Consider the following 57,671-nt stretch of genomic DNA (forward strand, 5'->3'; position numbering starts at 1 on the left):
GTACATGACCTCCAGGCCGATGATTCCCTGATTGTCACTCCCTGTAAATCCCAGTACTTTAGAGGCCAGGCTGTCAAATGGATAGTAGCGCTTGAAATCCTCGTCCACCTTCACCCCTGCCAGGTCATATTCCCGTATCCTATCCCCCACTTCCTTCTCCACATTTGTCTTGACCCGCTCAATAGCGCTGACCTTCTCCACCCTCTTTCGCACAGTCTCCTCATCCAGCTCCAATTCCTTAGCCAGCACCTGAACCACCTTATCTTTATCCTTGAGCTGGCTATGTATGACGGAGATGGTACACACCGTCTTGTTTGTGGCCAGGACCGTCCCGGTGGCGTCTATGATTTTCCCCCTGGCAGCCTTGATATCCCGCTCCCTCTCATGGAGCTGCTCTGCCTTTTGACTGTAGTATTCAGACTCAAAAAGCATGAGATACCCCAGCCTTCCAATGAGAAACACCAATACCAGAAAGCAGAGACAAAAAACCACCAGTATCTTCTTTTTATGGTAAGTCTTCATTTTTCGCATAAAAAACCTCATAAAAGCTTTTCTATAAATATAGTAGCAAACGCCAGCTTTTATGAGGTTCTATTTATGGAATATTTAAATCTTCATTGGTAACTCCCGCTTCACTCTCCTCAGTCTCCACATTTTCCCCGTTGTTTTCAGGGGGAGATACAATATTGGGATTCTCCACCACAGGATTTTCTTCGTCTCCCAGATTCCAGGAATCATCCTGCACCGGGTTACCGTTCTCATCGGTCTCCTGCGTCTCGATCACATTTCCGTACTCGTCGGTCTCCGGTGTCTGATCCGTCTCAAGCTTTCTGCCTGCCTCCGCTTCCTCCATGGTCATCTCCAGAGTGTCCAGCTGTTCCTGTGTAATCTCCTCTGTCTGGTAGATATTCAGGTATGGCAGAATCTCCATCATGATTTTTCTGGAAATGATCTGTGCGTATCCTCCGGAGGCCTGATCCTGCACATTCGGCTCATCAATGACCACGTAGACTACCACCTGGGGGTCATCCACGGGTACACACCCGATGAAAGACACCAGGTATTTGCCCGGAGCGCGCTTACCGGTTTCCGGATCAATCTTCTCCGCAGTACCCGTCTTTCCTCCAACCCGGTACCCCGGGACCTGGGCCTTTGTACCAGTTCCCTCCCGGACACCCATCTCCAGCGCCTCCTTCAAAACGGAGGAACTCTTGGTGGAAATAGGCTGAAGCAGCAGAAGCGGGTCAATGGTCTTGGCTACCCCGCCGTTTTCATCCAGCACCTGTCTGACCATGTGAGGCCGGTAATAGTAGCCTCCATTCACCACTGCCGAGAAGGCGGCCCACTCCTGAATCATGGTACAGGTAAAACCCTGTCCAAAGGTATTGGTTGCCAGCTCCACCTCATGCATGGCGCTCTGAGAATAGAGAATTCCCGGATTCTCGTTGGGCAGATCAATGCCTGTGCTGCTTCCGAAATTGAAGAGCCTCTGATATTTGCAGAAGTCCGCGATTCCCAGCCTGAATCCAATCTGCATCAGCGCATCATTGCAGGAATTTTTGATTGCATCCTTGGTGGTCTCAGTCCCGTGTCCGTATATATTGTCACACTTGATCTGCGTGTCAGTGACAAACTCACCGCCATCGCACACAAAGGTGTCATTTTCCCCCACCGCCCCTGTTTCCAGGGCTGCGGAGACGGTCACGGGCTTAAAGGTGGAACCAGGCTCAAATGCCTCAGACACACAGTAATTGCTCCACATGCCGTTGAGTGCTTCCACTGTGGACTTCTCATCCATAGCATCCAGCTCTGTCTCTGTGTACCACTCACTGAGGTCCTGGGGGTTATTCAGATCAAAGTCATGGTTTGTGGCCATGGCATAGATCTCCCCTGTGTTGGGATTTCCCACAATAACAGCCGTATACTTGCTTCCATGCCCCTTTGCACTCTCACTGGGGCCGTCCGCGTACTCAGCATCGAACTCTGTGATATATTTTTCCACAATCTGCTGGATATTCACATCCAGTGTGCTGACAATGCTGTTTCCATTCTCCGGCTGAATCAGGGTGCGCTTCAGCTCCGAATCCTCATTCAGATATCCGAACTCTCTGCCATTGACCCCGTTGAGCACTTCCGTATAGTAGGACTCCAGGCCGCAGATTCCGTCACTGTTATCATTGGAAAATCCTACCACATTGCTGGCCAGATTGTTCATGGGGTACTGGCGCTCGTACTGCTCCTCAAACCAAACCCCCTGAATCTTTTCCTTCTCCCGCCTCTCCTCATCCGACATTTTTTTATCCTTATCCGTTGAGGCGTACTCTTCGAAGGCATCTTTCTCATCCTTTGTAATCTTTTTTTTCAGGATCTGGTACTGGCTGTCCTTTGTCTCCTCAGAGGTCAGGCGGCTGCGAATGTCTGTCTCATCTAATCCCAGGGTATTCACCAGGGCCTTCACGGTTGGCTCCACGTACTCCTTATCCCCGTTGACCGCATAGCAGTCCAGGATCACATTGTACACCTTTTCACTCTTTGCCAGTACATTGCCGTTTCTGTCCAGAATCTCCCCTCTCTTAAAGGGCAGCGTCCTGCTGTCATACTGCTGTTGGGAGAGTACCTGCTTCGCGTACTTATCCCCGCTCTTTGCCATAATGTAGGCAATACGGATATTCAGCCCCACCAGCATGCATAAAATGAATGCAAATATAGCCATAAGCTTTATTTGCATTTTTTTACTGAACCTTCGTTCTCTCTTTTTTCTTTTTTTTCTCGCCATTGTTCACCTACTCTGAAGGTACCTCCTCATACTGTCTGACATAATCGCCGCTTTGACTGTCGTATGTGATCACCTGACCTTCGTCTGCATAAACCATTCCCAGTTCATTGATAGCGATGTCCTTGATCTCATCCAGGTCTACGGAGGATATGGTCCTCTCATAGTCCGCATCATTGTCCATCTTCAGTGTGGCAAGCTGGCTTTCCAGAGAGGTCACTGTCTTTAAATAGGCAGTGCTCTCAGCCTGAAGCTTCAGAAACCTTACACACACAAACAGTGTTGCCACTGCCGCTGCTGTCAGAAAGGCCACATAGCCTAAATTGATCTGCAGCGCTTTTTCTCTATTTCTGCGGGTCTTCCGGCTTACGGCAGGTTTCATCCGCTCTTCCCGCACAGGCCTTTCCGGGCGCTGTACCCTGTCAGGCTTACGTACGGTATTCCCCTCTATGTAGGGGTCCATTCTGTAATTGTAATTCTTTCTGCTGTAACCTGCTGTTCTCCCCATAGCAATCTCCCCTTTACTGCTTACTCGAATCTCCGCTCAAATACGCGGAGTTTTGAACTCTTAGCTCTTTTGTTTTCCTGAAGCTCCTCCTCCCCCGGTACAATGGGCTTTCTGGTAATTACTCTGCCCTTGGGCTTCTTGCCGCAAATGCAGACCGGAAAGTCTCTGGGACAGGTACACGGATCTTCATTTTTCCGGAAGATATTCTTTACAATCCTATCTTCCAGTGAATGAAAGGTGATGACGCAGATTCTTCCTTCGTCATTCAGCAAGTCTATCATATCATCAAGAGAGTTTCTAAGTACCTCCAACTCCCTGTTCAACTCAATTCGGATGGCCTGGAATGTCTTTTTGGCCGGGTGACCTCCTACTGCCCGGACTTTCATCGGTATCGCCGCTTTTATAATTTGAATTAACTCCCCAGTTGTTTCAATTGTTTTTTCCTGTCTTGCACTCACAATATGTTTGGCAATATTTTTCGCGAACTTGTCCTCCCCGTAGTCGCGGATGATGCGGTACAGCTCCATTTCGCCGTATCCGTTCACAATGTCTTTTGCCGTCATACTCTGGCGCTGGTCCATTCTCATGTCCAGCGGAGCATCTTCCCTGTAAGTGAAGCCGCGGTCTGCCGTATCCAGTTGGTAGGAGGATACTCCCAGGTCCAAAATGATTCCGTCTACTGCTGCTACGTCTATAGTTGCCAGTTCCTTTCTCATATCGCAATAATTACTGCGTATGATCGTTATTTTATCTTTAAACTCCCCTAAGCGCGCTTTTGCCGCTTCGATCGCCGCTGCATCCTGATCAATTCCGATTAGGCGTCCTTTGTCAGACAGCCGGCGACAAATCTCATAAGAATGGCCGCCACCGCCCAGAGTTCCATCTACATAGATACCGTCCGGCTTTATGTTCAGAGCTTCTATTGTCTCATCCAACAGTACAGATTTGTGTTTGAATTCCATATCGTCCTCCCCAGGCTATATGCTTAAACCTAAATCTGTCATCTGCTCTGCGATATCATCCATATCGTCATAGGAATTATTCTCAGTCCATTTGGCTTTGCTCCAAATTTCAATCCTATTCAGCATACCGGTCAGCACTACATCTTTTTCCAGACCAGCAAATTCTCTCAGTGTCTGTGGTAAGAGAATTCTCCCCTGCTTGTCCAGCTCACACGGTGTTGCGCCTGCTACAAAGAAACGTGCGAATTGTCTTGCGCTTTTGTTTGTAAGTGGTAAAGTCTTCAGTTTTTCTTCGAAGGCCTGCCATTCATTATTGGGAAACACAAATAAGCATCCATCCAGCCCCTTTGTAACCACAAATTCGTCGCCAAGCTCGTCTCTGAATCGGGAAGGGATGATCAGTCTGCCTTTGGTATCAACACTATGATTGTATTCTCCCATAAACATACGACTACACCTGCCTTCGGGAAAGTGCCCCACCGGCTCTGCCATTTGGCACCACCTTCCACCACTTTTCACCACTTATGTGACTATAATATCCCATTTCGAAGAAAAAAACAAGGAAAAGTTTTTTTAATTTTTTGACCCTTTATTCCTTAAAAAGCCCATATTTGCGGGATTTTCCGCATTCTTTACCATATATTGTGTGCCTGTTTTTTTCTTGATACAAGATAGGCAGTTTCTTCCCGATTCCAAACTCCCTTTAAAGTTATTGGTAATTATTTCCACCCCCAGTGGAGCAAAGTGGAGGATTTTTGCATGAAAACAGCCGGGACAGATGACGTAATGCCATCTGCCCCGGCTTTATAATGAGATGCATGTTGCTATTGGAAGGTCTGTACATGACTGCACAGACTGTTAAAAAAGAATCCTGCGCGCAGGATTCTCCGCCTGCGGCGGGGCTGCCCCGGCAGCCATCTTCCACTCTGCCGCAGTGCGATCCCGCCCGGAGGGCTTTTTATATCATAGGGAATTCCGAAGGACTTTCCTATGATATAAGAAACAGACTCAAGTCATGTTGTCAAACAAATATACTCCTCGATCAGCCCATCCAGCAGCACACTCTGACGGTAGCTTTCCTCCAGCTTCATCTCTTCCACTAATTTATCTAACTTACCGCGTTCCTCTTCGATTTTTATCTTCAAGTCTTCTAATCTATTCATGTGTCTCTCCCGTACCTTAATCTACCTTGTTGGTTTTCCTCTTGACAATGACTACCACTGCAGAAACAATCACCAGTACAATGGACAACGCCTGTGAGACAGGCCAGCCCAGTCCTGGTATCAACAGCTGGTCAGTACGCAGACCCTCGATCCACGCGCGGCCTAGGCCATACCCCAGCAAATACAGCATGAACACTTCTCCTTGAAACTTTTTGCGCTTTGTCCACACCAGCAGCAGTATGAGCACCCCCACATTCCACAGGGATTCATAGAGAAAGGTGGGATGGACCTGAATGTACTGCACACCGTTTACGGTCTGCAAATGGTCCATCATCGGCCCTGTGACGTCCCAGGAATACACCGCATTCAAAGGAAGCTGCATAGCCAGCAGGCTGTCTGTGTACCCGCCGAACGCCTCCCGATTGAAAAAGTTTCCCCACCGTCCTATTATCTGTCCCAGCACAAGACCTATGCAGGCAGTATCTACCAGCTGCCAAAACTTCAGCTTCTTTACCCTGGCAAATACATAGACCGCAATCAGAGCAGCTATCACTCCTCCGTAAATCGCCAGTCCCCCCTGCCTGAAGTTAAAGATACTCAGCAAATCGTTTCTGTACGTATCCCATGCAAATATTACATAAAAAGCTCGGGCACCAATCAGCGCGCATACAATGGCAATCATCCCCATATCAAAATAAGTATCCGGGTTCTGATTTGTCTTCTTCGCTACACGCATTGCCAGCCACATTCCAGCCAGCATTGCAACCGCTATGGTAATACCATAGTAAGCAATCTCAAATCCAAAAACAGATAAATTCTTGCCTACATTGTCCAAGTAGATTCCCAGATGTGGGAAATTAATATTTTTGTCCATAATACGCCTCTCTGTCTCAATTCCTGAACTTATACGTTAAATCTGAACAGAATAACATCTCCGTCTTTAACCACATACTCTTTGCCTTCCAGGCCTACCAGACCTTTTTCTTTGGCTGCGGAATAGGCACCGCAGTCCAAAAGATCCCGGTAGTTGACCACCTCAGCCCTGATAAAGCCCCTCTCAAAATCGGAGTGGATCTTACCTGCGGCCTGGGGAGCCTTTGTGCCACACTTTATGGTCCATGCCCTGGTCTCTGTCTCTCCTGCTGTCAGATAGCTGATGAGTCCCAGGAGGCTGTAGCTGGCTTTAATCAGCTTTTCCAGGCCGGATTCCTCCAGCCCCAAGTCCTCCAGAAACATCTTTTTCTCATCTTCCTCCAGCTCTGCAATCTCCTGTTCAATCTGCGCACAGATCACAAACACTTCGCATTTGTTCTGTGACGCATATTCTCTCACCTGCTTTACATAAGGATTGGACGCGCCGTCGTCTGCCAGATCATCCTCCGCCACATTGGCGGCAAAGATCACCGGCTTCGCTGTCAAGAGATTGTAAGACGGCAGCCACTCTTCCTCCTCATCATCCTGGGGTTCAAACCCAATGGCCATATTTCCTTCCTCCAGCCACGTCTTCAGCCGCTCCAGGAAAGACTGTTCCTTTGCCAGAGCCTTGTCGTTTCTGGCCCCTCTGGCCACCTTAGCGATCCTTCTCTCCAGGATTTCGATGTCGGAAAAAATCAGCTCTAAATTGATGGTCTCGATATCCCTCATAGGATTCACGGTTCCATCCACATGAACTACATTGGCATCCTCAAAGCAGCGCACCACATGTACAATGGCGTCCACTTCCCGGATATTTGCCAGAAACTGGTTTCCCAGGCCTTCTCCTTTTGATGCTCCCTTAACTAAGCCTGCGATGTCCACAAATTCGATAACTGCCGGCGTCACTTTTGCAGAATCATATAAGTCGGCAAGAAGCTTCAGTCTCTCATCCGGTACAGCAACCACTCCCACATTTGGGTCAATGGTACAGAATGGATAATTTGCCGACTCTGCTCCAGCTTTTGTCAAAGAATTAAATAATGTACTCTTTCCTACATTGGGTAAACCTACGATACCTAGCTTCATTGGTAATTTCCTTTCTCTCTTAGCAATCTCTTAACAATATCAGTTTAGCACAGGAACCGACAAAAAAGCAACCCTTTCGCCAAGGAACTCATCGACACGGTTCGCCAAAAAACCCTATATTTAGTGGTTTTCATCCCTGCTTTCCACCATAAGTAGCATTCCGTTGTCGAATGACACCTCCCCAGCCTCCCCTGTCAGCTCATTGCTGACGCCGATTGGGTCTGTTCCTGTCATATTATAGTCATTTAGGGGATACCGGAACCCCTTCAGGGTAACACCCCTCACAGTCTCCCCCAGGGCAAAGAAGGAGACATAGTCTCCAAACAGTTCCTCCCTGCGCAGACGAATCCCCCGGTTCAGCAGGCGGATGCGGTTGTGGGCGTCCACCAGAAAGCACTCGATCCCGGATCGCGCAGGCAGCGCCAGGGTTCTTATATTCGCCAGCATATGGTCAACTCTGGCCCCGTTCCCTCCCAGAATGCAGATGTTGTCGCATCTCAGCTTCATAGCCAGCTCAACAGCGATCTGTGTATCAGTCAGGTCCTTTTCCGGGCAAAAGGTGTATATCTCACTCTGTCCCTTTTCCCGAAAATATTCCAGGGCTTCCTCGCCGGAGGAGTCAAAGTCCCCCACTATGTGGGTAGGCGTGAATCCTACACGGCGCAGGAATTCAATTCCCCTGTCTGCCCCAATGAGACAGTCCCAGGTGTTATCCTCTATGAACTGCAGGGCAAAATCCGGCTCAATCCGTCCACCGCTCACAATAAGCGCCCTGCATCCCTTTTTCTTATCTTCTCTCATGATCTTCCAGAATCTTTAGGAAATACCTGACATTTTCTTCCGTATCCCCGCCAAACACCGCGGAACCAGCCACAATCACATTTGCCCCGGCATTCAGTACTTCCGAAACCGTATCCCTGTTGATCCCTCCGTCCACCTCAATGTCCACCGAAAGGCCACGCTCCTCAATCATACCCCGCAGTCTGGCAATCTTTCCAGTACAGTAGGGGATGTATTTCTGTCCTCCGAACCCCGGGTTTACTGTCATCAGCAGCACCATGTCCACCTGATCCAAAACGTACTCCAGAACGCTTAAATCTGTAGCCGGGTTTAAGGATACCCCTGCCTTTTTCCCAAGGCTGTGAATAAGCTGGATGGTACGGTCCAGATGTCTGCAAGCCTCCGCATGGACAGTGATGATGTCAGCCCCGCAGGCGGCAAAATCCGGTATATACCGGTCCGGGTCTGCAATCATCAGATGCACGTCAAACACCGCATCCGTGACGCCCCGCACGGACTGGATAACCGGCATTCCCAGTGAAATACTGGGCACGTAATTTCCGTCCATCACATCTATGTGGATATACTGAGCCCCGGCCCTGTCCGCAGCGGTGATCTCCTCTCCCAGTCTGGAAAAATCCGCTGCCAATATGGATGGTGACAAAATGTTCATTCTAGTACTTCCTCCTATCCTTCAGTTCCTGGTAAAGCGCCACATAGTTATCATAGCGCACCTGACTTATCTTTCCTTCTTTCAACGCCTGCTTTACCCCGCAGTCCGGTTCATGGATATGCATGCAGCCCTGAAAACGGCAGTAAGGCTCATACTCTCCAAACTCTGCAAAGCACTCCTTTAGCTCCTCCTTCTCAAGTCCTTCCATGTACATAGAGCTAAACCCTGGCGTATCCATAATATACGTATTCTCATCAATGGTGATCAGCTCAGAGTGCCGGGTGGTATGCTTCCCACGGTCAATTTTACGGCTGATCTCCCCGGTCTCCATCTCCGCCTTTGGCTGCAGAATATTGATGATAGAAGACTTGCCCACTCCGGAAGGACCGGCCACAGCAGTAGTCTTCCCCTTTAACAATTCCAGAATACAGCCAATCCCTTCATTTTCTAAGGCGCTGGTGAACAACACCCTGCATCCACACTTTTCGTAGATGTCACGCAGCTCATCCGCTTCCTGGCCGGACGCAATATCCTTTTTATTAAAACAAATGATGGTATCCACCTGCTGGTGCTCCATCATGATTAGAAACCGATCCAATAAATTAAAATTCGGCTTTGGCTGCAGAACCGCAAAGATGACCAGCGCCTGATCAATATTAGCCACGGCAGGGCGAATAAGCTGATTTTTCCGGGGCAGTATCCGGGTCATATTCCCGATTCTGTTCTCCTCATCCAGCACATCCAGCTCCACATTGTCGCCCACCAGGGGTTTTGTTTTATCCTTGCGGAAAATTCCCTTTGCCTTACACTCATAAATTCCGGATTCCGCCACGTGAACGTAGTAGAATCCGGCAATTCCTTTTATTATCTTTCCCTGCATGAAATCAATTCACCTGTGTAAACGGAATATCATCATAGCGAACCGTGGTGGTACTTCCGTCATTATTTGTCACATAGATATAAGCAGTTCCAAGACTGTCTGAGGTTCCTGTCCAGGTCAAACGGTATGGGAAGGTCACTGCCTGCCCATCCAATATTGTTGTGGACTTCCCGTCCTGCTCAATCACAATCTTAACGGGCTCCCCGCTGTAATTACTGGGCGCCTTCAGATCCACATTGCAGACGTAGGTTGCATTGGCATTCTGGTTGCCTCCCACATCCTCTGTCTCCAGGGGACCGATGCTCACCGTCAGTTCTATGGTGGTGCCCTTTGTCACTTCTGTTCCTGAAGAAATACTCTGTTTCATGATCAGGCCCTCATCATAGTCTGAGCTGTATTCCTCCGTAATCTCCACATACAGGCCCAAATCCTCCAGCTCGCTTCTGGCCTGGGAGGAGCCTTTTCCCAGAACACTGGGTATATTCACTGTGTCCCCCTCATCCACTGCCTGGGGACCCTTGCTGATTATCACGGTAATGGTATCCCCCTCCGTCACATCAGAGCCGAAGCCAGGTGTGGTGGAAATCACCAGTCCCTCCTCCACCTCACCGCTGTAGGCATACTCTGTGCTGATCTTGAGCTCATACTTTTTCAGCTCCTGCTGTGCCTCCGACAGGGTCATGCCGGAGATATCCGGCAGCGGCACACTCCCGGCCCCTGAGCTGATATAGTAGACAACCGGTGTATTCACAGACACGGAAGTGCCGTACGCGGGGTCCTGCTCTACAATAAGTCCTGCAGGATATTCGCTGGACTCCTTTTCACCGCCATACTTGCCGCCCAGGCCCTGTTTATTCAAAGCCTCGGTAGCCTGATCTCTGGTCATTCCCAGCAGATCCGGAACTGCTACTGTCTCTTCCGTTCCGGCTGAGGTAGCGTCTGTTTCCGTTCCCTCTGTAACTGCTTCCGTATCATTTTTATTTCCGCCTGTGAGGAATTTCAGATCAATCAGCCCCACCGCGCTGCCCACCAGTGTGAGAAAAATCAACAGAATGATCACACCGATCACAATGCTGCCCACTGTCATGAACTTCTCCAGCTTCTTATTGACCCCTGACTTTTCTTCTTCCTCTTCCTCAGGGTAATTCTCATTTCCATAATTTCCCTGGTATCCGTTTCCGTAAGGGCCGTAGTTCTCGTTGCCGTATGCATCCTGCCCGTAAGCGCCGTAACTGCTATCCCCCTGGACCGTTTCGGATGTCTCCTCCCCTTTTCCCTGCTTGATCTGGTCTAACTCCTCCTTGGAGATCACAACCGTCTGCGCATGGTTTGTCAGAGGCATTATCTGGACAAAATCACCCTCCGGGTTTACCAGTGATTCTTTCAGATCCCGGATCAGCTCTTCCATATCATTGTAGCGCCTGTCAGGACTTTTCTGGGTACATTTATATATGATCTGGACTGTGCTCTTTGGCAGATCCGGAACGTATTTCCTTGGGGACTGCATCTCTTCCTGGAGGTGCTTGATGGCAATGGCCACTGTAGTATCCCCGTCAAAAGGCACATGTCCTGTGAGCATCTCGTACATGGTGATACCTAAAGAGTAGATATCGCTCTTGAAATCACTGTAACCGCCCCTTGCCTGTTCCGGGGAACTGTAATGTACGGAACCCATCACATTGGAGCTGATGGTATTGGAGGACGCTGCCCTGGCAATCCCAAAATCCGTCACCTTCACTTTTCCATCCGTGGATATTATGATATTCTGGGGCTTTACATCCCTGTGTACGATGTTGTTGTGATGGGCGGCCTGCAGCCCCATAGATACCTGTATTGCAATGCTGGTGGCTTCCCTGACAGCCAGGCGTCCCTTCTTTTCGATATACTCTTTCAAGGTGATTCCTTCCACCAGTTCCATAACGATGAAATATATCCCGTTGTCATCGCCTACATCATAGACATTTACAATATTCGGATGTGCCAACCCTGCCGCTGACTGGGCTTCTACCCGGAACTTGGAAATAAAAGCTTTGTCATCCCGAAACTCCGGCTTCAGTACTTTTACCGCCACGTAGCGGTTCAGCTTGTGGTCCTTTGCCTTGTACACATCTGCCATTCCGCCGGAACCTATTTTACTTATTATCTCATATCGCTCCTGGATAAACATTCCTTCTTTTAACATCTCTCCACCTCACCTGTCAGCGGCTCTATCAAAACTACCGCAATATTATCCTTGCCTCCGTTCTGATTGGCCTTGCCAATCAATGCCAGAGCTGTCTCCGGCAGATCCCTGCCATCCTTTATGATATCCTCAATTTCTTTATCCTCCAGCATATTGCTCAGGCCGTCGGAGCACATCAAGATCACATCCCCAGGCTCCAGCCTCATATCAAAAAAGTCGATGGAAATCCTGTTTCTGGCCCCAATTGCTCTTGTGATAATATTTTTATCCGGGTGGTTTCTGGCCTGTTCCCGGTTGATTTCTCCGATGCGGACCATCTCTTCCACAAGAGAATGGTCTTTTGTAATCTGTTCAATTTTGTCCCGAATCAGATAGAGGCGGCTGTCCCCAACGTTCGCCACATAGATATAATGACCGATCACAGTGGCTACCACCACTGTAGTACCCATTCCCGCCAGATTTGCATCTTGACTGGCTTTTTCCAACACCTTGGTGTTTGCCTTTTCAATGGCTTTCCGGATGACCTTGATGGGGTTCTGTTCCTTGTCCATGCGGACGCTCTCCAGGATCACCTCCACGGTATAGCGGGACGCCATGTCCCCTGCCTTGTGTCCTCCCATGCCGTCGGCAACAACAAAAAGATTCGGAAGATTTCCCACAGGCTCCTCAGACGCATACACGAAGTCCTGATTCGTTGTCCTTCTTTGCCCTACATCCGTAACGCAGCACGATTTCATCGTTCTTCCTCTCCTTCTTTCTCCAGTATATGTACAGCGTCCCCCTGCTGACGCTGCATATAGCCCTTTCTGAGCTGTCCGCAGGCACCGCTTATGTCCCTGCCCATTTCTCTTCTTATAGTAACATTAATTCCGCATTTTTCAAGTTTATTTTTAAAATTCAAAATAACTTTTTTCTGAGACTGAACGAAATCCCGTTCTTTTATGGGGTTCACAGGGATCAGATTCACATGGCAGTTGATACCCCCAATCAGATCTGCCAGCGCCTTTGCATCCGATTCCCGGTCATTCACACCGCCCACCAGGCTGTACTCAAAGGTGATTCTCCTGCCCGTCCTGTCAAAATAGTACCTGCAGGCGTCAATCACTTCTTCCAGGCCGTACCGGTTAGCCACAGGCATCAGTTCCTTCCTTCTCTCCTGAAAAGCCGCGTGTAAAGACAGAGCCAGGGTTATCTGCAAATCTTCCTCCGCCAGCTGCCGCATCCTTGGAACAATCCCGCAGGTGGAAAGGGTGATGTTTCTCTGGCTGATGTTCAGCCCGTGTTCATCGCTCAGCATGTGCAGGAATTTCACCACATTTTCATAGTTGTCCAGGGGTTCGCCCGTGCCCATAATCACCAAATTAGATACCCTCTCCCCTGTAATCTTCTGAATACGGTAGACCTGGTCCAGCATCTCCGAGACCCGCAGATGTCTGGTCAGGCCCCCGATGGTGGAGGCGCAGAACCTGCATCCCATCCTGCATCCCACCTGGGAAGAGATACACACGGAATTCCCGTGCTTATAGCGCATCAAAACGCTCTCAATCACGTTGCCGTCCTCAAGGGCAAACAGATATTTCTGTGTGCCGTCTATCCTGGAGGTCAGCACCTCCACGGGCTGAAGACAGGTGTAGGTGAAAGCTGCCGCCAGCTTTTCCCGCAGAGCCCTGGAGAGGTTGGTCATCTCCTCAAAGCTTTCGGCCAGCTTTACATGTATCCACTCATAGACCTGTGTTGCCCGAAAGGTCTTCTCCCCCATATCTGCAAGTGCCTGCTGCACCTGGGCATAGTCCAGGGATTTGATATCTGTTCTCTCCATCAATCCACCCTCTTAAATCTCGCAATAAAGAATCCGTCGGTCCTGTGAACCCCCGGGAGCAGCTGCAGGTATCCCGCCTGCGTAGTCTTGCTCCTCAGCTCAGGGCAGAGATAGGGATCAATGCTCTCCAGTTTAAACGGATAATTTTCCAAAAACCACTTGACATTCAGCTGATTTTCCTGAGCGCCGATGGTGCAGGTACTGTAAATCAAAGTGCCGCCCTTTTTCACATAGGAGTGAACCGTATCCAGTATCTTTCGTTGGAGCTTTACCAGCTCCGCCTGCTTTGCAGGTGTCATCTTATACTTAATGTCCGTCTTTCTGCCCATCACTCCCAGCCCGGAGCAAGGCAGATCCGCCAACAGGATATCCGCCTTCTCCACAGAGTTCTGGTCGAAGACAGTGGCATCTGCCAGAACCGCCTCCATATTGATATTTCCGATGCGTTCAATATTTTCTTTCATGAGGCTGACCTTATAGTCGGACACATCCCTGGCCTCCACATGCCCGCTGCCTTTCAGCTGGTCTGATAGGTGAAGGCTTTTTCCGCCAGGGGCGGCGCAGACATCAATGCAGTAATCCCCCCATTTGGGAGCCGCGATCTCCGCCACCAGCATGGAGCTGACATCCTGAACCTGGAACCACCCTTTTTTAAACGCCTCCACAGCCTTCATATAGTTGTAATCCCCTATCTCCAGTGCGTAATCCAGATAAGGCACCTCCTCCACGGTGATGCCCTGGTCTTTTAAGCTCTCTACAATCTCTTCTTTGGTCGCTTTATCCAGATTGCAGCGGATGGAGGTCATACGCTCCCGGTGGGCGTCTTCGCAGATCTTTTCCACCGTTTCAAAATCATAGACCAAGAGCCATTCCTTCAAGATCCACTCAGGCACCGAGTAGGTGACAGATAGATAGGTCACAGGCTGTTTGCGTGCGTCCGGATACTCCACTTTGTCCAGGTTTCTGGCCACACTGCGCAGGACTCCGTTCACAAATCCTTTCAGGCTGTAAAACCCCTTCCTCTGAGCAAGCTTTACCCCCTCATTGCACACAGCGGAATCCGGAACACTGTCCATGTATTTCAGCTGATATACAGACATTCTGAGGATCGTGCGGATCACAGGCTTCATGCTGATGACACGCACTGTGGAAAAGCGTTCAATGATATAGTCCAGCTGAATCATGTTTTCCAAAGTCCCCTCCACCACCCGGGTGATAAAGGACCGGTCCCGCTTCTCCAGATATTGGTACTTCTCCAGCACATCCCGCAGTACAATATGGCTGTATTCTTCCTCCTCCACGATCTCCATCAATGCTAAGAGTATGATCTCCCGCAAATTTATCACATTAGTCACGGTTTCTTCCTCCTGCCAGAATCACAAGGCGCAAAAGCTGCAAAATAGAGGCGGCCAGGCTGGCCACATACGTGAGCGCGGCTGCGGTGAGCACCTTTCTCACCCCGCTGCTCTCTGAACTTCCCAGCACTCCGGTACTCTCCACCAGCTGAACAGCCCGCCTGGACGCATTGATCTCCACCGGCAGGGTGATCAGCTGAAACAGCACTGCCAAACTAAACAGCACAATCCCCGCTGTGGTCAAAAACGGAAGGGAGGCGATGAGGCCCACCAGGAAAATAGGCCAGGCCAGAGTAGATCCCAGATTTGCGGCCGGCACCAGGGCGCTTCTCAGTCCCAGAGGCGCATAGTGTTGCTGGTGCTGGATCGCATGGCCGCACTCATGGGCTGCCACCCCCACAGCCGCCACTGAGGAAGAACCGTAGGTGCTGTCGGACAGGCGCAGGGTCTTGCTTCTGGGATCATAGTGGTCTGTCAGGCTGCCCTGCACCCTGGCAATGCTCACGTCATAGATTCCCGCGCTGTGCAGGATCCGCTCAGCAGCCTGCGCTCCGGTCATCCCCGACACGCTGCGCACCCGCTCGTACTTTGCGAAGGTGCTCTTTACCTTTGCCTGGGCCAAGAGCGACAAAATCAGTCCCACCCAAACCAGTATCATGGTGGGATCAAACAGAAAACCAAAGCCGCCCATTCCGTATCCGTAAAAATGATTTACTCCATAGCTCATCAACATAATTTCGTACCCTCCTTTACTTCACAGCCCCTCAAAAATGCACCTGCATCCATACGTTTTTTCCCTTCCAACTGAAGCTTGCGTATCTCCAGAAGACCTTCCCCGGTCTGTACCAGGATACCCTCTTTCGTTGTCTCTGTCACAGCTCCGGGCTCCCTGTTGGATTCTCCCTGATGCACCTTGGCCTCCCAAATCTTCATAGTCTTTCCATTCAGATGTGTATATGCGCTGGGCCAGGGATTGAGCCCCCGGATCAGGCGTTCGATCTGCACAGCCGGCTTTTCCCAGTCAATACAGCCCATCTCTTTCTTCAGCATTCTGGCATAAGCAGTGGGGGATTCCCCCTGCTTTTGCGGAACAATGGTTTCTTTTTCCAGCCCCTCCAGGGTTTCCAAAAGCAGATTTGCACCAGTGGCGCTCAGTTTCTCAAACAGGCTGCCCCCGGTTTCCTTTTCATCCAGGGGAACTACTGCCTTCATCAGCATGTCTCCTGTGTCCAGCCCTTCATCCATCTGCATGGTCGTCACCCCAGACTCTGTCTCCCCGTCAATGACCGCCCACTGTATGGGCGCCGCGCCCCGGTATTTCGGAAGCAGGGAACCGTGGACATTGATACATCCGTAGGGCTTCAAACTCAGGATTTCCTTTGGTATGATCTGCCCAAAGGCCACCACCACAATCACGTCTGCCTCTATCTGCCCTAACTGACGGATGGTTTCGGGATCTCGTACTTTTTTAGGCTGGAGAACCGGGATACCTGCATGAACCGCAACCTCCTTGACAGGCGGAAACTGCATGGCCTTTCCCCTGCCTTTGGGCTTATCCGGCTGTGTAACCACAGCAGCCACCTGGTGTTTGGACTCAAGCAGAGCCTTTAACGTGCCCACCGCAAAGTCCGGTGTTCCCATAAATATCACTCTCATATGCCTACTCCTCCTCTTCTTCCTCCATAGCGGCCATATCCATCAGCTCGCCCTCCACATGTTCCACAAAAAGGATTCCATCCAAATGTTCACACTCATGGCAGATGGCTCTCGCCAGAAGTCCCTCTCCCTCCAGGACATAGGGTTCCATATTTTCATCCAGGGCCTTAGCTTTTACAAACATGGGTCTGGTCACCTGCCCCGCCTTTCCCGGAAGGCTCAGGCACCCCTCTGTGCCGCACTGCTCCCCGGAGGTCTCCACAATTTGAGGATTGATTAGAATGTGGGGGCCATCTCCCACATCGATCACCACGATTCTTTTCAGGATGCCTACCTGCGGAGCTGCCAACCCCACGCCCATCTCCTCATACATCGTATCCAGCATATCCTGGATGAGATCCCGGGTGCGGCCGTTCATCTCTGTCACCTCTCTGCTCTTTTTTGTGAGTACTTTATCCCCCATGATTCTGATTTTTCTGATTGCCATTTGTACATCCTCCCATCTCTCTATGTTTTCTGCAGTGTCAGTTCATGTCAAACTGTATGCCTATCTTCCGGTAGCCCTCATTCATCTCAATATATTGTTCCACTTTGTTCTTGATCATAGTCAGTATTTTTTCGTCCTCATACTTAAGGTAAATGACTCTGCGATAAATGTCATTGACCTTGGCCACGGTCTCAGGAGCCGGTCCTATTGTCTGGACTCTTCCTTTTTTGATCAAAGCGGTGATAAACTGCTTTAAATACTCCATGGCTTTTTCCAGATATTCTTCTTCCGCCCCCACGCCGTGTATGATCAGCAGGTGGGCAGCGGGAGGATATCCTGCCAGCTTCCGAAACAGAATCTCCTGCTCGTAAAACCCCCGGTAATCCTGTTTCGCAGCAGCAGCCACGCTGTAATTCTCCGGGTCATAAGTCTGTATGACCACTTCCCCGGCCTTTTCTCCGCGTCCCGCCCTGCCTGCCGCCTGGGTCAGCAGCTGAAACGTCCGCTCCCCGGCCCGGTAATCACTCACATGCAGAGACATATCCGCCGCCAGAGCACCCACCAGGGTTACATTGGGGAAATCATGGCCTTTCACAATCATCTGGGTTCCCACCAGAATGTCCGCTTCCTGATTTGCAAAGGCAGACAGGATTTTCTCATGCCCGTCCTTCTCCCTTGTGGTGTCCATGTCCATCCTGAGTATCCTGGCTTTTGGAAATTCATTGCGCACCAGCTCCTCCACCTGCTGAGTTCCAACACGGAATCCCCGCAGAAAGGCAGATCCGCACTGAGGACAGGTCGCTGGCTTCTCTGTCTCATATCCGCAGTAATGGCAGATCATCCTGCCGCTGCTATGAACTGACAGAGACACATCGCAGTGGGGGCAGCGAATTGGTTTTCCGCAAGCCCTGCAGGAGAGGAAACCACTGTAGCCTCTCCTGTTTAAGAAAAGCATGGTCTGCTGCTTCTTGTCAAGCCTCTGCTGTATCATATCTCTCAGCTGTCTGCTTAAAATGGAACGGTTGCCCTCCTTTAACTCCTTTCGCATATCCACAGTGTGAACTCTGGGCAGTACACTCTCTTTTGCCCGTTTTTCCAAAGTAAAGAGAGTATACTCCCCCTTTTTCGCTCTGTAATATGCTTCCACAGAGGGGGTGGCAGATCCCAGAATGACCTTGGCCCCCTCGATCTGCGCCCGCTTTACCGCTGTCTCCCTGGCATGGTAGCGGGGGACAGCTTCACTCTTGTAGCTCTCCTCATGTTCCTCATCAATGATAATAGCGCCTAGGTTTTGGAAAGGGGTGAACAGGGCCGATCTGGGACCGATCATCACATCCAGCTCCCCCTCCCTGGCCCTCACAAACTGGTCATAGCGCTCCCCGGGAGTAAGTCTGGAATTCATTATGGAGACACGCTCACCAAAGCGCCTGTAAAACCGCATCACCGTCTGGTAGGTCAGCGCAATCTCTGGAATCAGCACTATGGCCTGCTGTCCCTTTGAGATAGCCTGGGCAATGATCTCCATATAGACCTCCGTCTTGCCGCTTCCTGTGACCCCGTGGACCAGATACACCGGATGCTTCCTCTCCTCCCACTCCTCCAGGACCGCGTCCACGATCCGCTGCTGTTCCTCATTCAGTCTGAGATGGTAGTCCACAGGCCCTCCGGCGTGCAGGGGATTCCGGTATATAGTACGGACTCTGCTCTTGATCACCCCCTGCTGCTCTAAGGTACGTACAGTGGCTGCCTGAATATTCAGCTTTCCGGTCACAAGCTCCATGGGCAGCTCCCCTTCCTGGGTCAGTGCCTCCAAAAGCCGGTACCTGGCCTTTTGGTTCTTCTTTTTGTAAAATTCCAGCTTCTCCCTGGCCGCCTCCTCATCCAGGAGCAGACAAACGCTTTTCTTCTCCTTGGGCTTTATCCTCTGCTTTACCGGAATCACTGTCTTCAGGGCCTGGATCATGGTAGAACCGTAGTACTCCTTCATCCAAGCGGCCAGCGCTATCAGCCGGGACTCCACCGGGCTTGTATCCGTGAGTACCTCCAGGATCTCTTTCATCTTTTCCAGACTGCAGGCAGGTTCATCCGTAAGGCTCACCACATATCCTTTGATGCGTCTCTCCCCCTTGCCAAAGGGGATCTGAACCACCATTCCCACGCACAGGCTCTGACGCAGATGCTCTGGCACTCGGTATTGAAAGCTCTTATCCAATTTTTCGTGAGTGATATCCACAATCACATCCGCATACAGCTTCTCCATGCATCCTCCTGTTTATCCGAACTACTTGTTTTTCTTATCCTCCTCCAGGATTTCCCGGATCATTACCCGCTCATCCATGGGATATTTTTTCCCTTCAATCTCCTGGTAATCCTCATGTCCCTTTCCCGCCAGGACAATCACATCTCCCGGCTGTCCGTGATGAATGGCATAGGCGATAGCCTCCTTGCGGTCCGGTATTTTTATATACTCTCCGTCCGTCCTGGATATTCCGGTCACTATATCCTCTATGATATCCTCCGGCTTCTCATATCTGGGATTGTCAGAGGTGATGATGGTCAGGTCCGCCAGCCGCCCCGACACCTCCCCCATCTCATACCTTCTGGCTTTCGCCCGGTTGCCCCCGCATCCAAACAGGCACACCAGCCGTTTGGGCTTATACTCCCTCAGCGTTCCCAGCAGACTCTCCAGGCTCATGGCATTGTGAGCATAGTCAATCATCATAGTAAAGTCATCCGACACCTTGACCATCTCGATCCGTCCCTTTACCTTTGCCCCGGACAGCGCTTTGACGATATCCTCCTTTTTGACCCCAAAATGGCGGCAGATAGCTATGGCAGTGAGAGAGTTGTACACGCTGAACTTGCCCGGAATATCGATTTCCACCTCCAGCGTCATGAGTCCGGTCACCCGATAGCGTATCCCCAGGTAGCCCGGCCTGGACACCAGCTGGGTGTCTGTGGCCCGTAAATCCGCCTTTTCGGAAAAACCAAAAGTCTCCACCCTGCAGGTGTGTCCCTGAAGCACCTGCTCCAGATGGGTGTCATCCGCATTTACGATTCCCAGCCTGCACTGTTTAAAGAGCAGCCCCTTACAATACATGTAGTCCTCAAAGCTCTCATGCTCCGCAGGCCCGATGTGATCCGGCTGGATGTTGGTAAAGATTCCGATCTCAAACAGAATCCCCGCTGTCCGGTGAAGCATCAGCCCCTGAGAAGAAACCTCCATCACCACACAGTCACAACCCGACTTTTCCATGCGGCTGAAATATTCCTGGATGGTGTAGGATTCCGGCGTAGTGTTGCTGGCCGGGATAGCCTCATCCCCGATAATGGCCTCAATGGTTCCGATCAGCCCCACCTTGTGTCCCGCAGACTCCAGGATGGACTTGACCATGTAGGTGGTTGTGGTCTTCCCCTTCGTCCCTGTTATGCCGATCACCTTCAGCTTTTCTGCCGGATAATCAAAATAGGCTGCTGAGATAAGGGCCATGGCATAGCGGCTGTCCTCCACCCGGATAACAGTCACATGCTTTGGCGCCTCCACAGGGTCCTGCACCACCAGCACCCTTGCCCCCTTTTCGACCACATCGGAAACATAGGTGTGACCGTCCGTCACTGCACCCTTAACGCAGATGAAAAGCGAGCCTTCGCTCACTCTCCTGGAATCATTGATCACATCCTTAACCTCCACGTCAACGCTGCCGTTCACGCACTCATATGTCAACCTCTCTAAAAGTTTTGTCAGCTTCATGGTATAATACCTCCAATTTGATTACATTATAGGATATCATACTTGCGGGAAGTTTTCAAATAAAAAGGAAGAGAGTCCGCGCTCTCTTCCTCTTCTTTTGTAATCGTTCAGTCAGGTCTGTTACTTGCGTTGCTACCCGGACGTCACCCGGGCGTTGGCAGCTCTCACGCAAACACGTGCAACGCTCTGGGGAACTAACCGTTAACTGCAACTAAGGACGCTCAGGAAAGCCTTCGCGTCCAAGTTTCCGTAAACGTTCATTTCCCCGCCGCTAAAAGCGCACGTAAATTGTTTGCTTAGAGAGCTGCCAACGCCCGTGTGACTGCCTTCTGGAACCGAGAACTTCCCTAAAGCTTGTTTGGAAATCGCCTAGTACATCGTAAATTAAATGAGTGCCGCATATACGCCGGAGGAAGCGTCCCCCTTCTTTCTCTATTTTCTCTGCCGCCACATACAGGCAGCTGCAATGCACAAGCCCCCCGCGGCTCCAAGATAAATTTTTTCCTCCATGCTGCCCTGCATCATGCTGAACAGATAAAATTTCCCCAGATACCGGTTTCCGGCAAAGTTTGCCATATAGTACACCATAGGAACCATATATCCGATAGCCAGCACATCCGTAAATCCGTAGGCAAGCACTCCCAGGCCCCCCAAAAACACCGCCTCTGCCAAAGTGCCCAGATAGTACTCTCCCGCCGGAAAGCTGCATCCCCCCTTTATCATTACCAGCACAAAGATTCCCGTGAGCGCTGCCAGTATGGCAAACGCCTCCAGCAGCCGGACCAGCTGGTGTGCTGCTGCCGGCACTGCCTTCGAATAAATCAGGTCCCTGATATTGGAGTCCTGGTCCGGCCAGAACAGGGGAACCAGCAGAATAATTCCAATCAAAGCTACATACATTTCCAGCACCTGCGCGCTCTGAGCTGTGTCCAGATTTGCGATTCCCATAAAGAGCGGGGAAACTGCCAGCAACCCCACTGCGATCAGCACGTGGATTCCCAGGTTATGCCTCAGATTTACTCTTCCGATTGCGCCGTATACTTCCATGGAAATGCCAAACCCCCCTTCTTTTCAGTTTATACACCAATATGGTCCCAGCCAGCAGCACAGCCGAAAGACCCAGGTAAAAGGCACGGTTTACCACCAGACCGGAGAGCTGTTCAAAAAATACCTCTGTCTTTCCGCAGGTATTCCATCTGGGACTGAGCTCCAGTCCAAATCCGCCCACCAGGGACATGCTGCCGGTCATAGTGCTGACCCACCACCAGAGTCCCTGTACCAGAACTGCCAACGGCCCACCCGTCATCTCCGTCACCAGAAATCCTACCGATAACGCAGTCAGGAAACTGGGGAATATCCAGCCCAGAATATATTTTACAAAGGCCAGGTTGTCAAGAGGAACCCCCAGGCTGCTGCCGTAGAAGAGACACTGCAGGTGCATAGACAAGCCCAGCAGCGCTATGGGAAGCATCCCCATCACCACGTTCGCCAGATACCGTGAGAGGATAACCCCCGCTGAGGAAGTCCTCCTTGCATAGATTACCTCAGCGGTTTTTGCCTTCCGGTCCTTCATTGACCTGGCAACCGCCAGAAATACGGGAAGAATTCCAGCCATCAGACATATATAGTCACAGAACAGCCGGGCATACGCCCCAATTACCCCATCTTTGCTCAGAACTGCCTCGTACTCCTTCTGCGCTTCCTCGTAAGTCATCTCATCAAAGGCGTTTCCTGGCACGCTGTCCGCACTGTAGCTGGAGCCTCCGCCCAAAATCGTATTCACCCGCTCCATCATAGGCAAAAATTCCTGATATGTTAAGTCCTTTGCAGGGTGGACCTCCGGGGTATCTATGCCCGCCATGATCGGCGCATTTTGAGTGGACATTTCATCATAGAAACGCTCTATCTCCTCTTTGATATCCTTCCACTCGCGACCACTGACCTTCTCTATGATGCGTTCCACCTCCGCCTGATCCTTCTCATTGAGGCGCACTTTCTTATAAAAGCCAACGGGATACGTGGTATAATTGCCATCGTAGGCCTCCATAACCAACTTCCCCAGAGTTGTATCCATGATCTTCTGCGGATCACTGCTGGGCTTTGTTCCGTAGGATTCCTGACCCGGCTGGGGCTTTGACAGTGTGGAGAAATCCCCCAGCTGTGTAATATAAAAAAGCACCAAAACGACAATGTATACATAGAAAACAATACTTTTTAGAATCTGCCTGCACTCCTTGGCAAATAATGAGAAGAACATTATTCACCACCTCTTTTCTGCTGCATCAGGTACATGTATGCATCCTCCACATTCGCCTGCGCCGGTTCCGCCCCGGGAAATGGCGGTTCCTCTGACACAAACCGCACATTGATATGAGCTCCCATAGTCAGCATCCCGGTTACCGTGTAGCGCTGCTTCATGGTCTCCAGTTCCTTTTTTGATATTTCTGCAGTGTAAATCTTTCCCTGTGCATTCTCCAGCATCTGTTCCACCGTCCCCTGGTAGAGGATCTCCCCTTGGTTCAGGACCGCTATGTTCTCACAAGTTGCCTCAATGTCCCCCACAATGTGTGTGGACAGTATCACAATCCGCTCTTGGGCAATCTCACACAATAGGTTTCGGAAGCGCACCCGCTCTTCCGGGTCCAGCCCTGCGGTGGGCTCATCCACAATGAGCACCTGAGGATCGTGCAGAATGGCCTGGGCAATCCCCAGCCTTCTCCTCATTCCCCCGGACATTGCCTTCACCTTTGTCCTGCGGTTATCCCACAGGTTTACCTTGCGCAGCAGTTTCGGAATTCTCTCCCGTCTCTCCTTTTTTGGCACCTTGGAGAGTACCCCCAGATAATCCAACGCCTCCTCTGCCGTCATGTTACCATAAACGGAAAAATCCTGTGGAAGATACCCTGTTATCCTGCGGACTTCCCCTGCCTTATCCACAGGAATGCCGCAGACTGTGACCTCCCCATTGCTTTTTCTAAGCAGAGTGGCCAGTACTTTCATCAGTGTCGTCTTACCCGCACCGTTGGGGCCCAGAAGTCCGAACATCCCACTTTCCATTTTCAAAGTCACCTTTTTTAAGGCCTGCTTTTTTCCATAATACTTATCCAGATCTCTTATCACAATTTCTGAAGCCATACCGATTTCCTTTCTACTACGTTGTGTTTATTTGTTACTGTTCACAGTAACGTTTATTTTGTATAAAAGCAGGATAACGGATAAATCTCTATACTTTTCCAACACTTTATATTTATTTAAAACTCCTTACTATTTAACATAAAATTCTGTCGTCAGGATGGCTCCCCCGTCAATGCTGTTGGACAGTGACAGGTTTCCCCCGTGCTTCTCGCACAGCATTTTGCAGATATACAGTCCAATGCCGTAGTGATTGCCCTGTGCCTTCTCTTTATCCCTGTAGTACGGACGGACAGCCTGGCGCAGTCCCTCCCTGGTAAAGCCCGGCCCATCGTCCTGCACATAAAAGATCATTTTACGCCCATCCTCGCTCTCATCCAATGTAATCTCAACTTTTGTCAAGGCATACCGCAGAGCATTGGATACAAGGTTTTCCAACACCTCCATCACCACCATCTCATCCATGATCCAGCCCCTTCCCGAGAGCAGACAGCTGGAAAAGGATACGGAAATATCTCTTGTGCCATTCAAAGCCTCCGCCATATCCTGCACCTTTTTGCTGATTTCCTCAAGCCTCGTCTCCCTTCTGTGGACTTCCAGCTCCTCCATACTGGTCACCTGCTTCATGGTATTGCAGAAGTCGATGAGACGGATTACCTGCTGATTCATGAGTTCCAGATTTTCCTGCAGTTGTTGGGCGGTTACTTTCCCCTCCGGACAATACCGGCTCAAAAAATCAGTGTATCCCCGCAGTACAGTCAAAGGCGTACGGAGATCATGGGCAAATGCTGCGTTGAGCCTTCTCTGACCCTCCATCAAATCCTCTATCTTTTCCTGATTTTCCGCAAGCTGATGACGCATCTGTTCAAATGTGTCACACAATTCTCCCATCTCATCCTCGCTTCGGTAGATACAGGAAAAGTCCAGCTCCCCTCTCCCAATATGCGCAGCCTCTGTCTTCAGAAGCTCCATTGGAACTTCCAGTTTTTCCTTATAAAAAAACCTGGTTACCCAGAACACAGCCCCCACAGAGTAAATGAGAGTACACCAAGTCCGTATAAAATCGATAACACGCAGTAGAGACTGATCCTTATCTGTCATATCTCCCCTGAAAGCTGGCCACTCTATTCTGAAAGACTCCATATTCATATGAGTATTTTGTACATCGGAATAGTGGCTGTACACAATCGTCTCCCAACCCTTGCAGATGGTGACCGTGACTCCAGTAAAGAATATCACCGCCATGACTGCTATCAGAATGTATACTGCCATTGACCTTTTCAGGGATACATTCTGCAGTTTTTTTCTGAGGACTTCCCTTGCCTCATCTAACCAATCCATTTATACCCCACTCCCCAGACCGTCTCCACATAAACTTTGTCCGTGTATCTTCCGATCTTCATCCTTATTCTGCGTATATGCTCCGCAATGGTGCTGCTGTCGCCCTCTCCGTCATATCCTCTAAGCTCCTCATACAGCTTTTCTTTGCTAAAAATTTGTCCTCGGTTCGTGGATAATATCTCCACCAGGTCAAACTCGGTCCGTGTAAGGCTCAAGGACTGTTCCTGCCAGCACACGGTTCTGTCCGAATAGTTGATCACCAGTTCCCCGGAAAATTTTACTGTCTCCCGCACATTCCCGCGCTCCTCTCTGCGCAGATGGGCTGCCACTCTCGCCCCCAGCTCATCGATGCTAAACGGCTTCAGGATATAGTCATCTCCCCCGGACACCAGCCCATTGATGCGGTCTCTCTCCTCCACTTTCGCAGTGAGAAATACAATGGGGCAGCTCACATGTCTCCGAATCCGCCTGCAGACCTCCATTCCATCCATATCAGGCATATTCACATCCAACAGAATCAGATCCGGGGCCACTTCCAGCTTCTCCATGGCCTCCACACCGTTTTTTGCCGTGTATACCAGATACCCCTGCATGGTAAAGTAATCCTTCAGAAGCTTTAAAATATACTCTTCATCATCCACTGCCAATAGTTTATACTGCATAAATGCACCTCTTTCTTCCATATTCATCTCACATTATTTTAACACGAAATTTTCTATAAAAATTCTACGGAATCATTTTCTTACGGTCAGCGCAGTAAATATGCAGACCTGTTTTATAGTTACAAAATACTACAATGAAAAAGAATCCCGCCCGGAGGGCTTTTTATATCATAGGGAATTCCGAAGGACTTTCCAATGATATAAAAAAGCCGCTGCATGATTCTATACGGCGGCTCTGCAATCCTATGAAATTTTCTGTGCGGTCTGTCGCAAATTGCTTCAGCCTACCTGAGGCATTAAGAGCTGTGCCTGCACGCCCTCTTCCTCTGTGAGGTATCCGTATTTGACCATACTTTTTATGACCTGCGTCTGCCTCTTCCTGGCCAACTCCATATTGTCCGGGTTATACACAGAGGGCGCGTTGGGTATGCCTGCCAGCATCGTGCACTCATCCTCTGTCAATTCACCGGGCGTCCTCTGAAAATAGCCCATCGCCGCATCATAGATGCTGTAATATCCATTTCCAAAATATATGCTGTTGACATACAGCTCCATAATCTCCTCTTTAGAGTATTTATCCTCTATGGCAAAGGCCATAAACACCTCCGCCACCTTGCGCTCCAGCTTTTTCTCCTGGTTAAAGTAAAGGTTCTTGGCCAGCTGCTGTGTGATGGTACTGCCACCCTCCACAAAAGCTCCTGCCTTTAGATCATTAACCACAGCCCTGCCCATAGCCAGCAGATCAATACCCGGATGTTTATAAAAGCGGTGATCCTCCACAGCCACCACAGCATTTACATACTGTCCCGGCAGATCCTGAAACTTCGTATAATTTGTCTTACTCCGGACACTGCCCACCATCTGCTCCAAACCTGTCTGATCCAATGCCTCCCGGTAAAGACGATAACCTTTATATCCCACATATCCTGACAGGCAGAGCAGTACAAGCAGCGCCAGAATCAAAAGTTTTTTGAATACTTTCATCTGTGCACCCTCTCTCCTTGTTTGTAGTTCTCTTGATAACTACAGCATAGCATATCTGCCCTGCAGGAACCTTAAAATAACCTTGCATTATTCTTGCAAAACCCTGATAATCTTCAGAAGTTTTGCTTCACTATTCTACCCTTTAATCTTTGACAGCACAAAATTGTAGATTAGCCTGGAAACCTCATAATTATAGTGGATGCCGTCGCCTGTGCTCTTTCCATTGATATCGATATAGCCGCCATCCACCAGATAGGAATAACTGTCCAGGTAGGCAGTGGGAAATGCTGCTTTGATGGCAGCATTGAACCGCTTAATATTATTATTATTTACTATGGTGATATCATACTTTTTCTTCTTAGCCAGATTCCGCTCAATGGGGTTTACGGACAAAAAGTAAAATCTTGTATCCGGATATCGCACTGTGAGGCTGGCATACAGCGTGATATAATTGTTGGCATTTTCCAGTCCATTGCTGCCCAAATCATTGATTCCAAAGTTGAATATCACCTTTGATTTGGGATAGAGCGCAAGCTCCTCCTCCAGTGCCTTCAGTGCAGAACCTGTCAGCCAGGGATATCCCTCTCCAACCTTTGCAATGTAGACGTCGCTGCTCAGTGTGGCCTCCTGCATCCCCACAAACCGGGAATCCCCCACAAAGATCACTTTGCTCTCCTCAGATGGGACGGTGGGATTCTCTATTCTCTTTCCGTCCGGGCCCACATAGTACTCCCCCACTTTTGTATTTCTCAGCATATACCCATCCGGACCCACATAATAGACACCGACCCACTGGTTTCTCAGCATGACTCCCGATTTATTGAAATAGTAAGTCTGTTTATCAATGGTATGCCATCCCTTCATGGCCGCTCCGGTCTTTGCGGAAAAATAGTACCTTTTGCCCTTAGTGTTTACCCATCCTGTGGTAAGGACCCCTCTCTTATTGAGGAAATACAGATTGCCCTTGAACTTTTTTGGGCCTGTAACACGGTATCCTTTCTTATTAAAATAGTAGATCTTCCCATTAATCTTTCTCCAGACCCCTTTTACATACTTCCGGTTGTGTACATAGCGGTACCGGTATCCCTTTTTGTTTTTCACCCATTTTCCGTAGGGTGTGTACTTTTTGGAGACATTCTTGATCAGATTGAACTTTGCAGCAGCTTTGCTCTCCATAGAAGGCTTCATCCCCAAAACTCCCACACACAGTATGCAGAGCAGCGCCAAGATGAAAAGTCTTTTCTTTTTCATTTTTATTACCTTTCTTTTACAATTTTATTTCATTTTTGTTGCCATTATATCACACTTTTATACACTGCTGCAACAGCAGAGGCAAAAAAAGTATCGCATCTTTCGATGCGATACCACAAATTCTGACTTTTTTATGCCTCTTTTTTCTTTTTAGAAATCAAATAGTATGGAAGTGCCACAAAGACAACACCACCGATGATGTTACCGATGGTAACGACTACCAGGTTCAGGACATATCCGCCAACGCTTACTGCAGCAGAGCCCGGATTCAGCAGTCCCACGCCCATAATGCTCATGTTTGCAATGCTATGCTCACAGGAGCAAACCATAAACACCATAATACACCAGAACACCATGATCAGCTTTGCCACTTCATTTTTCAGCTTAATGCTGCACCATACAGCCAGACATACGAGAACATTACAGAGAATGCCTCTTGTAAGCATCTGCATGGGTGTGAGGGCCATCTTCCCTTCCGCTGCAGAGGCAAAGCACTCCGCAACCGCTCCTGACGGTACGCCTGAAAGCTGGAAAATGCCTACCGCGATCCAGGAACCCACCAGGTTTCCAAGATAGCAGAAAAGCCACAGTTTCACCGTATTGCCCCAGGATACCACCTTTGCCAGAGAGGCGGAAGCCATCACAAAATTGTTGCCTGTAAACAGCTCTGCGCCTGCCATCACCACAAGGCTGAGCGCTGCCGCAAAACAAAAAGCCATCACAAATTTCGCCATGGGATCATCCGCTGCTTTCAGCGGCGTGCCCATTACAAAGGTAATAAAGGAACCAAAGGAGATAAACGCACCCGCCATCATGGAGGATACAAAGTATCCCAGAGGATTTTTCTTCATCAGGCCTAACTTTCCATTGCCCGCATTGCACACTGCCTGAAACTCTTCCTGAAACATCTCAAACGCCCCCTTCTCCAGTTGGGAGCAAATATGTCAAGCATATTTGCTCCCAAAATTAATCTTTTTTAGAACAGTCCGGTAATCTTTCCATTCTCATCTACGTCGATCTTCTCTGCTGCAGGAACCTTCGGAAGTCCTGGCATTGTCATGATTTCTCCTGTCAGAGCTACGATAAAGCCTGCGCCTGCAGAAATCTTCAGGTTACGCACAGTAACCTCAAAGTCGGTGGGTGCTCCCAGTTTTGTCTGATCATCTGTCAGACTGTACTGTGTCTTTGCAACACAGATCGGACAGTTGCCAAATCCCAGATCCTCCAGCTGCTTCGCCTGCTTCTGAGCATTTGCAGTCAACACGGCTTTCTTTCCTCCGTAGATCTTCTGGACAATCGCGTTTAACTTATCTTCAATGCTTCCCTCCAGCTCATAGGAGAAGGTAAAGTCATTCGGCTGTTCAACCAGCTCGATTACTTTCTCTGCCAGTGCTTTTCCGCCTTCGCCGCCTTTTGCCCAAACCTCAGACAGCGCTACGTTTACGCCCAGCTCTTTACATTTTGTCTCAACCAGATCCAGCTCTGCCTTTGTATCTGTCGGGAATGCATTGATAGCTACTACGCAGGGCAGTTTGTATACATTTTTAATATTGCTCACATGTTTCAGCAGGTTCGGAAGGCCTTTCTCCAGAGCCTCCAAATTCTCGTTGTTGAGATCTGCTTTCGCAACTCCGCCGTTGTATTTCAGGGCACGCACGGTTGCAACGATTACAACTGCATCCGGCTTCAGGCCTGCCATACGGCACTTGATATCCAGGAACTTCTCTGCACCTAAGTCAGCGCCGAAGCCTGCCTCAGTGATTGTGTAGTCAGCCAGCTTCAGAGCCATCTTTGTAGCTGTCACAGAGTTACATCCATGGGCAATGTTTGCGAATGGTCCGCCGTGTACGATAGCCGGTACATGCTCCAGTGTCTGTACCAGGTTCGGCTTCAGAGCATCCTTTAAGAGTGCTGTCATAGCGCCCTGTGCGTTCAGATCCCCAGCGGTAACCGGCTTCTGCTCTGAGGGCTTGCCATATGTATAACCAACGATGATTCTGGAAAGTCTGGCTTTCAGGTCAATGATATCGCTTGCCAGACACAGAACTGCCATGATCTCAGATGCCACTGTGATATCGTAGCCATCTTCTCTCGGTGTGCCGTTGGTTCTTCCGCCCAGACCATCCACTACGTTTCTCAGCTGACGATCATTCATATCCACACATCTTCTCCAGGTAATCTTTCTGGGGTCGATATTTAATGCATTCCCCTGGAAAATATGGTTGTCAATCATAGCTGCCAACAGGTTGTTTGCCGCACCGATTGCGTGGAAGTCACCTGTAAAATGAAGGTTGATATCTTCCATCGGAACTACCTGCGCATATCCGCCGCCGGCTGCTCCACCCTTTACTCCAAAAACAGGTCCAAGGGACGGCTCACGAAGGGCAACCATAACGTTTTTGCCCAGCTTCTGCATACCATCTGCCAGACCAACGGTGGTAGTGGTCTTTCCCTCTCCTGCTGGTGTGGGATTGATTGCTGTCACAAGAATCAGCTTGCCGTCTTTCTTGTCCGTCTCTTTGAGCATGTTGTAATCCAGTTTTGCTTTATACTTACCATACTGCTCCAGATATTTCTCCTCAATACCTGCTTTTTTGGCAATCTCAGTGATTGGCAGCATCTCTGTTTCCTGTGCGATTTCAATGTCTGATTTGTAACCCATGATAAAATATCTCCTTTCATTTTGCCGCTTTTCGCGGTAATTAACTGTTTTTGGGCAAAAAAATGCCGCGTAAAGCCAGTGGACATATACAGATACATACTGTCCCTCTTTCTTATACGCAGTAGCGGAAGCGATATTATAACGCGGAAAATCCTTCGTTCACAGAAAACCTCCCCCTTCTGTGACACTTTACGCATAACATCTACTCTACCGGGTCTTGAATTACACTGACAAAGGAATCCCCCGCCTGTATAAAAAAAGAGCAACACTCAAAAATCAAAATGCTGCCCAGACGGTCGACCCACTTATAATTTTGATTTCCCTGTGGTACTCCACAACTATCCGTCAGTAATCAAAACCCTTTGTTTATGTTATAAATATACAACACGCAAAGGGTTTTGTCAATAATTTATCAATAATTTCATGAATTAATCTTTCTATTCCAAAAACTGCTTTTCAAACCGCTCCATCGTCATGGGCTTGGCAAAATAATACCCCTGAGCGATATCGCATCCGATCTCTTTTACAAACTCCACTTGCTCCTCTGTCTCCACCCCCTCCACAACAGTGGCAATGTGCAGCTCTTTTGCCAGACGGACTACGTTCTTCATAACAGACTCCTTCCTGATTCTGTTTTTCCTGGCCTCCAAAAATACCTTGTCCAGCTTCAGCTCATCAATAGGAAATTCACTGAGTATATTCAGGGAGGAATATCCGCTTCCAAAGTCATCCATGGATATCGTAAAGCCCATGTCATGCAGCTTTTGCAGCAGTTGGGTGATCTCCCCCGTATTCTCTGCCACCACACTCTCCGTCACCTCCAGAATAATCATGGAAGGATCGATACGGTAGTTCTCCAGTGTTTTCCTCAGATCCGGAAGGTAGCTGGACTGGTAAAAGAGCTTTCTGGACTGGTTAACTGCTATGGGCACTGCCTGCAGTCCGGCATCCATCCATTCCCGAAGCTTCGCACAAACCTGCTCCAACATATGCATGTCCAGCTTTGTGATAAATCCATTTTGCTCAAATATGGGGATAAACGTATCCGGGTATACCATGGTGCCATCCTTTCTCTTCCACCGCACCAGAGCTTCTGCACTTTTGGCCCTTCCGGTCCTCAGATCTATTTTGGGCTGCAGGTTTACTAAAAATTCTCCGTTCTCCAGCGCCTCTCTCATCTGATTTTCAATGGTGCTCCTCTCCAATGCCTCTCTGTGCAGCTTCTCATCATAAAAAGCCAGGGAACTCATATGATTTCCCTTCACAGATTTCAGCGCCATGGCTGCCATATCCATAAACAGGTCCAGATCCATCTTTTTGTTGAATGCTTCGATCACCTTTACCCCGCAGCTGCACACAATGCTGTAGTTTCGGTTTTCCCTCAGTGGATATTGGCTAATTCGATCCATGATATCCCTTAGCCGCTTCTCCAGCCGCCTCTTGTCATCCAGTCTCATCAACATGCCGAAATTGTCCGCTGTTTCCCTGTAAAAGAGCTCCTCCGGCTGAAGAGACTCACGCAATACCCCGGCCACATGAATCAAAAGACTGTCTCCCTCCTCAAATCCAAACAGCTCATTGAAAAACCGGAAGTTCCCCACATTCAGTACCACAAATGCATACCTGCCGTCCCTGCAAAGGCGCTTTGTGGCATCATCCCAGAACTTCTCCTTGTTAAATGCTCCTGTCAACTGATCAAAATATGCCAATTGGAGAATGGCCTGCCTGTTACGCTTCATGATTCTGTATATGTATAAAAAAAGTACAGCAAACATGAGAATCACGATTCCCAGTACGATCCCGGCTATATTGATTACTTTTACAAAATTTTGACTGAGGCTGTCCTGGGGTACTATACAGTAGATATACCAGTCATTGAAGTTGACAGCCTTAAAATTCATCCAGTATTTCGCTCCCTGATACTGGAGATCTGTAAAATAGTCCTTCCCGCCTCCTATATTTTGTAAAACCTCTTTTTCCTTTTCTGCACCCATGTGCCCTTTTTCGAAAATATTCCTCAGCTCATCCTGGACAATAAATTTCTCTCCACGGACAACAAAATCCCCATTGCTCTTGATCAGATGTAAATACCCTTTTCCATTGAAAATCGGACGGTCTATGATAGTATTGAACGTATCCGCACTGCTGATGGCGGACAAGGCCCCTATGATCTGACCACCCATATAAATAGGAACGCCATAGCAGTTTACATATTCATCCGTAAAACGGTCCTTTATGGTATCCGACACGTTGGCCTTTCCGCTCAGAGCCTCCTTTACAAACTGCTCGCTGCTCACGTCCTCATTATAGTATTCTTCTGCGTTTAACCCTACAAAATAACCGATACCGTCCAGATCTATATATCCCATCTTGGTAAAATGGTTTCTGCTGTTCTCCAGCTTCAGGTATTCCAAGATCTTTTCCTTCTGAAACTCCCCGCCTTCCCCAATAAAAGTAGAGAGCGCCTTCAGCATCTGCATATCCCCGTCGATCTGCTTCTCCACCGTATTTTTATACTGCTCCGTCACTTCATACAAATATTGCTTTGCTTCATTTGTCTGGGCTTTCTTAAAAGTCATGAAACCGATAAAGCTTATCACCAACAGCGCTGCGCTGATGAAAACCACCACAGCCACTGATGCAGCAATCTGCTTTTTCTCATCTCTTTCAATCATGGTCTTTCTCCGTCACGCTGTACTTATTCTATTTCTTTACTATTTGATGTCTGCACCGTTACATGCAAAATCCACTATTCCATTGTACCTGGATATATTCTGTTTTACAAGCTTCAATCTCCCTTTTCTGCTTAAAGCAGTTTAGATGATGCTGACCGGGCGGGGCTGAATTGTAATTATTTGACCATTTTATTGTACAATCATTCCCCTTTTACAAAGTATGTGATTTATCCCTTGTGTTCCTTTATTAGAATAGCTATAATCCTTTTCATACCAGTCAATAATTATGGGGGATTTCACATGCAGTATGAGGATATGGATAAAGTAATTGAGAACACACTGAGGGCGCTTAAAACATTCAAGCCTTTGGAACTTTTTTTTAGGAAGTATTACCGTTTGGTGAACAATATTGATCACTACACACCTGAAGAAAAAAAGCGAATTTTAAAAGAGTATGAAAACAATAAGTTTCTGTCCAAAGAGCAGGAGCCAGATGTTTTGAGTGAGGATCACTTTTTCGGCAGTGCGGATATTGCGGTGAATAAGCACTGCCGTTACCTGCCAGGCAAGTACCACACGCACAATTTTATCGAAATTTTCTACATCTTCTCCGGCACCTGCATCCATGTCTGCCACCAGCAAAAATACAACCTCTGTGCCGGAGATTTCTGCTTTTGGGAATACGATGCCCCTCACAAGATCATTTCTAATTCCGACAATTTTTTGGCCATCAATATCCTGATCCGCAGGAACTGTTTTGAGAAAATGTTTTTCCCGCTTCTGAAAACGCAGAATATACTGTCCAGCTACTTCCAGAACATTTTGTATGGCAACACTTCCCACCCTATGATTTTATTCCGCACAGGTTCTGATAAAAAACTGCGTTATTTCGTGAGCTGTCTGTATCAGGAAGAGACCCACAAAGATACCTACTATGGGGAAATGATGACAAACTTTTTGAGCGAAATCCTGATCTACCTGCTGCGCACCCACCTCTCCCATGTGATCTCTAAGACCACGGAACATTCCACCGGTGTGACAGCCATTCTGCAGTATATTCAGGAGCACTATAATACAGTCACCCTGAATGAGGTATGCAGCCAGTTCAGTTATTCCCCGGCCTATTTAAGCCGGTTAATTAAAAAGAGCTTCGGCATGACTTTTTCCGAGATCATCAAAAACCAGAGACTAGACCGGGCGAAATGGCTGTTGGAAAACACTGAGATGTCCATTCCCGACATAGCCCTCGAAGTGGGCTGCACGGATACCAGCCATCTATACCGGCTCTTTAAACAGGACCTGTGCACCACACCCCTGAAATACCGTCATGCTTATCAGCGGGCTGAAGCTCTCTGATATACAAAACAGCCTCCCTTTTGGGAGGCTGTTTTGCCGTATACTTTTTACTTTGATCCTGCGGATAACAGGACTTGAACCTGCACGCCTGTTGGCAATAGAACCTAAATCTATCGCGTCTGCCAATTCCGCCATATCCGCCAATGATTACTGCCCATTTATTATAGCGGATCACTTGCTACCTGTCAATGTTTTTTAGCGGACATGCCCAGACTATTTTCCCTCCCTATACTGGGAAATCTCCTCATAGTTGTGGGCAAAGCTCTCATTCTCAGGAATCGGGATTGCGGGTGCGTTTTTAAAGGTTAATTTCAGCAAGATCGGAGTGATGATGGTTGTGATGATTACCACAATTACCACTGGTCCTAAAAAGTTGGACCCCAAAAGTCCCACCTGTGTTCCCTTGCTGGCAACAATCAGCGCCACCTCACCACGGGAAATCATTCCCACACCGATTCTGATTGACTGGTAATTCTTATAGTGACACATCTTGGCACCGAGTCCACAGCCGACTACCTTTGTGAGCACTGCCACCACCACCAATACCACAGCAAACAAAATGATATTCGGTGTCATAGAAGGCAGTTCCACCTTTAACCCAATACTGGTAAAAAAGACCGGAGACAGGTACATATATGAGACGATATCAAACCTGGATGCCAAATACTGGCTTCTCTGTGTGCTGGATATGATCAGCCCGGCAATAAATGCCCCTGTAATATCCGCAACTCCAAATACTACCTCCGCTATGTAGGACATCACAAGGCAGAACACAAAGGCCACTATCACATGGCGCTGCAGCCCCTTTTTCCCCTTCTCACTCCACTTTTTATAAAACTTATAGAACAGAAACCCGGCAACTGCCGCGAAAAGGAAAAATCCCACAATCTTCAACAGAACCACAACCACATTGACTGAGCTGTCCGCCAGGCTGGTGATCACTGTCAAACCGATAATACCCAGAATGTCATCGATAACCGCAGCCCCTAATATGGCATTTCCAGATCTGGTTTTTAGCTTACCCAGCTCCTTTAATGTCTCAACCGTAATGCTAACGGAAGTTGCCGTCAGTATGATTCCTATGAAAATATTTTGAAGAAACGTGCTGCAGGAAGCGTCTGACGCTATGACTTGTGGCTGATTGAAAAAGTATGCCACAGCAAAACCGCCTACGAGCGGAACCACCACACCGATCAGGGCAATCAGGAAGGAGGCTTTTCCGCTGCGCTTCAGCTCTTTTATATCTGTCTCCATGCCTGCACAGAACATCAGAACCACAACGCCTATCTCAGCCGTCTGGTGGATAAAGCTGGTCTCTTTTAATATATTAAAAACAGCCGGTCCCAGCAGCAGACCCGCCAGAAGTGCACCGACCACCTGAGGCATTCGGACTTTCCGCGTAATCAGCCCCAAAAGTTTGGTACTGAGCAAGATAATTGCCAAGTCAAATAAGTAATTGTAAGTTTCCATAGTCTCGCCTCTCATTTTCAAATTTTCCATCCACTAATTTATCACTTATGGTTTGACAAGACAATCTTTTTTTCTTGTTTTGCAAATTCTTAGCAATTTCTTAACACATTTTAAGGTATACTCGTTGTATACTGATTTCAAATGGATATGAGGTAAATAACTATGCATAAGACTACTAAAAAATTACTGCACAATATCTGCGTTGTTATGTTCAGCATGACTGCTGCTACAGCCATCTCCTTTTATTTTCACCATATAAACGGAAGTTCTGTCAATATTGCGCTCTTTTACATTTTAGCCATTGTACTGACAGCCCGCTACACTTCGAATTACATGTGCGGGGTAATCGCATCCCTGGCAGGTGTCATCAGTATCAACTATCTGTTTACCTACCCATATTTTGAGCTGAACTTTCAGCTCAGCGGGTATCCCCTTACGTTTCTGGTCATGCTGATCATCTCTCTTATCACCAGCACTGCCACCACCCATATGAAGGAAAATGCACGCATCCTGTCCGAACGTGAAAAACAGCTCACAGCTGCAGAAAAGGAAAAGATGAGGGCGAATCTGCTGCGCGCTGTATCCCATGATCTGCGAACGCCCCTAACCAGTATCATTGGTGCGAGCAATACTTACCTGGACAACGGAGATACCCTTTCAGAGGCCCAAAAACGGGAACTGGTAGCGCATATTGCCCAGGATTCCAACTGGCTCCTGAACATGGTGGAGAATCTGCTGTCCGTAACCCGGATACATGATGATGTAGCCAGGGTAACCAAGTCCTTAGAACCCATCGAGGAGGTGGTTTCCGAGGCGGTCTATCGTCTGAAAAAACGCCTGCCCCAGGCCTCAATCAAGGTGAAGGTACCTGATGACCTGGTTATGATTCCCATGGATGCCATTCTGATCGAGCAGGTTATTATCAATCTTCTGGAAAACGCGGTTGTTCACGCTCAAAGCAGAGAGCCCATTCAATGCCTGGTAACCTGTGACAGGGATACCGTTGCGTTTCACATTATTGATTTTGGCATAGGAATTGACCCGGATCAGCTGGACTCCATATTTGAGAGCGGTTCTCTTTGCTGCGGCAAGTCGTCGGACAGTTCAAAGGGCATGGGTATCGGACTCTCCATCTGCAAAACCATTATATTAGCCCACAATGGGACCATAACTGCCCGAAATCACAGTGAGGGCGCTGAATTTATATTTACATTACCACGGGACGGTGAATCACATGAATAACTATAAATCAACTATTTTAGTCATAGAAGATGAGAAAAATATCTGCAATTTTATATCCACAACACTCTCTAACCAGAATTATCGGGTACTCAAGGCGTACAATGGAGTGGACGGGCTTTCCATCATAACCTCTCAATGCCCGGATATGGTTCTACTGGATCTGGGACTGCCTGACATAGACGGACTTACCATTATACGCCGTGTCCGGAGCTGGTCCTCCATTCCTATCTTAGTTATCTCTGCGCGTACCCAGGAGTCCGAAAAAGTGGAGGCCTTAGACCTGGGGGCGGATGACTATATAACAAAACCCTTTGGGACCTCGGAACTGATGGCCCGCATCCGGACTGCGGAACGCCACAGCGCTCTGCCCTCCTCGCAGGGGGTGCCCCATATTTTCCATGCCAAGGATCTCACCATCGATTTTGTAAAGCACCAGATCTCTGTCAGAGGCCAGGAAGTGCATTTGACGCAGGTGGAATTCAAAATCATTTCCCTGCTGGCCCGCAATTCCGGAAGAGTTATGACCTATGACTCCATCATCTCCAGCATCTGGGGACCCTATGCGGACCACAACAATCGTATACTCAGGGTTAATATGGCGAATATCAGAAGAAAGCTGGAACTGAATCCCGCTGAGCCGGAATATGTACAGACAGAGATTGGAATCGGTTACCGAATGATTGAGGAAGAGAGCCTTTAGGGGCTCTCTCAGACAAGTGCAAAGGACTTCCATATAATAAAAAAATCCCCGCAAACTGCGAAGATACTTGTTTTTACGAATTTATTGAATGAGACATCGGGGATTCGAACCCCGGACAACTTGATTAAAAGTCAAGTGCTCTACCAACTGAGCTAATATCCCATAAGTTCTCCGGGCAAATCCTCTGCCCCAGTCGGCTTTCGCCAGCTGGGCTAGCTGGATTCGAACCAGCGAGTGCAGCAGTCAAAGTGCTGTGCCTTACCGCTTGGCGATAGCCCAAGAAAGGGTGGGTAAAGGGATTCGAACCCTCGGCCTCCAGAGCCACAATCTGGCGCGCTAACCAGCTGCGCTATACCCACCATTATTAAATATTGCCCACCTGCAAATACAGGTAAACGAGCCTGAAGGGATTCGAACCCCCGACCCACGGCTTAGAAGGCCGTTGCTCTATCCAACTGAGCTACAGACTCAAGAGCGGGTGATGGGAATCGAACCCACGTATCCAGCTTGGAAGGCTGGTGTTCTACCATTGAACTACACCCGCATGGTGTTACGTATCGGGGTGACAGGATTCGAACCTGCGACCTCCTGGTCCCAAACCAGGCGCTCTAGCCAAGCTGAGCCACACCCCGTTCTAGGCTTATCTTGCGCCCTTTTCGTGACGCAAGACATATTATATTATAGCCATTTCCAATTGTCAACTATTTTTTCGTTTTTTTTACTATTTTTTCAGTCTAAATAACAAATCCTGTATTTTGCTTCCCCAAGCTCATTGATCTCCATCAGAATATAGCTGGGCTTTCTCCCTTCCTGTCTGGGGTAGGACAGACTTCCCGGGTTTAAAACAGTCAGCTGTTCCCCCACATCCAGCACGGGTCTGTGTGTATGACCGTACATGACGATATCCACACCTCTTGCCCGTGCCTGCCGCCTGATTTCCTGTGTATCCAGGGACACATAGTAGTAATGCCCGTGGGTGATCAGCACTTTATACTTCCCCAGCATAAACTCCTGCTCCCTGGGCAGATCACAAAAAAAGTCATTGTTGCCACACACAATATTGACCGGACATTCCGCCAGCTGACGGATAAAGTCCTCGCTTCCCTCCGCATCACCTAGATGAATCAAACGGTCAATGGGTTTTTGTTCTTCCAACACTTTTTCCAGATTTCTGTCTCGGCGATGGGTGTCACTGACAATCAATATTTTCATCTGCAGTTCCCCTCCTACAGTACTGTTTTTAGTTTTTCCTTCATCATCCGGAGCGCTTTGCCGCGGTGGCTCAGCTCATTCTTCTTCTCCGGAGACAGCTCTGCGGTAGTGCACTTGTATTCCGGGAGGTAAAAAATGGGATCATATCCAAATCCATTCTCCCCCCTGCTCTCATATCCTATGATCCCCTCAACCGCTGCCTGACTGTGAAGGACTTCCCCGCTTGGCAGAGCTGCGGAGATTGCACACACAAACCTGGCAGTCCGCTTTTCATCAGGCACACCTTCCAGACGGTCAATCAAGTTCTTGTTTTTAATGTCATAGGAAGTTTCCTCCCCCATATATCTGGCTGAGTAAATGCCGGGTTCCCCGTTGAGGTAATCGATCTCCAGCCCAGAGTCGTCCGCCAGCACGATCTGCCCGGTCAGCTCCATGACTGTCTTTGCCTTAATATCCGCATTTTCCTGAAAACTCGTTCCGTTTTCCACAATATCCGCTTTCGCGCCTGCCTCTTTCATGGAAAGAACAGGAATCTTTAGATCTGCCAGAATCTCCCGAATCTCCCTCATCTTTCCCTCATTTCCAGTTGCAAAAATAATACACTTTTCCATATCTTCACTCTTTTCTACCGTTTACTCCGATTATATCACGGTGTGCTTTCCCGTGCAAAATACTTTTTCCAACTTTGTCAAAAAATGTCAGAAGTATACACTTTTAGGCAGAGGTTGCACCCGTATCCCTCCTCCGCGCGCTTCCAGTTGTATCCATTGGAGCTGATATACCCCTCTCCGTCCTCTATGGTAACCATGCTGGTGTTCTGATCCGCCTGGTACTCTGTTGCAACCGGATACTCTGATCCAGGGGTCTTTATCTTAATACTAAGGGCAAATCTCTGACCCGGTTCCAGCTGGATCGGCTCCTCCAAATCAATGGTGTAGTATCCCGGATTTTTCAAGGTGCCTGACTGCACCTTTTTGCTCGCCGCCAAAGAGAGGGGGCTGTCAAAAAATTCTGTCTTATATATGGTATACCTGGTATCTCTGTCTGTGGCGTAGAATCCCACCGCCTCCGCGCGCTCCTTTCCCTTGCTCTCATATACATTGGCAAAGTAGCATGTATCCGTACCATACCCCAGCTGTCCTACCCAGCCGCAGAGATCGCTCTGATATAGATGATCGTAATTGTCCGGCTCATCCACTCTGGTGTAGGCCAAGCAGTAGCTGGCAATCAGAGCATCCTCATAGGACACGTAAAAAATACCATTATCCCCAAACTTATCTCCCCAGCTGTTTTGACAGATAAATGCACCGTCCCGCTTTACATTCATGGTAAAGCGCTCTTTGGGATATGCATCATCCCATCCGATAATCAGCACATCGTGGTTGGGGTCTTTTTCACCCTGATAGCAGTACGCCTTTTCAAACTGATTGTAAAAGACAGATGTATGGGCCGAGCTTTCCATATCCATGTAAAAGGAAGACTGCACAGCTCCATACTTGTACACCAGACGCTTTACATCCTGAATATCCTTGTCCATAATCATCTGCATTTCCTGCACATGCTTTATCGGGGCAAGTCCCTTGGGTGAGCTGCCGTCTCCATAGGGGTCCTGATCCTCCCTCACAGGTCCCAGCCATGCGGCAAAATAGGCGATGGACATGGTGTAGGCTCCCCCGTCCTCCTGTCCCTTTTGATATGGATTCTGCAGTGAAATGTGATCTGCGGAGAATACGGTGTGTTCTTTGGGTAGCAGAACAGACTCCAGGGACGAGGATGCGGTAATCGCCCAGCAAGTCCCCAGATCCCCCTGATCCTTTACCGAGGGAGCTTTTTGCTGCTCCCTCAAATCATACCTTCCCGGCAGATCCTTCCCCCTGTGGCCGTCCTCTTCCGTTTCAATATCTTCTCTCTCCGTATCCTCACGGCTCTCTGTCTCTTTCTGTGTGTGATCAATCCACTGTCTGATCTGAACATGGTACATGTCATAAACCAGATACCCGGATAGACATATAACAGCCAAAATCAGCAGTGTCTGCACTTTTTTAATCAAAAGCTTCCCCCTATTTTTTTGATCTCGGCGGTTTCGGTCCCAGGAATTGATAAAAATAGGTCCTGATCATCCCATTGTATATCTTCCTGTTTTTATCCGCCTTTCTCCCAATATACTTCTCTGCATCCTCATAGCTGGTTATCAGATACTCAGACCAGGAATCCAGCCTCTGAAAGCTCTCCCCTATCTGCCGGTACAACTGGGGCAGATTTTCTTTCTCCTCAATGCGCTCCCCGTACGGAGGATTCGTGATAATAAAACCATACTTTTTAGGGTGGTTCAACTCGCTGACCGGGCGTTGCTGGAAATGAATCAAATGATCAACTCCGGCCAGCTTCGCATTTTCTCTGGCTGCCTTCACCACATCCGGATCAATATCATACCCCTGAATATCCACCTGAATCTGATCCTCTACCAACTCTCCAGCCTCGTCCGCTGCGTCATACCAGCACTTTTTGGTGATCAGATTGTCCCACTCTTCTGCCAAAAAGGAGCGGTTCATACCTGGCGCGATGTTGGCTGCCATCATCGCAGCCTCGATGGGAAAGGTTCCACTGCCGCAGAAGGGATCTACCAAAATCCTCTCCCTGTTCCACGGTGTGAGCATTATCAGGGCTGCCGCCAGCGTCTCGGTTATGGGCGCCTTGGCAGTAAACTGGCGATATCCTCTCTTGTGCAGGGAAACTCCGGAAGTATCTATACCTATGGTCACTTCGTCTTTCATAAGAAAAACACGCACCGGATACTGTGCTCCGTCCTCCGCAAACCACTCCTGATGGTAAACCTTCTTCAGACGTTCCACCATGGCCTTTTTCATAATAGACTGGATATCTGAGGGGCTGAAGAGCTTGCTCTTTATGGAAGTTGCCTTTGCAACCCAGAACTTACCGCTTTTTGGAATGTAATTCTCCCAGTAAATTTCCTTCGTCCTCTCAAAAAGCTCATCAAAGGTCTCTGCACGGAAGCATCCAACCTTCAGCAAAACCCTCTCTGCTGTACGCAGAAACACATTGGCGTAGGCAATTGCCTGCGCGTCCCCTAAAAAAGTTACCCTTCCATCCTCCACCTTACTGATGTCGTAACCCAGATCCAAAATCTCCCGCTTCAGGACTGCTTCCAGCCCGAAATGGCAGGGGGCAATCAATTCAAATGTTTTCATCACAAACGGATCTCCTTTACTATTTCTCCTTCAAACCCTTTGATCGTAAAAATCCCATTCTCCAGAACTGCATACGAGGGAATGCTGCCTTCTTTGGGAATCGCAGCCGAGCCCGGATTCAGCAGTATGTATCCCTCCCTTTTCTCTGCCATGGGCACATGGGTATGTCCATGGATAAAAATGTCCCCCTCCCCAATTGGCGGCAGATTGCCCTCGTGGTACACATGTCCATGACTGGCATAAATGGTCCGGTGACCTTCTATAATCATGCAATATTCTGCCATTACCGGAAACTCCAAAACCATCTGGTCCACCTCTGCTTCGCAGTTGCCTCTCACGGAGCAGACCTCATCCTTCATGTCATTGAGCATGGCAATCACCTCTTTGGGCGCGTAGTCTCTGGGTAAATCATTGCGGGGACCATGATACAAGATATCTCCAAGCAGTATTAGGCGCCCCGCTTCCTCTTTTCGATAGGCTTTCACCATTTTTCTGCAGTAATATGCAGAACCGTGTATATCAGATGCAAACATTAGCTTCATATTGTACTCTCCTTTGCCAGCCCATATCTCTTAGCTTTACTCCTATATTAATGCCGACAGATTGGGCTGTCAATGTTTTTCCTGCGCTTTTTAATCTATCTCAGTACATTGTGATATGCGTGAATCCCGCCAATCACTGTTTTTACGCGATAGCCTTTGGCCGCCAGTTCCTTGGCTGCAAACATGCTGACTGATCCCCTTTCACAGTAAAGAACCAGGGTCATATTTCTCGGCAGGGACTGGCAGTTCTCCAGACTTTCATAGGGAATATTTACCGCACCCTGAATATGGCGGGCAACATACTCCTGCGGGGTACGCAGATCTATAATAAAAGCATTTTTATCCCGGATATACCGATCCAGCTCATTTGCCGCAATCATTTCAAAATCCATACTGATTTCACTCCTTCCAAAATGCCTACTATTACTATATGCATGTTGCTGTTTTCTGGTGTGGTCAAAAGTCTGTGTTATGGGAAGATACAAGTACATTTCTGATATGCAAAAACGGCACAGCCAAAAGGCCATGCCGTTTTCAAGCAATTTACTGCTGATTTCTTAGTACTCGTAGTCGTTATTGTAGCTGTTTTTAGAAGAGTTGTTCTTAGAGCTGTTGCTGCTGCTGTTGCTGCTCTTGTTGTTGCTCTTGTTGCTCTCTGAGTTCTTTGAAGTTGTATTGGATGTGCTGTTGCTGCTGTTGTTTTTTGAGTTAGAATTGTTAGACTCAGAGTTATTCATGTTGTTCTCAGAGTAGTTCTGAGACTGGTTCTTGGAATATGAATCTTTTGCCATTTTAAGTTACCTCCTAAAAGAAAAATAATTTTTTACTGCAATTCTAGTATTCCAAGATACGTTTAAATTATTCATTACCGACAAAACCGACAAAACCTGAAATATTTGTAAAAATATATATTGCATTTTTTACCAATTTATATTATAATGCATTTGTAAAAAGAATTTACCCTTCAAAAAATTTTTTTTACAACCCCTTATTAATTATTTATACTCCCCTCGAAATAGCAGGTAGCTCCCCTACCTGCTATTTCTCTGTCCGGAAATATGCGGGCTGACGGAATTTACCAGTATGCTGACGGCTCTGGTGAAACTTCCTGTCGCCAGATCTGTACACAGTTTTAGATTGAACTATGACCGAGGAACTGCTGCATGACTTTTGGTGGTATGCCTTTTTCAAAGCCACGACTGGCGAAGAGCTTCCGGCAGGTATGCGGTGTTATATCCGGGATATCTATTCCTTTTTCGCGTATTTGCTGTAAAACCTTTTTAATCTCTACGTTGGCTTTCGACAAACTGAATGGACGACCGGCAGTCGTAGTAAATACCAGATCCTCTAAATCTTTATCCGGCCTCCAGAATCGACCGGCGATTCGTTTTTGTTCATCTTGCTGCTGTTTAACGCTTTGCAGCAGTTCTTCTATTTGCGGAATCATGTAAATATCGCGCAGGCTTGTTTTTGTCTTAGGCAGATCAATCCAATATCCTGCTTTAGTTTTGAATTAAAATGTTCCTTTTATATGGATGATCTTTTTATTAAAATCAATGTTGCTCCACTGTAATGCCCGGATTTCACCGATGCGCATTCCGGTTCCGATCGCGAAACGGATTAGGTTTTCACACTCATTCCCAGCCAAACCTTTTAGAAATATTGCTTGTTCTTCCGCATTGGGAACACGCTTTTTAATTGGTTCTTTTCCTTTTGGCAGTGTAACTAAAGAAACCGGATTTCGCTGTACGACTTGGTTTTTAACCGCCTGTTTATATATGCCGTTTAAAAGAATATGTACCAATTTCAGGGTCTGCTGCGAATACTGTTTTGCCAGTTTGTTATAGTGGCTTTGAATTTGCTCCGGCCGTAGTTCTTTTAATTTCTTTTTACCAAAGGCTTTTTTTATATAATCATCGTATGTTTTTTGATAACAGTCGATCGTCCCGGCTTTACATGATGGCTTCTTATATACTTCAAGCCAATCTTTGAAGTATGTATCGAGGATTATGTTATCCTCTTTTGCATAGAGACCATGTTTGATTTCATAACGCTTTTCTTCTAAGATATTCTGTAGCTTCCCGATTCCGGTTCCTGTCTTAACAAAGACAAGCGCATTTTCAACCACCTCATTATTCTTTGCGATCTCTTTTTCCGATATCTGATATTCTTGACCTAAAAATATCTCCAATTTTTCTTTTATCCTTTTTATAAATTCCATATAATCCATTTACATCACCCCTTTCTAAGCGCTCTGTGCTTCCTCATATTCCTCATCATAAATATCGGCTCCGTAAAGCTCGCTCATATCTTCTGCCAGTTCTGCCTTAATGGTTTCATCTGTTGCTAATGCTCTGTCAAAGTCTGATTTGACCGGTGCGTATTTTAATGCTTGCTTAATAACTGTTTTCTTAGCCATCCCGGCATAGTTACTTTTCCAAGGGCTAAAGGATGCATCAAACGCCTTGGAATACTCCTTGGCATATGCATCCATATCTTCTTTGCTCATCACTTCAAATCCAAACCCGCCGTTTGTCAATCGAAATAATCCATAGAATAAGATAATTTCGCCGCGGTCTTTTAAAACCGGTCGATGAACCAACCTTGATTCCAATCCTAACTCATACTCAAAGTAATCATGTTCATATACTGCCTGCGCCTGTATGGTCTGCACCAGCGGATTCCGGTAACTAAGATCAATCAATCCTTTATAACCGATCTGAAATTGACATTCCAACCATCCCTTATTCTTGTACGGTATCAGGTATGCCTGCCCCAGCGGGGTATTCGGCTCCAAACCTAATTGAGCTGCATTCATCAGTGCCGCTAAAAAGCTCATCTGGCTGCATTCTGCCAGCTTCGGTGTCGTATTAAGCGCTGACAATGCCATCCTGGTAAATCGCTCCGGTGTGATTACCTCCGGCAGCGCTTTTTTAATCTCCGGCTCCATTGCTCTGATCAGATCGGCAATACTCATTGAAGTCGTCAGCTTCTTCTCGCCTTTGGTACTTTCTGCTTTTCGTTCAAGCTCTGCTTTAATCTCGGTCATCTCCTGCCCTCACTTTCTCATTATAATTGGTACATTTTTTCTATGTTCCTCAATTCATTAAGCTTCTCATCCATGCGCCAGCTATGAATCTCTTTCCATACCACACGGTAACGCTCGTTTTCTGCTGCCTCTGCATCACCTAAATACAGTTTTAACTCCTGCTCAATCCGCTTCTTCTCTTTCTCCATCCGCTCAATCACTTCGATTAATTCAAGCCGGCGCTTTAATTTTTCATCAAATCCGGATAGCGGCAAGATAATCTCAGCCTTACTGCTTTGAAAACGTTCTGCAATTACCCGGTCGGCAGCTTTTGAACCGTCTGGCTCCGGCAGCTGCCGAAGCTGCACATGATTTTCCCAAAAATTCTGTTCGATTTGAATCAGATGGGCCAATAACTTTTCATCCCGGTTTATTTTATGGAACTTAAATTCTTTTCCATAGATTAAAACGGCAATATACCAGGCATCCGTCTGGCATACCGACATGTAGTGATGGCACTGGATCTGATACGATAACGGAATCTTTCCATCTGCCCACTGATCCGCAACATACGGACTGGCTGTTTTACATTCTAACCCGGCATTCTCACCAACGATCATTCGGTCAACATCCGCTAACATAAATGGATGCTGCTCATCATAGTACATCGCATTTGCTCTTCTGACCTTTTTCCCGGTTGCTTCTACAAATCATCTGGCAACGTAATCTTCCATATCCCGCCCCAGCCGCATGGCCTCATTATCGAAACATTCAGCCTCATCCGAGATCTTGTCATAATAGACTTCCATCGCTGTCCGGTAAGGATTTAAACCGCAGACTGCGCCTGCATCAGAGCCGCCAATACCCTGCTTTCGATATCGCAACCATTCTTCTTTCTGCAAGTCTAATGTTGACACTAACTTTTTCATTCTGCTCCCATCCTTTCCTGCTCCTGCTGTATTGCTGTCCGTTTATTTATTTCTTCTGTCAGACACGTCTGTAATTCTAACCATCCGGAATCTTCTCGCTCCAACCATACTGAATAAGAATGAGCCAGAATATCAGGCAAAGTCACCACACTGCATAGTGTGGCAACATCCATCTTCTGGCTCAATTCTGCTAACTGCTCGTAGATCGTAAGCATACAGTCAATTTTATAGGCTGCTGCATAAATATCTTCTTTTGATGCGTTTAAGATTTCTTTTTTAAAGGCTTCTTTTTCCAGATAAATCTGCTGACAGAGGAGCTGTTGTAATAATACTCTTTCCATCCTACCTGCTCTTTTCTCCAATCGTATTTATGCTGCTTGCACAAGCGAATAGGCTTTATCAATCATTGGGTTACCATCCATTGTCCGCGCGAAGAGATTCTCTTTGAAATTAGAAGTTACCCGGAGTGGTTTTAGATGTGTCGCAAAATCAGACACCGCGTTGATAAACCGATAAGCGTTACTGTCCACCTGCTGTAAATCCGGGGCATCGTAGTAACAGCGCTTCATGTTGTCCTGCAACCTGATTACATTCTTCTGCTGCTGTGGTGTCATGCCGTCTTCTCTGGGTAATAGCACCTCTATATACTCCTTTACTTTTCGATCGGACAACTTCTTGCGCTGCAGATCTTCGATTCCTTTGCCCAATTCGCCCATATAGTTCTCTGCCATAAAAAGTGTTTCTCTGGCCTCTTCTAGTTTTAGATCAATATTGCCGGTATGCTTCATCGACCATGACCGCTGTGCCTTTGCCAATGCCAGATTCAATGTATTTTGGCATACAACCCGGATCGGTGTCATCGCTACCCGGATGCAGGAACTGCCGTCATGGCTGTTGTAAAATACCAGATAAGGGCTGATTCGTTCACCCGTGATAATGTACTCATTACATAATCTTGCCAGTATCCAAGTCTTTCTACCGCCCTGCAATGAACCGGCAGTCTCATAACGAATACCTTCACCTAACAAAGCATCGGTAAATGCAAAAGACTCCTCATTTTGTACGACTTTGTATCTGTCGGTAACAACGCCCAACACTTTATTATCCAGATCCCTGACATTTGCTTTGTAGCCGGGAATTACCTCTTCACCGGTATAGATCGGCTTTTGCATTACATGCCAATTAAGCCCGGCTAATTCCAATGCCTCCCTTGAATCGGGCGCCTCTGCGACACTCGTACCAAGCCCATGCCAGGGAGCCTCTCGTCCTGTAAAAAACATAGTTTCAACGTTTGCTGCCATATCTGTTTCCTCCTCTTTTTTAATCATTCCTCAATGATGTCTTTAAGTACATGTAAAACACCGATGATAATGCCATAAACTCCTTTACCTAACAAATGTATCACCTCCAGACACAATAAAAGAGCAGAACCCTCAAAAGGATTCTGCCATAAACTCTAGTATCATTATTATAATATGTAATTAAATATCGATTATTTTACTTCCTAGTCAATTTGAAATCGTTAAATATCAATCTCTGATTTAACATATTAACTTGCGCCGCATTCAGCTTACTTGATAGTATGAATTATTAATATATGTATATCCATCAATCGCATCTTCAACAGCTTGATCTCCGCAATGTTCGCCATCGTTGTATACCGTTACCGTCCCTGCATCAGACCATACAAGTCTAATATTAAGACCATACTCTTTAAGAACAGCGGTGTTATTATCTACTATTGTAGCAGTGCCTTCAACCCAATTTACAATAGCATCAATCTTACAACTAATTGTTCCATCAGAATAAACTATAATATTCAGATATGGTAATCTATCATCGCTGCCTAGTGAAGACATATAACCACCCGATACTCCAATAAATGCATCATTAACTGTTTCTTCCTGAAGCGATGCTTCTTCTTTTTGTTCTCCAGCAAGAAGGTTAATATTATCTTTTTCGATCTGATTAAAATATTTATCTGCATCAAAATCATCCGGTTCAATTGTACCACTATACCATGCCTTTGAATTGAAATGCTCTTGGATTGCAGCATCCATAAACTTTCGCCCATGTCTTGCATAAATTTCATTGCTAGCTAACTGTTTTTCAGCTTCCGTCAAATGCAATATGTCATCCACGTTCAGTTTTTTAGTGCTGCTGTTCTCAATAATATAATCAGCACTATTATCCTCACCTTGATGCTGATTACTTACGGCCGCCCTTAATTCTGTCATACCATATTCAGTGTTTAATACCTTATCCTCATACATTTCCTTAAAAAACTCTGTGTACGGATTTTCGTATATCTGTCCATCCGAAGTTTCAAATCTCACAACTATCAACTTCATATATTTTACACCATTAGCATATAAAGTATGAGTAATTTCTCCTTCTGCACCATCGACAAGATTAACATTTGCTCGTGATTTTTCAATAAAATATTCTGTATTAGCCCCTATCATATCATCTGATAATAAAAGCTGCAAACCATTTTCATCCCACGCACATATTCCTAATACCAGACTTTTTATCGATGTACCCGAGTTATTTTTAATGCCAAAGGAATAGTCCTGTCCCCCATATATTTCGTCTTTGGATTTTATTGATGTAATTTGCACTAACTGATCTTCATGAAATTCCTCCAAAGCACTGAATCTATTTTCATACTCCTCTGTGGTTAAGCCATATGTATTTGCATCTATTTCCTCCGCTTTCAATCCACTGGCAGAATAGGAAATCTCATATATTTCTTTACTTTCTATATCACAGAAGAAAGAAACAGTATCACCGGTCTCACTTTTTAAAAATGAAAAATAATCCTCTCTTTGGCTTATATCTTCACCAAATAGATCAGTCTGTCTTTCGAAACCTGCTGGTAATAAATCAGCCAGCGTATTTATATTATCTCCAATGCGAATCCCAAATAGCGAGGGTGCCTTTTCTCGCTCTCCATGAATACTGGCAGAAACCACTTTTTCACTTTCCCCAAGTGATAGCGAAACTGTTTGTTCTGTATTGATGTATCTTAATGGCTGCAATTCTTTTACCGCATCAACCAATGTTAATTCTTATCCTTTTGTTTCAATTTCTTCTATCGTCATTCCCAGATAATCCTGTATATCTTCTGAATACCATACATTATTCCGATCCGATACCTTACTTTTTCTTTCAGCCTCACCCAAGTTAGGCACTATAATAATCAGCAAAATTGCAGCCAAAACACCAAGTATCCAAAACTTACCCTTTTTCTTTATGTTTTATACTCATATTTTCAACTCGTTCTATCTTATTTTCAACTTCCACACTACAATAGGGGCAGCGTTTCCATGAATTTTCTATCTCTTTTCCACAATTTTTACAAAACATCATCTTCTCCTTTGCCGCCTACTTAGCATTCTAATATCTGTTTAATCTTCATTGCTGCTTCTTGACTGACAACAAGCCATTTTGTTGTTTTTCCTAATACATTAAACTCCAGTGTACCAGTAAATATACCAGCCCGCTTACCAACTCTGATGTTCGAAATATCCTTGTTGGATATTATAATGACCTTTGTTAAAAATGGCAGTAAATTAATAGGTGTATCCGCCTTTTCTATATAAATAAATCGTTTATCTGTACACACAACATATTCACGCATTCTGATAAGCTTTAATCTTCTGATTATTGACTTTCTGCTTACATGCTCAACTAGTCGCAGGCGTTCCGCACTGTCTAATAACTTAATTAAATCTTTTGATAACTGCCACGTTCCATTCACAAGAACAGCAGACTGTTTACCCTCTGATAATAAGCTATTCAATTCTTCCTTCAAGTCTTCTCGGGTTCTCTCCACCGGATTTGCCACTCCCTTTTCTGAACAGTTAGGACAGCATTTCCAACCATCCTGCATTTGTACTCCACATTTTTCACAAAACATATTATTTCTCCTTCGCTATTGTTTTTTTTAGTGTACCTACCAAATAAACCATTTAACTAATTTTAAAATGAATTTTAAACCGAGTTATCCTACAGCCATATTCTGACACCGGAAATTATTTTTTCACTTTCAGCAATTGCCTTATATGGCGCTCTGTATACCCAAATTTCTTAGCAAGCTCTCTGACACTCTCTCCATTGCGATTTTCTTTTATATATTTTGCAACATACTCAATCGTAAATATACGCTGCGGAAACGTGATCTGCTGACCTTTAAAATTCTTATAAAGCATAACAGTATTCTCAATACCGATAATATCTGCTATTTCTTTATAAATGGGTACTAGATCTGTATTCTTCACATTAACCTTATCCTCCCTTCTGTACTTAATAACTTTACCTTTTTGCAATGGAATTTTCATGATGTGAATTTCCTTATTTTATGACAGTAAGCAAAATCAAACTATGCATTACTGCATAAAAAAAGAGAGGCGTTATCGCATCTCTAACAGCAAACTCTCATTCAGGTTTATAATATATAATTGTACTTTTTTAATTTCACATTTCTTTTTCACCAATTACGGCCGACAGACGCCATTAGCATGGACTTTCGTAAGAATTTGCAATACCAGTTAACTTAGCTGATCAGCATCAACTTTAACTCTGAAATAAATTCTATCAAAAGACCTTGCTAATGGCGCCGGCCGGCCGTAATTGGTATTCTAATATAAAGCTATCTTTCATTTAAAATACACAAGGAACGATCTGCCACCATCATTTCAGTTCATCATCTAATTGAACAATCGTTTCTTCTAAAAGCTTTTTCCACTGCCTTTTCATCTCAGGAATATATTTTAGTTTAATAATTTCCGGATGCAGCTTCTTATAATCCTCAAAATTCGCACTATCAATAATATTAGCAATATTAGGTATTGGATCGAGACCTATCATATATTGAACTGCTGAAGAATGTAACTCATCGACCGATAAAAACCAAGTAGTTGAAAATTTATTAATAGCCTTGTCGCGTGCTTCCGTAAAGAAGCGGCGTTTTACTACCAGAATATCTTCATCTAAATCAATATCACCTTTATCGATTGCGTCCAATATGGCACGATATATAACTTTAACATGCTCGGCTTTGTTCATCTTTAGTAACGCCTTTTCAATCTCTTCACGAATGTCCTGATTATTTGCGGAATATGTTCCTAAAAGTTTATCAATATAGGTTGAATCAATATCATAGGCTTTGATTGCATTATTCCCGAAAAACTCTACCCCCGAAAAGTCAACATCAGGATCATCTGGCTCATCTGCAACCAAGGAACCTTTTAATGTGTTATACAGCCCCACATACCCCTCTAAGATTTTCACCTGATCGCTTAAACGTTCAGAAGATTCTATTTCATCATTATATTCATTATATGTAACCAGCGCCTCAAACGATTTGTTTAACTCCTGAAAGCTCTTAACGAAATCCACCCTTTCACCTATCGGAGAATGCTCACTAATCTCCGCATTTTGATCCAGAATCTGTCTGAATTTATCATACGCTGCAATAAAACGTCCCATAGATTTTTCGTAGGAGGGATAGACAAGTGCAGTTTCTTCCTGTACCTGAGAGTATAGTTTTGTAGCCTCTTCCACATTATATTCAAATGTCGCAGGTTTTCGATAGGTAACAATCAGCCCCTTTTCTTTGCCCGGATATGTTCTGTTCGTTCGTGAAAATGCCTGAATCAAATTTGCGTAACTTAGCATTCGGTCAACAAAAAGTGTCTGAATCGTAGGCGCATCGAATCCCGTCAGTAATCGGTCAACGACTATAACCAGATCAAGATGGTTACCAAATTTCTTGAATTCTCCCTTTTTACGTGCCAGGCGATTATTGATATCATTATTGTAGCGATTAACTTCTTCAATCGTCCATGCCGTATTGTAATATCGATTATAATCTAATATAATCTCTTTCATTTCATCCTGGATCGCTTTTGCATTTTCCTCATTCTCCTGCATCGAATAAGTGATCGCAATCCGTGGAAAATCAACATCTTCGATCGTACGCCCTTTTCTGATTGGATGATCCTTAAATTCTTTCTCCAGCCACTTTGGATCAGCTGTCATTTCCTTAATCGCATAATAATAGCGTTTTGCCATATTAATAGAACTGGTTGTTAATATCGCCGATTTCTGGGGACGCCCATTCAGAAAATCAAACTTTATGTAAGCATTGTCTGGTCTGAAAATCTTATGTATCACGTCTTTGATATGATCATCGTTTTCATAATCAGAGGAATCCACATAACTTTCTTTTTCAATAGCCGGCATATTATCAATAATATAATTCAATTCTTCAGAGGTTTTGTCACTATATTTCGACTGCACCCTCATTTTATCGTAGATAAGATTATTGAGCGATGTCTGCTCAATCGTATCTTCATGCTCTACCTGAAATCCAAGAACTGCGCCGTCATCAAGCGCATTTTTAATTGTATAAGTATGTAATACTTTACCATATTGATCATGTGTAGTTCGTGCTAGCTGTCCCTTTGCCTGCTTTTTATTCTCTTCGAATATTGGTGTTCCGGTGAAACCAAACCAGGTCGCATTTGGAAAAAAATCTTCAATCGCGTCTTTACTTTCTGCGCTCACAGCACGGTGACACTCGTCTACAATGAATACAATATGCTGGCCTAAGAGCTTTTCGAATCTTTTTGTTCCCTTGTCCTTCTCTTTTTTCTGAGCATACCGCAATGCTGATTCCAGCTTTTGGCGAGTGGTAATAATAATCGTATTATTATTACTATCAGCTAAAAGCGCACGGCTTAACTGCTCTGAGCTCTCGGTTCCGACAATTAAGCTATTGGAAACTGCATCACCTGATGATATTCCTGTATTAAACTCTGATGCAAACTTTGTAAATTCTGTTGTAGTCTGGCTATCTAAATCTTTACGATCAATCAGCATAATCGTTCGATCAATTCCTGATTTCCGCGCAAATAGTTTCGTTGATACAAAGCTGGTCAGTGTTTTACCTGAACCAGTTGCATGCCAAACATAGCCTGACTGATGCCGCACTGCCGCTGCAAATAATGCCTCGATTGCATGGATCTGATAAGGATGCAGCACCATGAGTAAACGGTTATCCTGATCCTCACTGACTATTGTATAATTCGCTATCAGACGGTGTGCATCCGGTATATTCAGTACCTGTTTGGAAAACTCATATAAGTTATCCACCTTACGATTATCTTTCATACGCCAGCTAAACAGGAATTTCTTATTCATGTCCTTTGGCATGGCGTTAGCAAAATAACGTGTTGTTTGTTCGTTTGAGATTACAAAAAGCTGCAGGGTTGAGAATATGTTATTACGGAACATTCCTTCTTCTGCATATTTCTTGATCTGATTATATGCCTGGTAGACACCATCTTTGGCAGTAACCTGCTTCAGTTCAATTTGTACAATAGGTAATCCATTAACAAGCAGTGTCACATCGAAACGGCGATCCCGCTCGTCAATTCTTGATCTCTGTTTTGCAATCTGATGAACAACCTCATATGTAGAAATACCGCCGCCTATATCTTGATTAGAGTATAGGATCAGTGACATCGGCCCTAAAGAGACATTTTCGCGTTCAATATTGATCCTGGCAATACCGTTCTCCCCCTTTAACCATTTAGCCGCCTGGAATGGAGTTTTTGTCCGCTGTAAGAGTTCAATCTTAATGCGGTCAAATTCTGTCTCTGTGATTGGATGCTCGCCTATCTCCGAAAGGTTGTTTTGTGTTATTTTTTGACGCAGGTTTTGCCAGAGATCCGCTTCTGATTTTAAATCCGGGCGGAAATTCCATTGATTATGACCTTCACCAAGGACTTCAATCAAACGCTTTTCTATTGTTGATTCATCATTATGTTGAAATTTAGTCATGAATCTCCTTTCTATATCAGCATTTTCTGTATGAAAGCTTTTTTTGTTTCTATAAAAATCTCTAACTGTCGTTGATGAAGAGTGATAGTGTTGTCAATATTTCCAAAGAATGATCCGATTTTATTCTGTTCACTTTTCTCATGCGGTATTAGTATTTTCTTTCCAAGAAGATCTTCTTTGGTTATGCCTTTAATCGAAGTCCCCTGAATATTATTTATTTCTTTCTTCATTAGATTGTAAATACTATATGTCCCAAACCACGCCATCACTTTCAAATCGGATAAAGCCAAAAAATCCTGACTTGTAGCATAAGCATATGGCATATATGCAAGTTTCCCTACACCTACCCTCGTTACAATAGCTATAGAATTCCCTGGAATCAATTTGGTTGCTGATTTTAAAATTGCATCTTCAGTGATGTGTTTTGTTGGAGTAACGTCCGAAAGCAAATCTATCTTTAAATCAGAACTTTGAATCCATGGTATATTTCCATTCCAATATTCTGCTACTTTTGTACTTGGGGTTCCTCCTCCGAAGGTGCTACCTGCAATCTCTCCCAACTTACGCTGTTCCCAATCATCAGTAAATCCTGGAAAACGTAGTTGAGGTACTAACTCTCCATCCTTAGGAAACATTTTCTGAAGAAACCCTTCCCTTATTTTCTTTAAGTTCTCAATTTCAACTTTTTGCTTTTTTATACTCATCTCTAAACTAATAATAAAACCTGCAATCTTCCTTTGTTCTTCTAGGGTTGGATAAATAATCTGTATTTCTTTTATGTCCGGATTCCGTAAATGAACTATTGACTTTCCCTGTGCTCTTCGTGATAGTTCTTTGTGACATCTTCCATTTGAAATTATCAAAGCCAAGAACTCAGATATAACTTTATTGCTTGGTTTTATAATATTTATATCTCCTCCAAGCACTACACCGCTGGCTTTTACAACTGATGCACGGGCAATATCCTCTGCTGATTCGCCGGAAGCCGGCACTATAACCTCATCCCCTTCACTGATCACCGCATTATCTGCATTTTCAACAAATGTATTTACTTCTTCAATAACCGTTTCATAATTAGTATACATTCTTCCATATAGAATAGCTGGAATTCCAGTTTGACATAAATCTGACTTAGAATATCCATTACCTTTATTAAACTGCGCTAATACTTTAAGTTTTTCTTCATCCCATTCCTCAGAAAAATCAGAGAATCTAAGCTCTGGAATTCTATTATTCTTCATTTTGAAACACCTCGATAGCACCTTTTATCCAGTCTTCATCTTCTTTACTATATTGAAGTGAAAGAATATCTTTTAAAATACTAGCTTCCAATTCAGCTTTTTCTTTTCTGATTTTTTTCATCTCTCGCCCAACAGATATCAAATCAATCAGGGGCTCTTCTTCATATGTATCTACATATCTGGGAATATTTAAGTTAAAATCATTTTGTTCCAACTCTGTGAATGTTGCTACATATGAGTATTTATCAACACGCTTCCTTTCTTTATAAGTGTCAACAATGTCCTGAATATTCTCTTGCGATAACTTATTTTGATTTTTGCCTTTAATAAAAGCCTTACTTGCATCTATAAACAAAACATCCCGCTCTTCTCGATTTTTCTTCAGGATAATAACTGTAGTTGGTATTGATGTCCCAAAAAATAAGTTTGGGGGCATTCCAATAACTGCGTAGATATTCCCATTCTCCAATAACTTTTTGCGAATAACCCCTTCTGCAGCACCTCGGAACAAAACACCATGAGGTAATACAATAGCCATAGTTCCATTTTCCGCCAGATGATAAAATCCATGTAGCATAAAAGAAAAATCTGCTTTTGACTTAGGTGCTAGTTTACCGAATCGGTTAAAACGTGAATCGTCAAGAAAAGTTTCATCTGCTGACCACTTAGCTGAATATGGTGGATTCATAACAACTGCATCAAACAGATACGGTTCATCCGTTGGCCAATCTTTATTTAAGGTGTCTCCGTTTCGTAAATTCATATTTTCTTTTTCAATACCATGAAGTATTAAATTCATTTTTGCAAGATTATAGGTCGTCGTATTTAATTCCTGCCCATGATATTTTATGTGCTCTGGATGCTTAACATAATTTCTTACATTTAACATAAGTGATCCTGATCCCATTGTCGGATCATAAACACTAAATAATTTCTTTTCTTCCTGCCCTATTGTTACTATTCTCGCCATCATATCCGATACTTCATGCGGCGTATAAAACTCTCCTGCTTTCTTCCCCGCCTCTGAAGCAAACTGTCCGATCAGGAACTCATAAGCATCTCCTATAACATCACCATCATGGCCCAGCACATCAACATCATTTAACTTCTTAATCACTTCTGTAATTGTTATATTACGCTGCTGCTCGTCTGCACCTAGTTTTTTGGAGGAAAGATCTACGTCATCAAACAGTC

51 protein-coding genes, 7 tRNA genes, 2 pseudogenes and 2 riboswitches (2 of these 62 running past the window's edge) are annotated in these 57,671 nt (G+C 46.2%); of the genes and pseudogenes, 3 read left to right on the top strand and 57 right to left on the bottom strand.

Features of this window, described 5'->3' with window-relative positions; translation table 11 throughout:
- From AC0THY_RS17805 to AC0THY_RS17950, 30 genes are all read right to left on the bottom strand, one after another.
- Positions 1-531, bottom strand: partial view of a peptidoglycan D,D-transpeptidase FtsI family protein gene (locus AC0THY_RS17805; protein ID WP_489991937.1) — the beginning only. 1,218 nt of this gene lie to the left of the window's left edge; 531 of the gene's 1,749 nt are visible here — the first part of the coding sequence; its start codon is at positions 529-531; the stop codon falls past the left edge of the window.
- A gap of 64 nt (positions 532-595) precedes the next feature.
- Positions 596-2,713 carry a peptidoglycan D,D-transpeptidase FtsI family protein gene (locus AC0THY_RS17810; RefSeq protein ID WP_489991938.1) on the bottom strand — a complete coding sequence of 706 codons (2,118 nt, stop codon included), beginning with the start codon at positions 2,711-2,713 and terminating at the stop codon, positions 596-598.
- A 70-nt stretch (positions 2,714-2,783) separates the two neighbouring features.
- The gene (locus AC0THY_RS17815; protein ID WP_489991939.1) at positions 2,784-3,281 is read right to left on the bottom strand and encodes a cell division protein FtsL; all 498 of its coding nucleotides are present in this window, start codon (positions 3,279-3,281) and stop codon (positions 2,784-2,786) included.
- Between the two features lie 20 nt (positions 3,282-3,301).
- The gene (gene rsmH, locus AC0THY_RS17820) at positions 3,302-4,243 is read right to left on the bottom strand and encodes a 16S rRNA (cytosine(1402)-N(4))-methyltransferase RsmH (RefSeq protein ID WP_489991940.1); all 942 of its coding nucleotides are present in this window, start codon (positions 4,241-4,243) and stop codon (positions 3,302-3,304) included.
- 15 nt (positions 4,244-4,258) lie between these two features.
- The gene (gene mraZ, locus AC0THY_RS17825) at positions 4,259-4,690 is read right to left on the bottom strand and encodes a division/cell wall cluster transcriptional repressor MraZ (protein WP_489994219.1); all 432 of its coding nucleotides are present in this window, start codon (positions 4,688-4,690) and stop codon (positions 4,259-4,261) included.
- Positions 4,691-5,256: 566 nt separating this feature from the next.
- A complete protein-coding gene (locus tag AC0THY_RS17830) occupies positions 5,257-5,406 on the bottom strand; it encodes a hypothetical protein (RefSeq protein ID WP_489991941.1) in 150 nt (49 codons plus the stop codon).
- 16 nt (positions 5,407-5,422) lie between these two features.
- Complete coding sequence (gene lgt, locus AC0THY_RS17835; protein ID WP_489991942.1) at positions 5,423-6,280, bottom strand: prolipoprotein diacylglyceryl transferase; 858 nt, start codon at positions 6,278-6,280, stop codon at positions 5,423-5,425.
- 29 nt (positions 6,281-6,309) lie between these two features.
- Positions 6,310-7,407: a redox-regulated ATPase YchF gene (gene ychF, locus AC0THY_RS17840; protein ID WP_489991943.1), complete on the bottom strand. Its 1,098-nt coding sequence runs from the start codon at positions 7,405-7,407 to the stop codon at positions 6,310-6,312.
- A 120-nt stretch (positions 7,408-7,527) separates the two neighbouring features.
- Positions 7,528-8,208, bottom strand: a complete 681-nt coding sequence (locus tag AC0THY_RS17845) for a thiamine diphosphokinase (protein WP_489991944.1) — start codon at positions 8,206-8,208, stop codon at positions 7,528-7,530.
- Positions 8,195-8,860, bottom strand: coding sequence for a ribulose-phosphate 3-epimerase (gene rpe, locus AC0THY_RS17850; protein ID WP_489991945.1), 666 nt, complete (start codon positions 8,858-8,860; stop codon positions 8,195-8,197). The genes AC0THY_RS17845 and rpe overlap by 14 nt, the downstream gene beginning before the upstream one ends.
- A gap of 1 nt (position 8,861) precedes the next feature.
- Positions 8,862-9,740 (bottom strand): ribosome small subunit-dependent GTPase A, encoded by an 879-nt coding sequence (gene rsgA, locus AC0THY_RS17855; RefSeq protein ID WP_489991946.1) that lies wholly within the window; start codon positions 9,738-9,740, stop codon positions 8,862-8,864.
- Between the two features lie 4 nt (positions 9,741-9,744).
- On the bottom strand, positions 9,745-11,922 hold the full coding sequence (gene pknB / locus AC0THY_RS17860; RefSeq protein WP_489991947.1) for a Stk1 family PASTA domain-containing Ser/Thr kinase: 2,178 nt from the start codon (positions 11,920-11,922) through the stop codon (positions 9,745-9,747).
- A complete protein-coding gene (locus AC0THY_RS17865; protein WP_489991948.1) occupies positions 11,916-12,659 on the bottom strand; it encodes a Stp1/IreP family PP2C-type Ser/Thr phosphatase in 744 nt (247 codons plus the stop codon). Before AC0THY_RS17865 ends, pknB begins: the two co-directional genes overlap by 7 nt.
- Positions 12,656-13,741 carry a dual-specificity RNA methyltransferase RlmN gene (gene rlmN, locus AC0THY_RS17870; RefSeq protein ID WP_489991949.1) on the bottom strand — a complete coding sequence of 362 codons (1,086 nt, stop codon included), beginning with the start codon at positions 13,739-13,741 and terminating at the stop codon, positions 12,656-12,658. Before rlmN ends, AC0THY_RS17865 begins: the two co-directional genes overlap by 4 nt.
- The gene (rsmB, locus tag AC0THY_RS17875; RefSeq protein ID WP_489991950.1) at positions 13,741-15,096 is read right to left on the bottom strand and encodes a 16S rRNA (cytosine(967)-C(5))-methyltransferase RsmB; all 1,356 of its coding nucleotides are present in this window, start codon (positions 15,094-15,096) and stop codon (positions 13,741-13,743) included. Before rsmB ends, rlmN begins: the two co-directional genes overlap by 1 nt.
- Positions 15,089-15,829, bottom strand: a complete 741-nt coding sequence (locus AC0THY_RS17880; protein WP_489991951.1) for a zinc metallopeptidase — start codon at positions 15,827-15,829, stop codon at positions 15,089-15,091. Before AC0THY_RS17880 ends, rsmB begins: the two co-directional genes overlap by 8 nt.
- Positions 15,823-16,752, bottom strand: a complete 930-nt coding sequence (gene fmt / locus AC0THY_RS17885) for a methionyl-tRNA formyltransferase (RefSeq protein WP_489991952.1) — start codon at positions 16,750-16,752, stop codon at positions 15,823-15,825. Before fmt ends, AC0THY_RS17880 begins: the two co-directional genes overlap by 7 nt.
- Positions 16,753-16,756: 4 nt before the next feature.
- Complete coding sequence (gene def / locus AC0THY_RS17890) at positions 16,757-17,239, bottom strand: peptide deformylase (protein WP_489991953.1); 483 nt, start codon at positions 17,237-17,239, stop codon at positions 16,757-16,759.
- Positions 17,240-17,276: 37 nt separating this feature from the next.
- Positions 17,277-19,499: a replication restart helicase PriA gene (gene priA / locus AC0THY_RS17895; protein ID WP_489991954.1), complete on the bottom strand. Its 2,223-nt coding sequence runs from the start codon at positions 19,497-19,499 to the stop codon at positions 17,277-17,279.
- Between the two features lie 21 nt (positions 19,500-19,520).
- Entirely contained in the window at positions 19,521-20,990 is a 1,470-nt protein-coding gene (locus tag AC0THY_RS17900) for a UDP-N-acetylmuramoyl-L-alanyl-D-glutamate--2,6-diaminopimelate ligase (RefSeq protein ID WP_489991955.1), read from the bottom strand.
- Between the two features lie 432 nt (positions 20,991-21,422).
- Positions 21,423-22,037, bottom strand: a complete 615-nt coding sequence (locus tag AC0THY_RS17905) for a hypothetical protein (RefSeq protein WP_489991956.1) — start codon at positions 22,035-22,037, stop codon at positions 21,423-21,425.
- Positions 21,994-23,247: an ABC transporter permease gene (locus AC0THY_RS17910; RefSeq protein WP_489991957.1), complete on the bottom strand. Its 1,254-nt coding sequence runs from the start codon at positions 23,245-23,247 to the stop codon at positions 21,994-21,996. Before AC0THY_RS17910 ends, AC0THY_RS17905 begins: the two co-directional genes overlap by 44 nt.
- Positions 23,247-24,125, bottom strand: coding sequence for an ABC transporter ATP-binding protein (locus tag AC0THY_RS17915; protein ID WP_489991958.1), 879 nt, complete (start codon positions 24,123-24,125; stop codon positions 23,247-23,249). The genes AC0THY_RS17910 and AC0THY_RS17915 overlap by 1 nt, the downstream gene beginning before the upstream one ends.
- 129 nt (positions 24,126-24,254) lie before the next feature.
- Positions 24,255-25,463, bottom strand: a complete 1,209-nt coding sequence (locus AC0THY_RS17920) for a HAMP domain-containing sensor histidine kinase (RefSeq protein WP_489991959.1) — start codon at positions 25,461-25,463, stop codon at positions 24,255-24,257.
- Positions 25,451-26,125, bottom strand: coding sequence for a response regulator transcription factor (locus tag AC0THY_RS17925; RefSeq protein WP_489991960.1), 675 nt, complete (start codon positions 26,123-26,125; stop codon positions 25,451-25,453). Before AC0THY_RS17925 ends, AC0THY_RS17920 begins: the two co-directional genes overlap by 13 nt.
- 279 nt (positions 26,126-26,404) lie before the next feature.
- Positions 26,405-27,109 carry a transglycosylase domain-containing protein gene (locus AC0THY_RS17930; RefSeq protein ID WP_489991961.1) on the bottom strand — a complete coding sequence of 235 codons (705 nt, stop codon included), beginning with the start codon at positions 27,107-27,109 and terminating at the stop codon, positions 26,405-26,407.
- Positions 27,110-27,244: 135 nt separating this feature from the next.
- A complete protein-coding gene (locus AC0THY_RS17935) occupies positions 27,245-28,360 on the bottom strand; it encodes an SGNH/GDSL hydrolase family protein (RefSeq protein ID WP_489991962.1) in 1,116 nt (371 codons plus the stop codon).
- A 131-nt stretch (positions 28,361-28,491) separates the two neighbouring features.
- Positions 28,492-29,268, bottom strand: a complete 777-nt coding sequence (locus AC0THY_RS17940) for a formate/nitrite transporter family protein (protein ID WP_489991963.1) — start codon at positions 29,266-29,268, stop codon at positions 28,492-28,494.
- A 68-nt stretch (positions 29,269-29,336) separates the two neighbouring features.
- Positions 29,337-31,022, bottom strand: coding sequence for a formate--tetrahydrofolate ligase (locus AC0THY_RS17945; protein ID WP_489991964.1), 1,686 nt, complete (start codon positions 31,020-31,022; stop codon positions 29,337-29,339).
- A 120-nt stretch (positions 31,023-31,142) separates the two neighbouring features.
- Positions 31,143-31,234, bottom strand: a riboswitch (THF riboswitch).
- A 67-nt stretch (positions 31,235-31,301) separates the two neighbouring features.
- A riboswitch (ZMP/ZTP riboswitch) is annotated at positions 31,302-31,385 on the bottom strand.
- 74 nt (positions 31,386-31,459) lie between these two features.
- Positions 31,460-33,697, bottom strand: a complete 2,238-nt coding sequence (locus AC0THY_RS17950; RefSeq protein ID WP_489991965.1) for a bifunctional diguanylate cyclase/phosphodiesterase — start codon at positions 33,695-33,697, stop codon at positions 31,460-31,462.
- Positions 33,698-33,997: 300 nt separating this feature from the next.
- Between AC0THY_RS17950 and AC0THY_RS17955 the strand changes: the two genes are divergently transcribed.
- Positions 33,998-35,053, top strand: coding sequence for an AraC family transcriptional regulator (locus tag AC0THY_RS17955; protein WP_489991966.1), 1,056 nt, complete (start codon positions 33,998-34,000; stop codon positions 35,051-35,053).
- A 59-nt stretch (positions 35,054-35,112) separates the two neighbouring features.
- Here the strand turns inward: AC0THY_RS17955 and AC0THY_RS17960 are convergent.
- A tRNA-Leu gene (locus AC0THY_RS17960) sits at positions 35,113-35,194 on the bottom strand.
- Between the two features lie 72 nt (positions 35,195-35,266).
- Positions 35,267-36,523, bottom strand: coding sequence for a cation:proton antiporter (locus tag AC0THY_RS17965; RefSeq protein WP_489991967.1), 1,257 nt, complete (start codon positions 36,521-36,523; stop codon positions 35,267-35,269).
- Positions 36,524-36,685: 162 nt separating this feature from the next.
- Here AC0THY_RS17965 and AC0THY_RS17970 point away from each other — a divergent pair, with 162 nt between their 5' ends.
- Together AC0THY_RS17970 and AC0THY_RS17975 are read left to right on the top strand one after the other, a co-directional pair.
- Positions 36,686-37,765, top strand: coding sequence for a sensor histidine kinase (locus AC0THY_RS17970; protein WP_489991968.1), 1,080 nt, complete (start codon positions 36,686-36,688; stop codon positions 37,763-37,765).
- Positions 37,758-38,465, top strand: coding sequence for a response regulator (locus AC0THY_RS17975; RefSeq protein ID WP_489991969.1), 708 nt, complete (start codon positions 37,758-37,760; stop codon positions 38,463-38,465). Before AC0THY_RS17970 ends, AC0THY_RS17975 begins: the two co-directional genes overlap by 8 nt.
- Before the next feature lie 89 nt (positions 38,466-38,554).
- Here the strand turns inward: AC0THY_RS17975 and AC0THY_RS17980 are convergent.
- The 25 genes and pseudogenes from AC0THY_RS17980 to AC0THY_RS18100 form a co-directional block, all read right to left on the bottom strand.
- A tRNA-Lys gene (locus AC0THY_RS17980) sits at positions 38,555-38,627 on the bottom strand.
- A gap of 45 nt (positions 38,628-38,672) precedes the next feature.
- A tRNA-Gln gene (locus tag AC0THY_RS17985) sits at positions 38,673-38,744 on the bottom strand.
- Between the two features lie 6 nt (positions 38,745-38,750).
- A tRNA-His gene (locus AC0THY_RS17990) sits at positions 38,751-38,824 on the bottom strand.
- A gap of 37 nt (positions 38,825-38,861) precedes the next feature.
- Positions 38,862-38,935 (bottom strand) — tRNA-Arg (locus AC0THY_RS17995).
- A 3-nt stretch (positions 38,936-38,938) separates the two neighbouring features.
- Positions 38,939-39,009 (bottom strand) — tRNA-Gly (locus AC0THY_RS18000).
- 13 nt (positions 39,010-39,022) lie between these two features.
- Positions 39,023-39,097 (bottom strand) — tRNA-Pro (locus tag AC0THY_RS18005).
- 97 nt (positions 39,098-39,194) lie between these two features.
- Positions 39,195-39,677, bottom strand: a complete 483-nt coding sequence (locus AC0THY_RS18010; RefSeq protein ID WP_489991970.1) for a metallophosphoesterase family protein — start codon at positions 39,675-39,677, stop codon at positions 39,195-39,197.
- A gap of 14 nt (positions 39,678-39,691) precedes the next feature.
- The gene (locus AC0THY_RS18015; RefSeq protein ID WP_489991971.1) at positions 39,692-40,288 is read right to left on the bottom strand and encodes an XTP/dITP diphosphatase; all 597 of its coding nucleotides are present in this window, start codon (positions 40,286-40,288) and stop codon (positions 39,692-39,694) included.
- A gap of 77 nt (positions 40,289-40,365) precedes the next feature.
- Positions 40,366-41,727, bottom strand: coding sequence for a lectin like domain-containing protein (locus tag AC0THY_RS18020; RefSeq protein ID WP_489991972.1), 1,362 nt, complete (start codon positions 41,725-41,727; stop codon positions 40,366-40,368).
- A 10-nt stretch (positions 41,728-41,737) separates the two neighbouring features.
- Entirely contained in the window at positions 41,738-42,886 is a 1,149-nt protein-coding gene (locus tag AC0THY_RS18025) for a THUMP domain-containing class I SAM-dependent RNA methyltransferase (RefSeq protein WP_489991973.1), read from the bottom strand.
- On the bottom strand, positions 42,886-43,428 hold the full coding sequence (gene yfcE, locus AC0THY_RS18030; RefSeq protein WP_489991974.1) for a phosphodiesterase: 543 nt from the start codon (positions 43,426-43,428) through the stop codon (positions 42,886-42,888). The genes AC0THY_RS18025 and yfcE overlap by 1 nt, the downstream gene beginning before the upstream one ends.
- A 95-nt stretch (positions 43,429-43,523) precedes the next feature.
- Positions 43,524-43,820: a rhodanese-like domain-containing protein gene (locus tag AC0THY_RS18035; RefSeq protein WP_489991975.1), complete on the bottom strand. Its 297-nt coding sequence runs from the start codon at positions 43,818-43,820 to the stop codon at positions 43,524-43,526.
- 165 nt (positions 43,821-43,985) lie between these two features.
- Positions 43,986-44,219 carry a hypothetical protein gene (locus tag AC0THY_RS18040; protein WP_489991976.1) on the bottom strand — a complete coding sequence of 78 codons (234 nt, stop codon included), beginning with the start codon at positions 44,217-44,219 and terminating at the stop codon, positions 43,986-43,988.
- Positions 44,220-44,560: 341 nt separating this feature from the next.
- Positions 44,561-45,658 (bottom strand): annotated as a pseudogene (locus tag AC0THY_RS18045) (tyrosine-type recombinase/integrase).
- A gap of 15 nt (positions 45,659-45,673) precedes the next feature.
- Positions 45,674-46,477, bottom strand: coding sequence for a recombinase RecT (locus AC0THY_RS18050; RefSeq protein ID WP_489991977.1), 804 nt, complete (start codon positions 46,475-46,477; stop codon positions 45,674-45,676).
- 20 nt (positions 46,478-46,497) lie between these two features.
- Positions 46,498-47,385 (bottom strand): annotated as a pseudogene (locus AC0THY_RS18055) (YqaJ viral recombinase family nuclease).
- Positions 47,382-47,726 carry a hypothetical protein gene (locus AC0THY_RS18060; RefSeq protein WP_489991978.1) on the bottom strand — a complete coding sequence of 115 codons (345 nt, stop codon included), beginning with the start codon at positions 47,724-47,726 and terminating at the stop codon, positions 47,382-47,384. Before AC0THY_RS18060 ends, AC0THY_RS18055 begins: the two are co-directional and overlap by 4 nt.
- A 27-nt stretch (positions 47,727-47,753) precedes the next feature.
- Positions 47,754-48,686 (bottom strand): DUF932 domain-containing protein, encoded by a 933-nt coding sequence (locus AC0THY_RS18065; protein ID WP_489991979.1) that lies wholly within the window; start codon positions 48,684-48,686, stop codon positions 47,754-47,756.
- Between the two features lie 264 nt (positions 48,687-48,950).
- Positions 48,951-50,447: a DUF5780 domain-containing protein gene (locus AC0THY_RS18070; RefSeq protein ID WP_489991980.1), complete on the bottom strand. Its 1,497-nt coding sequence runs from the start codon at positions 50,445-50,447 to the stop codon at positions 48,951-48,953.
- A gap of 178 nt (positions 50,448-50,625) precedes the next feature.
- Positions 50,626-50,757: a zinc-ribbon domain-containing protein gene (locus AC0THY_RS18075; RefSeq protein ID WP_489991981.1), complete on the bottom strand. Its 132-nt coding sequence runs from the start codon at positions 50,755-50,757 to the stop codon at positions 50,626-50,628.
- A gap of 19 nt (positions 50,758-50,776) precedes the next feature.
- Entirely contained in the window at positions 50,777-51,307 is a 531-nt protein-coding gene (locus AC0THY_RS18080; RefSeq protein WP_489991982.1) for a hypothetical protein, read from the bottom strand.
- A 115-nt stretch (positions 51,308-51,422) separates the two neighbouring features.
- Complete coding sequence (locus AC0THY_RS18085) at positions 51,423-51,728, bottom strand: Mor transcription activator family protein (protein ID WP_489991983.1); 306 nt, start codon at positions 51,726-51,728, stop codon at positions 51,423-51,425.
- Positions 51,729-52,080: 352 nt separating this feature from the next.
- Positions 52,081-55,236 (bottom strand): type I restriction endonuclease subunit R, encoded by a 3,156-nt coding sequence (locus tag AC0THY_RS18090; RefSeq protein WP_489991984.1) that lies wholly within the window; start codon positions 55,234-55,236, stop codon positions 52,081-52,083.
- A gap of 11 nt (positions 55,237-55,247) precedes the next feature.
- The gene (locus tag AC0THY_RS18095; protein WP_489991985.1) at positions 55,248-56,477 is read right to left on the bottom strand and encodes a restriction endonuclease subunit S; all 1,230 of its coding nucleotides are present in this window, start codon (positions 56,475-56,477) and stop codon (positions 55,248-55,250) included.
- Positions 56,467-57,671, bottom strand: partial view of a type I restriction-modification system subunit M gene (locus AC0THY_RS18100; RefSeq protein ID WP_489991986.1) — the 3' portion only. Its footprint extends 388 nt past the window's final position; the window shows 1,205 of its 1,593 coding nt (coding positions 389-1,593); its start codon lies off the right edge, out of view; the stop codon is at positions 56,467-56,469. The genes AC0THY_RS18095 and AC0THY_RS18100 overlap by 11 nt, the downstream gene beginning before the upstream one ends.

This window comes from Ruminococcus sp. 8Y-12 (assembly GCF_058119865.1).

Coding starts and splice junctions, on each gene's coding strand:
- AC0THY_RS17810 (WP_489991938.1), bottom strand. CDS start 2,713: ATGGCTATATTTGCATTCATTTTATGCATGCTGGTGGGGCTGAATATC.
- AC0THY_RS17815 (WP_489991939.1), bottom strand. CDS start 3,281: ATGGGGAGAACAGCAGGTTACAGCAGAAAGAATTACAATTACAGAATG.
- rsmH (WP_489991940.1), bottom strand. CDS start 4,243: ATGGAATTCAAACACAAATCTGTACTGTTGGATGAGACAATAGAAGCT.
- mraZ (WP_489994219.1), bottom strand. CDS start 4,690: ATGTTTATGGGAGAATACAATCATAGTGTTGATACCAAAGGCAGACTG.
- AC0THY_RS17830 (WP_489991941.1), bottom strand. CDS start 5,406: ATGAATAGATTAGAAGACTTGAAGATAAAAATCGAAGAGGAACGCGGT.
- lgt (WP_489991942.1), bottom strand. CDS start 6,280: ATGGACAAAAATATTAATTTCCCACATCTGGGAATCTACTTGGACAAT.
- ychF (WP_489991943.1), bottom strand. CDS start 7,407: ATGAAGCTAGGTATCGTAGGTTTACCCAATGTAGGAAAGAGTACATTA.
- AC0THY_RS17845 (WP_489991944.1), bottom strand. CDS start 8,208: ATGAGAGAAGATAAGAAAAAGGGATGCAGGGCGCTTATTGTGAGCGGT.
- rpe (WP_489991945.1), bottom strand. CDS start 8,860: ATGAACATTTTGTCACCATCCATATTGGCAGCGGATTTTTCCAGACTG.
- rsgA (WP_489991946.1), bottom strand. CDS start 9,740: ATGCAGGGAAAGATAATAAAAGGAATTGCCGGATTCTACTACGTTCAC.
- pknB (WP_489991947.1), bottom strand. CDS start 11,922: ATGTTAAAAGAAGGAATGTTTATCCAGGAGCGATATGAGATAATAAGT.
- AC0THY_RS17865 (WP_489991948.1), bottom strand. CDS start 12,659: ATGAAATCGTGCTGCGTTACGGATGTAGGGCAAAGAAGGACAACGAAT.
- rlmN (WP_489991949.1), bottom strand. CDS start 13,741: ATGGAGAGAACAGATATCAAATCCCTGGACTATGCCCAGGTGCAGCAG.
- AC0THY_RS17880 (WP_489991951.1), bottom strand. CDS start 15,829: ATGTTGATGAGCTATGGAGTAAATCATTTTTACGGATACGGAATGGGC.
- fmt (WP_489991952.1), bottom strand. CDS start 16,752: ATGAGAGTGATATTTATGGGAACACCGGACTTTGCGGTGGGCACGTTA.
- def (WP_489991953.1), bottom strand. CDS start 17,239: ATGGCAATCAGAAAAATCAGAATCATGGGGGATAAAGTACTCACAAAA.
- priA (WP_489991954.1), bottom strand. CDS start 19,499: ATGGAGAAGCTGTATGCGGATGTGATTGTGGATATCACTCACGAAAAA.
- AC0THY_RS17900 (WP_489991955.1), bottom strand. CDS start 20,990: ATGAAGCTGACAAAACTTTTAGAGAGGTTGACATATGAGTGCGTGAAC.
- AC0THY_RS17905 (WP_489991956.1), bottom strand. CDS start 22,037: ATGGAAGTATACGGCGCAATCGGAAGAGTAAATCTGAGGCATAACCTG.
- AC0THY_RS17910 (WP_489991957.1), bottom strand. CDS start 23,247: ATGTTCTTCTCATTATTTGCCAAGGAGTGCAGGCAGATTCTAAAAAGT.
- AC0THY_RS17915 (WP_489991958.1), bottom strand. CDS start 24,125: ATGGCTTCAGAAATTGTGATAAGAGATCTGGATAAGTATTATGGAAAA.
- AC0THY_RS17920 (WP_489991959.1), bottom strand. CDS start 25,463: ATGGATTGGTTAGATGAGGCAAGGGAAGTCCTCAGAAAAAAACTGCAG.
- AC0THY_RS17925 (WP_489991960.1), bottom strand. CDS start 26,125: ATGCAGTATAAACTATTGGCAGTGGATGATGAAGAGTATATTTTAAAG.
- AC0THY_RS17930 (WP_489991961.1), bottom strand. CDS start 27,109: ATGAAAGTATTCAAAAAACTTTTGATTCTGGCGCTGCTTGTACTGCTC.
- AC0THY_RS17935 (WP_489991962.1), bottom strand. CDS start 28,360: ATGAAAAAGAAAAGACTTTTCATCTTGGCGCTGCTCTGCATACTGTGT.
- AC0THY_RS17940 (WP_489991963.1), bottom strand. CDS start 29,268: ATGTTTCAGGAAGAGTTTCAGGCAGTGTGCAATGCGGGCAATGGAAAG.
- AC0THY_RS17945 (WP_489991964.1), bottom strand. CDS start 31,022: ATGGGTTACAAATCAGACATTGAAATCGCACAGGAAACAGAGATGCTG.
- AC0THY_RS17950 (WP_489991965.1), bottom strand. CDS start 33,697: ATGATTGAAAGAGATGAGAAAAAGCAGATTGCTGCATCAGTGGCTGTG.
- AC0THY_RS17955 (WP_489991966.1), top strand. CDS start 33,998: ATGCAGTATGAGGATATGGATAAAGTAATTGAGAACACACTGAGGGCG.
- AC0THY_RS17965 (WP_489991967.1), bottom strand. CDS start 36,523: ATGGAAACTTACAATTACTTATTTGACTTGGCAATTATCTTGCTCAGT.
- AC0THY_RS17970 (WP_489991968.1), top strand. CDS start 36,686: ATGCATAAGACTACTAAAAAATTACTGCACAATATCTGCGTTGTTATG.
- AC0THY_RS17975 (WP_489991969.1), top strand. CDS start 37,758: ATGAATAACTATAAATCAACTATTTTAGTCATAGAAGATGAGAAAAAT.
- AC0THY_RS18010 (WP_489991970.1), bottom strand. CDS start 39,677: ATGAAAATATTGATTGTCAGTGACACCCATCGCCGAGACAGAAATCTG.
- AC0THY_RS18015 (WP_489991971.1), bottom strand. CDS start 40,288: ATGGAAAAGTGTATTATTTTTGCAACTGGAAATGAGGGAAAGATGAGG.
- AC0THY_RS18025 (WP_489991973.1), bottom strand. CDS start 42,886: ATGAAAACATTTGAATTGATTGCCCCCTGCCATTTCGGGCTGGAAGCA.
- yfcE (WP_489991974.1), bottom strand. CDS start 43,428: ATGAAGCTAATGTTTGCATCTGATATACACGGTTCTGCATATTACTGC.
- AC0THY_RS18035 (WP_489991975.1), bottom strand. CDS start 43,820: ATGGATTTTGAAATGATTGCGGCAAATGAGCTGGATCGGTATATCCGG.
- AC0THY_RS18040 (WP_489991976.1), bottom strand. CDS start 44,219: ATGGCAAAAGATTCATATTCCAAGAACCAGTCTCAGAACTACTCTGAG.
- AC0THY_RS18050 (WP_489991977.1), bottom strand. CDS start 46,477: ATGACCGAGATTAAAGCAGAGCTTGAACGAAAAGCAGAAAGTACCAAA.
- AC0THY_RS18060 (WP_489991978.1), bottom strand. CDS start 47,726: ATGGAAAGAGTATTATTACAACAGCTCCTCTGTCAGCAGATTTATCTG.
- AC0THY_RS18065 (WP_489991979.1), bottom strand. CDS start 48,686: ATGGCAGCAAACGTTGAAACTATGTTTTTTACAGGACGAGAGGCTCCC.
- AC0THY_RS18075 (WP_489991981.1), bottom strand. CDS start 50,757: ATGATGTTTTGTAAAAATTGTGGAAAAGAGATAGAAAATTCATGGAAA.
- AC0THY_RS18080 (WP_489991982.1), bottom strand. CDS start 51,307: ATGTTTTGTGAAAAATGTGGAGTACAAATGCAGGATGGTTGGAAATGC.
- AC0THY_RS18085 (WP_489991983.1), bottom strand. CDS start 51,728: ATGAAAATTCCATTGCAAAAAGGTAAAGTTATTAAGTACAGAAGGGAG.
- AC0THY_RS18090 (WP_489991984.1), bottom strand. CDS start 55,236: ATGACTAAATTTCAACATAATGATGAATCAACAATAGAAAAGCGTTTG.
- AC0THY_RS18095 (WP_489991985.1), bottom strand. CDS start 56,477: ATGAAGAATAATAGAATTCCAGAGCTTAGATTCTCTGATTTTTCTGAG.